Origin of the sequence: Embleya scabrispora (assembly GCF_002024165.1) — a bacterium.
GTDB lineage: Bacteria > Actinomycetota > Actinomycetes > Streptomycetales > Streptomycetaceae > Embleya > Embleya scabrispora_A.
In genome coordinates this window covers 56,218-113,888 of record NZ_MWQN01000004.1, presented here as the reverse complement: position 1 = coordinate 113,888, position 57,671 = coordinate 56,218, and the positions used below count along the sequence as shown (strand labels likewise).

Sequence of the window (57,671 nt, the reverse complement as noted above, 5' to 3'; positions counted from 1 at the left end):
CCGGAATCGTCGGAGATGATCATGACGAGGACTCTGCCAGGCGGGTCCGAATCGGCGGACGGCGGGCCCGACGTCGTGGCTCGATTGTCGGGGGTCGGTTCAGCGCACCCGTTGTCCGACCCCGGCGCCCGTTCACGGCGAAGCGCGCAACACCAGCGCGAGCAACAGCGGAACGAGAGCGCGCCCCGACCCGCCGCCCGGTGTGCACGTGTGGGGCAAGACCCAAGCGATCACGAACAGACCACGGCCACCCAGGTCAAGAACTCGATTGAGCCACCTTCGTCCTCGACCACGAACGACGCGACGAACTCCCACACCACGACACCCGGTCCCGGTCCGCGCGCGTCGGCAGTCGTTCGACCTCGAGGCCGCGGCGCAGGCCTTCGTTCAACGGGGTTGTCGACGCGATCATGGCCGCGTCGCGGTTGGTGATGGCGATCTCCACCCGCGCGTTGGCGGGTATCGAGCCGGTATTGACGCTGCCGCAGTTGCGGACCCTGGTCGTGCCGGCGGAGCACGCCCCGGTCAAGCCTGCCGCCTTGGCGGCGTCGTTGGGCGTGAACCCGTCGACGGCGATGCGCACGGTGGATCGGCTGGAGGTGGCGGGCCTGGTGGATCGTCGGACCGATCCCGATGCCCGACGTGAGGTGACGCGGCGGTTGACCGTGCCCGGTACACGATTGGTGGAGCGGGTCATGACCGCGCGCCGGGCGGAGGTGGTGGCGTTGCCGGCGCGGGTCCCGCCGGGGCGACGGGCGGACCTGGCACCGGCGTTGCGGGCGCTGCTCGAAGCGGCGGACGACCCGGTTCCGCGTGCGGGCGATTGCCGCGAGCGTCCCGTGGACGAGATCGGCGGCGGAGACCGCCGGAAGGATCCGAGCGCCCCGCCGGGATCGAACGGTAGACGACGTACGGCCGAAACAGAGTTGGTAGACGAGAGGGGCGTGCCGCATGGCGTCGACGTCCGGATCGGGGACGCACAGGCTGCGGAACCAGACCGAGACCCCGGTCCGGTAGTCGTAGGAGTGCGATCCGACTCCGGTCGCGGTGGCGGTGAGCCCGGCGAGCAGGACGGTGGCCGGCAGCGGGTGGACGGCCCGGTCGGTGCCCTTGGGGGAGTTGCGCACGGCGGTGACGCGAAGGCGCCGCCATACCAGTACGGCGAGTCCGACCACGCAGGCGATGCCGGCCGCGCCGCCGTGTACCAGTGCGTTCGCTCGGTAGAGGTTTTCGCCGATGTGCAGTTCCTCGGTCCAGCCCTCCGGTACGAGGAGCCCGGTGACGTGTCCGGCGGCCACGAACAGCAGCCGGTAGTGGAACAGGGGTCCGTCGATGCCCAGCAGGCGGCTCTCGTGCAGTTGGCTGGAGCGTGTGGTGAATCCGAAACGGTCGTAGTGATAGCGCCGGGCCGTGCCCGCGATCGCCAGGACCGCCACCAGATAGGCAGTACCGCCCACAAGGCGGGGCGGGACAAGCGCGTCATCCTTGTCGGACCACTCGCAGGCAACGTCTCCATGGCCGAAGCCGAAGCCGAAGGCGAACTCGGCACCGGCCGGGCGTCGACTCCCGTGTCCGATCGCCGCGGCTCCGCTCGTGATCTCCAGGACAGCCCCCGGCCGGTCGAGCGGGTCCTGTGGGGCGAGCGCCGGCCCGCCCACCTTGCGGGAAGGGCGTTTTCCGAAATCGGCGACCCGGCCTGTCCCGCCGGGGGCGTTATCGGACGCGTCGCGTCGGCGATTTCGATACCCACCCCCTCACCACCCGCGATGTCGGGGTGACGGGTTAGACAGGAGCCATGGCGCACGACTTCCAGGCAATAGACGACCAAGGCGTGGGGCTCGCTGTCGACGGGTTGCTTCCGTCGACCTGCGATTGGGGGGCCGGTTCGCTCGCCGGCCTGGCGCGGATCAACGACTATCTCGCCGGCACCTGGGCTCCGCCGGCCGGACGGGACGGTCCCGAAGGAGTCGGCGACGGCGACTGGTCCCTGCTGATCGGTCGGATCGGTGGGGTCGCCTTGCGCGCGGCGGCGCCGTCGACCCGGCCCGAACACCGTGAGCGCCTCCTGGCCCTGCTCGACGTCTGGGCGGGGACCGTCTTCGTCGACCCCGACGCGCGGCTGCGCACCGGAACCGTCCTGAACCACACCGGGGCACAACGCGCGATCCGTGACGAACACGGGGCCACGATCATGCTGTTCCCCCTGCTGGAAGACATCTTCGTCCTCGAATACCGTAAGGGAGACGCCGAGGCCCCCCGGCTGGGCCCGGTTTCGGACGTCATCGAGCCGCCGCGCACCCACTGGGGCAGCGCGCGTCAGATCCGGGAACTGGTGGAACTGATACGCACTCGAGGCCCGATGCCGTGGGATCCCGAAGCGGTCGCCCTGCTCGCCGACGCCACCGGGATGTCCCGCGCGGCGGCCGCCCTGCTGTTGGCCGTCGACCCCGGGAACAGGACGCCCCGAGGGCCGTTGCCGGATCGCGAGGGGCAACGCGTGCTGGGCCTGGGGATCACCGAAATCAGGTCCGGGCACGACGAGTTGTCGCGGCTGACCGATCGGCTCGATGTGTTCGCCGATGCCCTGCCGCCGGACCCGGCGGATCTGTGGACGGCGGCCGGCCCGCGCCACGTCGCGACCCGCCTCGCCGACGCGTGGCGGGCTCGGCGCGGTCACCACGCCCCGGTGCCCGAGACGTCACGCGCGCTGATCGCCTCGCTGGAACCGCGAGAACCGGCCGCCGAACTGTGCGGGATCCTCGCCCACCCCGCCGGTGAACCGCTGATCACCGAGGACCTGGACACCCGGCTGCACGACTACCGAGGCAGCATCGCGCCGACCGCCGGCACGGCCGATCGGCAAACACCCCGCCGGATGGAATCCCTGCTCCACGATGTGGCCACGCTCGTTCCGACCGTCTACGCCGAACTACCCGCCGGCGATCCGCTCCGAGCAGGCCTGCCGGAATTGATCGAGTCATTGCGCGCTCGGCTGGCATATCCCGGACTGCTGCTCCACGCTGCCCGTGCCTTCCCCGACGTCACCGAAGACGACCAGCGTCGACGTTTCGGCCCCGCCCCCTATATCGGCCCGGAGCCGCTGAGCGTGCCGGCGTTCGACGACGGACTGACCGTGGCTCTGGCCGCCGCGATCCCGTCGTACGGTCCACCCAAGCCCTGCCCCCACCTGTACTTCCGTCCCGCCCTGCTCGACGTCGACGCCGAGCAGACGAAGCGGCTCACCGACGACCGGGACTATTACGGAGAGTGGGATCGGCACGCGATGGACGTCATCGCGCACGTGCGTCGAATCCGCGGGGACTACTTCACGCGTGTGGTCGAGCGGGTGCGCTCCGGCGTGCTGCCCGTCGGCGCGTACGAGTCGAACCCCGCCGCGAGCGCGCCCGAACTGGTCGACGAAGTCGCCGAATCGCTCACCGTGCCGCCGGACGCGGCCACCCTCTACCTGCAACTGCTCGCCCTGGAGGCACCGACCGACCGCAGCGTACGTACCTGGAACGGCTGGAGCCCCACCCGCCACCGCAAGGCGGCGGCGGCGCTCCTCGACGCCGGCCTCGTGGTCGCCGACAAGCGGCCCCGCGCCGGCCGAGGCGTCTTCCTGCCGGGCCCGTGGGCGATCGCGAAGAAGCCCTTCCACCCGATGGAGGTGTGGAAGGCGGAGTTCCTAGGCATTCCCTTCATGCCCAACCGCCTCAGAATCCACCGTCACCCGACCCTCGACCGGACGCATCCCGAATTGTTCGCCGCCGCCTGGGCCCTGGTCGCCCGCGGCAAAAGCCCCCGGAACTGAGGTTCGGCCTTCGGTTGCGGAGGGTGATCCGGCTGCGTGGGTGGCGGTTCGGGGTGGGAGGGGGAATTCGATTCTCCGCGTGGATCGGGTCTGTGCATCCGGGTGACCACCTCGTCCCCGTCGACGGGTCCGGGGCGCGTCCGCCGGCCGCCGTTGGCCCCGACGACAACCCGCTGCGGCAACGCTCCGGCTTCCGGGAGTGATTCGGGCGGTCGGTCAGAACGGAAAGGCGTACGGGTCGGTTCGGACGCGGTCGTGGATCTCGCGCAACCACGGCCGGCGGACGGCGGGCAGGCCGACGAGGGTGCGGAGGAACAGAGGGCCGGCGGGGCGGAACCTGCTCCACGGGTGGCGCGGCAGCGGGTCATCGCGGAGCACCCCCTCGGGCATGCCGCCGCTCGCCGGGATGGGCAGGCGGTCGCACTGGTGGCGGCGGTCGTGGCGGTCCTGGTGGAAGGCCAGGTACATCCACACCTCGGCGGCCAGGGGAACAGCGGCGACGGGGGCGGGCGACTGCCACGCCTCGCCCGTCTGCGGGTGGCCCGGAACCAGGACGATGTCGGCGTCGTCGTCGTGATCGGGCAGGCCCGGGCCGGCCGGGATCAGGCGTTTCGCCGGCGGTCCCGGCGGCAGCAGGATGTCGAGCGAGCGGCCGAAGGTCTCGGTGAGCAGACCGTCGGGCACGGTCACGGGACCACCCGCCGATGCCGCCACCACGTGGGCCAGGGCCACTGCGACCGCCGCCTCCCATCGGGGGTTCCACCACCCCTGCGGCTCGATCGGCTCGATGGCCGAGCGCTCGTTCGCCAACGTGGCCCAGTCGAGCGGCCAGGGTTCGCGTTCGTCGCCGGCAAGGAGGCGTACGGCCTGCGGGGCGAATCGCACCTCCTGCCAGGCCCCGCAGTCGTCGATCCGGGTGGCCACCGGCCGGCCGCACCCCGTACAGGCCAGGTTCGGTCCGGCCCTGCCGTCCACCCCGTAGCAGGAGCCTTCGCATCGGTCCGGAATCAGGGCGGTGTTGCGGGTGTCACCGGGTCTGACGACCACGGTTCCGGGCGTGCCGAAGCACACGGTATGCGTGGGTGCGAACAGGCCCCGGGCCGCCGCTTGTGCCGGCCCCACCTCGTCCCACGGTCGCCAAGGCGGCCCGAAGGGTGCGGGGTCGATGGCGTAGGTCCCGGATTCCATGAGCGGGGGCAGTAGTTCGTGGCCGACACCGTGGCCGGCGTGGACGGGAAGTGCCACCCGCGACACGGGGGCGGACAAGACGGTGCCGCACTCGGCGCACGCGAACCGGGCCATGCATCCCCTTACTTCGGTCACGGGGATTGTCCCGGCTCGATCGGCGACGGCCAACGGGTTTTTCGGTGGCGGTGGCGATTACGTGGGGGCGAGTTCGGTGGGGTTGGGATGCCCAGGTGGGGGAGGACCGCCACGCCTTGGGCGGCGGCAACCAGGGACAGGCCCGCGGCTCCGTACACGGCCTGTCGGGTGGAAGCACCGGTGCTCCGTCGTTGTGTGCCGGCATGACTGGGGTCTTCGACATCCCGCGAGCGGCGACAGCGCCGCGACGCGGGACGCCCCGGTCGCGACGCTCACCGTGTCGTCACCACTGCGGCCGGCGCCTGGGCCGTCATCACCGCCGACAACCTGACCATCCTGCCCGCCCGCCGTACCGCGGTGAGACTCACCGTCCGCCACGGGTACGAGACGAGCACCTGCGAGGCCGTACCGTCGCGAAAACCCGTGGACTGAGGACGAGGTCACCTCCAGGGTGCTGGTGGGTACCCGGTCCTCGGCCCGGGGCGTGGTGTTCCGTTGCCTCGGCGCGAACACGCTGCGGCGCTCGTGGGCCCGTCCCAGCGCGTCGCTCGCCACGCCGGACCGGCCGATCCGGAAATCGTCCCCGCTGCGTGGCTACCCGCCGCCGATCACGTCCTCGACCATGACGATGCGGGCACGGCGGGGCGTGACGCTGCGGAAGACCCGGGGACGACCTCGATCGATCAGGTTCCGGACGGTGCCGGCCCTCTTCGTGGGCATCACCCGACGGGTCGAACCCGTGCACAACGCCGGCAACCTTTCCACCAAGCTTCGACCAAGCGCGAGAACAAGCCCTACCCCAGGACGTTTCGCAGAGCCGAGCGCACGCCGTCGCCCACCACCGAGTGCACGCTTGTGCCGGGCAGCGTCGGCAATGCGGCCCAGTGGGTGACAGGTTCGGCGCAGTGGCGGCCGTAGGGCAGCCGGATGACCCGGTCGGAGTCGATGAAGCAGTCGCGGTGCTCGACACCGTCCTCGTCGACGTAACGGGCAGCGAAACGCATGGGCATCACCAGCCAGAAGTCCCGACCGGACTCCTCGTCGTCCGGGTGGGTCGGATAGCGGCCGGTTGCCGCCGCCGCTACCGGCATGCCGTCCGCCGGCAGCCGTTCGCGTGCGTCCACCCACTCCACGGTCACGTCCAGTTCCGCTCCTGAGCGCATGTTCCGCGTCCGCGTGTCCGGTCGATCACGACGACGCTCCTCATGGAACTCTCGGGCTGATGAAGCTATCACCCGCAACGGCGGAAACGGCGTCGCTCAACACCGATGGAGCGTCCGATGGCGAGCTGCTCGGCGGGTATCGCCGCCTTCCGGACACGTCACTGCACGACTTCGCGGCTCGGTGTGGTTGCCGGGTGTTGCCGACCCGTTCAACGGCCACGCCCCGGGACAGCCGGGGAGATGCCCGCCGCCGTGGCCCCGTTGCGTGCTGACGTCCCGCTTCCCGAATCCGTCAATCGTCGTGCTTGTTCCACGGTGCGCGGGTGTGCCTCACCGGCTGACACGGGCTGACCGAACCGCTGTTCACGGGTCGGAGAAAGGGCAGGCGGCACAGACTGTCGTCGACTGCCCATGCGCACAGCGTTCTTCTGCTACGTCAGTTGCGGTGGGGGATCACAGTAAGCCGGAGCAGCCGTTGGACAAGGCGATCCGCCTCCCGGAAACGGCGACGGTCGCGTGCCGGAGCCCGAGGACCCAAAGGGCAAGCACAAGAAGGACAGGCAGGAGTGAGCGCCGATCCCGACGACATCCGTCCATCGCCGGCGCGCGCTCACGGCGATGGACGCCGGCAACGCTTGGCCGAAGGACTCACCGTGGCTGCGGGACGCGGTCGAGGCCCTGCCTCGCGACGCCTTCGCGCCCGACAGCGTGTGGACCTGGGACGGTCACGCCTGGCAGCGGGTCGACCGCGCCGCCGACCCGCAGGCGTGGGCACGGTTCGTCCACGCCGGTCCCGACGACGCGACGATCACCGAGATCACCGACGGCGTCCCGTCCTCGTCCCTGTCCTGCACGTCGATCGTCGTCGACATGCTCGACTCCCTCGACCTCCAACCCGCCCACCGCGTCCTGGAGTTGGGCACCGGAACCGGCTGGAACGCCGCCCTGATCGCCCACCGCGTCGGCCCCACCGGACACGTCACCAGCATCGAGACCGACCCCACCCTCGCCACCATCGCAGCCGCGACCCTGACCCGCGCCGGAGCACGCGTCGACGTCCGACTCGGCGACGGCACCCTCGGCCGCCCCCTACGAACCGCTGATCGCCACCCACCCGGTCTCACCACCGCCAAGGACGGCCGCTCCGCCACCGGATGGCTCCACGGCCTCGCCCAATTCATGAACGCCCGCGGCACCCCCACCCACCGCCACGTCCGCGCCGACCGCGACCCCGACCACGAACGCGTCCTCACCCGCGACCCGCGCCCCTCCTCGACAACGCCCACCTGATGTGGGCGCTGCGCCTGCGCGGTCACGTCGTCGTCGACGAATCGGAGCAGGCCGCCGATCGCGTCGGGGGACACATCGTGCCTCGGGGCGCTCGTTGGAGGCCGTCACGATCTGCGGGTGTCTGCGGGGCGGGCTGTTGCCACAAGGCGTTCCGGTTCGACTGCGTTTGGCCACCATTGGGAGCCGTATGGTTGGCCTGGGTTCCGCCGGTCGATCGGCACACCCACGGAGACCCGCGTGCCCCGCGTCCCGCATTGATCTCCTCTGGCCGCCCGGACCGTCCGCCGACTGTCAGGGAGCACTGCCAGACTCCTCAGCGTGGGTATCTTCTACGATTACTTCAGCGCGCCCGACGATCAAGCAGCGGCATCAGCCTTTGCGGAAGGACCCGAGGACGCCGGCTTCGACACAGTCTGCGTCAAGACGATCGACCCCGCTGTCCTGTTTGGTCAGGCGGTGGCGCTGCTTGTTTGTGAACCCGTCTCACGGGTTGTCGGGCATCCCCGGTTCGGTCATCTGGTGACGAGCCCGGAGGCAGAGAGCACCTGGATCGTTACTCTGCCCGACGAGGTGCGCGACGCCCTGGCGAAGGCGCCCCGCGAACGACTGGCCGAGATCTGCATACCGTGGTCGCGAGCGGAGGAGTTCCCCGGGTTTGCCGATCCCGGCCATCTTGCGGACTTCCTCAACGAGCTTGCGGCACTGGCCGGACGGGCCCGGTCACACGGCCACGGACTCTACTGCCACATGGTGCTCTGACCGCGCTGTTCCACCGTCGGCCGACACTGGTGGTGCCCTATGGCCATCCCTCGATGGGCGGGTGAGGCGGCCGCGCGGGTCGAACCGCGCCGTCGGGCAGCGCCGTTGGTATCGGGCCTGCCGGCGGACCCGCCGAGGAAGCACGCGGGTGACGCCACCGGGACGGCATGCGGCTGAGCACGCGGAGCCTGCCGCGTCGGTGGTCACGTTCAGGTAGGCGTCGGCGATTCCGTTGGTGGTGACGGCGGAGCCGAGCGGCCCGGCGCTGGGATCGTCGCGCTCGTCCAGATTTCCGTTCGGGGTGAACGTCTTGTCCTGGACGATTCGCCGGCGTCACCCAGGTGTCGACCTCGGTCCTAGTGACGAGCGCCGCCGGAGGCGGCGTACCTCAGCCGGCCGTAGTCATGGAAGTGCGCGGTGATGTCCTCACCGTGCGGCATGAGCTCGCAGGCCGGCGAGTCGTCGGTCCAGAACGCTGCTTGCTGCGCAACCTCAGTCATCGCCGCCGGCGCCGCGCCCACCCCGTAGACGCGGCGCGGACTCCGACCTGGACGGCGAGGACGCGTCGGTCGCGCGACCCGGCTTGGCCTTCCAGGTAGGTGAAGCCGTCGGTGTCGGCCCTCGCGGCCGGTGCGGCGGTGCGGCGGCGCGGCGGCTGGAGTGGTGCGCGGAACGGTGGCGCCGGGCGTTTCGAGGGAGCCGATTCGGGAGCGGGTCCGCAAGGCTCTTCGCGAGATCCACGTTCGTGTTTACGGTGAGGTTCCAGGTGCTGTCGCAGCGAAAGAGGGATGCCGGGTGACGAACGCCCGTGAACGTGCGGCGCGGGTTCGCGAGGTGCGCCGACGACTCGTGCGGGACGGTCCGCCGCGCACGCGGGATCGGGAGGGGGATTTCGAGACCGTCGCGGTACCCGAGCGTCACGGTGACCAGTTGCGCGACCTTCTGATCGCCGAGGACGTCGAGACGGTCGTCGAGATCGGTCTCGCCTATGCCGGTTCCGCGCTCGCGATCGGCGAGGCGTTGGCGACGGTCGATCGTCCCGACCCTCGGCACGTCGTCATAGACCCGTTCCAGGAAAGCGAGTTCGCCAACGCCGGTTGGGACCTGCTGTGCTCGGCGGGGCTCGGGACGATCGCCACGCTCGTGGCCGCGCCTTCTTCTCTCGCGCTTCCTCGACTGCTGACCGAGGGCTTCGTTGCGGACGCCGCGTTCGTGGACGGCAGCCACCGGTTCCATGAGGTCTTCGTCGACCTGTACTTCCTGCGCAAGGTCGTCCGCCCCGGTGGGCTGGTCGTCATCGACGACGACTGGTGGCCGTCGGTGCACACCGCCGCGCGGTACTACGAGAAGAATCTGGGATGGACGGTGATCCCTGACGCATTCGCCGGTGAGACGGTCGGCGTGGGACCGAAGGGCGACGACGGGGGCCGGTGCAGGGCATACCGCTTGCCCGATGCCGCGTTCGAGCCCTCCTTCGAGGACTTCCGCGCGTTCTGAGCCGGGACCTCGATCGACCGCTTCGACTGCCCCGACGAACCTGCCACGGCCGGCGGTTCGCGCGTGTCGAGTTGGAGGTGGTCTGGGAGAACGTCCGGGCGGACCCCTTCTCCTGAAGCTCGGCCCCGGCCGCGACCGGCCCCGCGGTAAGTTCCGGCGCGTGGTGCGATGGACGTCAGGGGGGGACGCGTTGCGTCGACGGCTGTTGGTCGCCGTCGTGACCGCGTCGGTGCTGGCGGGCACCGCTCGCAAGGCGGCCGGGACGGACATGCCGAGGACCCCCTTGTCCCGCCCACGACGTATGCCGTCCTGACCGTCACACAACACGCCTCCGGCCACGAGCGCGGGGCAGGCGCGCGCCGTCCCCGACGGAACAGAGCCTGGGCGGTCCACAAGACGACCTGTGGGTGGTGCCGAGGCTGCCATAGCCGTCCACGTCGAGGCCGAGTCCGCCCCGGCGAGCCATCGGCCCGGGACCGTCGCGCCGAATCCCAGGGTTCCGGGCCGATCGAGGATCGATTGCCGGCAGTACGCACCCGGGCCTATGCCTCGTGCGGCCTGGCGTGCCGAGGGAGCAGGAACACCAGGCCGCCGGCGAGGAGGCCGAGGCAGGCCACCGCGAGGGCTCCCACGGCCATCGCTGAGGAGGCGGTGTGGTGTTCGGCGAGTTGGAAGAACAAAGTCGTGATGCCGGCCGCGCCGAGGGCTCCGGCGAGTTGTTGCATGGCGGACAACGAGCCGGAGGCGCTGCCCAGTTCGTGCTCGGCGACACCGGCCAGGATGACGTCGAACAGGGGCGCGAACACGGCGCCCATGCCGATGCCGGCGACGAACAGCGGGGCGATCAGGGCGGCGCCGGTCGTGTGCGATCCGTAGTGGGCGACCACGACGGCGAGCGCCGTCAGCCCGGCCGTGTGCACGCCGACGCCGATCAGGAGCAGGTTGCGGCCGAGCCTGGCCATCACCTGGAAACCGGCGATGGAGGCGATCACGATGCCGACCGCGATCGGGGCGAGGGTGAGGCCGGCTTCGAGCGGGCCATAGCGCAGGTGCAGTTGTATGAACAGTGACGTGATCAGCATGAAGCCGGTGGTGCCGGCGAAGAACGCGAGGCCGAAGAGCATGCCGGACTTGTACGCCCGGTTCCGCAGCAGCGTGGCTTCGATCAGCGAGTGGGTGCTGCTGCGGCGCTCGCGCAGGATGAAACCGGCGAACGCGGCGGCACCGGCGGCGAGACAACCGAACGACCACAGCGGCCAGTCTGCTTCGGGGCCCTGGATGAGCGGCAGGATGATCAGCGTGGAGGCGACGCTCAGCAGTACGGCCGCGAGGAGGTCGATCCGTACCGACGGGTTCGGGTCGTCCCGGGGGATGTAGCGGAGGCCGCCGAGCACGGCGGCGAGGCCGAGCGGGACGTTCATCAGGAAGATCAGCCGCCAGCCGGTGCCGAACAGGTCGAGGTGGATGAGCGCTCCGGCCAGGATCGGGCCGCCGACGGCGGACAGGCCGAGTACCGGGCCGAAGGCGGCGAATGCCTTGCCGGTCTCCTCGCGCGGGAATACCGACTTGAGGATGCCGAAGCCCTGCGGTATCAGCAGTGCGCCGAAGGCTCCCTGGGCGACGCGGGCGGCGACGAGCAGTTCGGGCGAGGGGGACAGCGCACAGAGCAGGGACGCGGTGGCGAAGCCGCCGGCGCCCAACAGAAACAATCGGCGTCTGCCCCAGCGGTCGCCGAGTCTGCCGCCGACCACCAGCAACACGCCGAAGGCGAGCGTGTAGCCGGAGGCGAGCCACTGCAACAGCGAGGCACCGCCGCCGAGATCGTCGCGCACCGAGGGGCCGGCGACGTTGGTCACGGTGCTGTCGAGCAGGTCCATCACCTCGGCGACGAGCACGATCGCCAGGATCCGCCAGCGCCGGGCGTATGCGGCGGGGAGCGGGGTCTCGGCCTCGGCAGCGGGCGCGGGCGCGGGCGCGGGGGGCATTGGTACTCCTGGGGGTCGAGGCCGCGTGGCGCCTGACGAGGCGCTGGACGCGGCGGGACGAGCGGTGCGGCGGGAAGACAAGAGCAGCACGGGCACCACGAACGACGTTCGTTACGAACAATGTACGTAGCGAACAGTGTTCCGTCAATGTCCGTACGCGTGCACGGCACTTCCGACCAGCCGGCGGCCCGACCGGCAAGGGCGCGAGGGCGCGGGGGAGCTGGAGGGTTCAACGGCCGCGCCCGGCGAGCACGGAACGCGCAAACGCGCGGGGGAAGTGGGTTGGTTCTAGGACGTGTTGCCGTTGTCCGAGCGTGAAGTCCGGGTCGTCGGATCCTGGAACGAAAGCCCCGCCGCGCAGGACCGCCCCTCGGCGAACCACTCCGACGGACATCGTGGCCGGCATCGCGACGATCGCCGCGAGCAGTAGCCACAACCCCGGCCGGACGCGCCTCCAACAGCACCCGGAATCCGGGACCGTGTCAGTGGTGGGCAAGGACGATGAGGTTGCGTGAGGTGTCGCGGTAGGAGGCGCCGTGGCAGGTGGTGGCGGTGAAACCGGCCCGGCGGCACAGACCGGTGTACTCGTCCGGTGTGTAGACACGGACGTCGCAGGGGGTCACGGCGTGTTCCCCGTGCTCGCGTCGGGTGTCGGGGTCGAGGTGGCGGCGGGCGATCAGGTGGCGTCCGCCGGGGAGTCGGCGTCGTTCCTCGGCCGGGATGCGGCCGTCGGTCAGCCCGGGCACGGTCACCATGGTGTGCATCGGCAGTAGCCCACCGGGGCGCAGCGCGCGGTGGAACGCGTGCAGGACATCGAGGTCCTGCTCGGGGGTGAAGAATCCGACGGGTGCGATCTCGGGCGGCTCGCGCATGTCGCCGCGCAGGAATACCGCGTCGGCGCGGGCGCGGTGCGCGTGCGGTGTCGCGGTTGTCCAACGGGACGTCACCCGTACCGGGACGAGGGATCGAGCGACAACTCCGGCATCGTGGCCCCGGTCGTGTGCGCGGGCGGGTGGTGCCCTCCGTTTCCATCCAAAGGTGCGGTCGGCGTCGCGTGTGATGGATGAGCACGGCAAGCCGGATCAGCAGTGGACAAAAGTGCTCCGCCTCCGGGAACGGCGACGGCCGCGTGCCGAGGCCCGAGGACCCGACGGGCAATCACCAGAAGTGCCGGCAGGAGTGAGCCCCCGATCCCGACGACATCGCGGTCCATCGCCGCCGGGCGCTCGCGGCGATGCACACCGGCCTACCGGCCGCCGCCGACACCGGCCGTGTCCAGCGCCGAGCACCCGGACGTAGTCGGGACGTGCGTGTCCGGTTCCGGATCGACGAACGCGGCCCTGCCGAAGTCGAAACCACCGGCCCGGCTTCGGCCCTCGTCCGTGTCGGTCGCGCGAGGGCTCACTTGGTGGCCGGCCCCGCCCCTTCGACAACGATCGCCAAGCCGCTACGGGGCGCCCTCGAGCACCTTCCGCAGGCGGTGCGCGAACTCGTCCGGCTTCCCCGGATATCCGAATTGTCCATCACAGAACCCACCGTGATGACTCGGGAACACGGTCACCGGCTGCCCGAGGAGTGCGGCGGTCGCGACGGAGGTGCGTCCGGTCTGCACGTTTTCGGACTCCTCGCCGACGGCGATCACGACGCGGGTCGGCGAAGCGGCGATCGCGTCGGCATCCGGCCGATATCCGCTGATCGCCCATGACCGGTCGGACAGCAGCGGATCGTCACGTGAGCCGTCATCGTGCGTGGGCATCCCGAACGCGGCGGGATCGGCATCCGGCCGCGCGAAGTACGCGTCGGTGAACTCTCCCTCCCATGAGGTCATGGCGACGAACGCGGCCATCCCGGCCCCCCATCCCCGCTTCTCGTAAGCGTCCCGGACTTCGGCCCGGGCCCGCGCGGCCGCCGGGCCGTCCGGCGTGAGGGTGATGAGCGGCGGCTCGTGCGCGACCAGAATGGTCACGTCCGCGGGATACTTCGCCACGAGCACGAGCGCGGTGACCGCTCCGCCGCTACTGGCGAACATCTCGACCGCCCCGGCCCCGAGCGCCTCGATGACGGCGTGCACATCGTCGGCCTGGGTCTGCGGCATGTGGTCGACCCGCCCGTCCCTACGGGTGCTGCGACCGAGCCCGCGCGGATCATAGGTGACCACGGTCCGCTCGGGGAAGCGCGCTGCGAGCGCGGCGAAGCCGGTGGCGTCCATAGGCTGCCCGATCATGAACAACGGCGGGCGTCCGTCCGTGGTCGGCAGTGGCCCACGAACGTCATAGACGAGGTCGGCGCCGGCTGTTTCGAGCGTGTGAGTTTTCATATCCGTGCAGACCGGCGCCGTTGCGGAAACTCATCGCGGCGCTGAGCGTCGCTTCGTGATGGAGCCACGGCGCTCCCACCGCGCAACTTGCGTGGCCCCTACCGGCCGCACGTGCGCGGGCCCGGCCGGCCTCGGGGACCGGGCGTTGCCGCCCGAGGCCCACGAGGCGGCTGGGCGTGGTGTGCGGTATCAGTCCAGGGCCTGGAAGCCGCCGACGTTCTCGTTCGACCGAAACTCGCCCGGCCCCAGGGGATTGAAGACCTTCGTCCGACAGTTGCCGTCGGGAAAGAGCAGGATGGTGCCGCTGGTCAGGTTGGTGATCGCGGTATCGGGGCCGAGACCGGGGTGGCACTGGCCGTCCTTCGGGTCCTGGACCTGCTTGGACTTGCCGCCGTTCTTCATGATCACGACCCCGGGGGCCGCAGAGGCGGTCGAGGCGGCGACGAAGGACAGGGCGAGGGCGCCGGCGGTGACCACGAGGGCCACGCGCGGGCCGAGGCGCATACACATGAGAAGGAACTCCCATCCGGGGTTCACACAAGGGGACAAGTTCGGAAGTGCCGGAACCCGAACCGATCCGGTACCGCGTCACTCCCGCCGACCGACGTACCCGCGCCCGCCATCGATGCCCACAACCGCGTCCGGCGGTTCACTCGAAAGAGGAACGACCGCTCGCCATCCCCGCCACCACCGGCACCCGTGCCGCCCTCGAGCGGCGTCCGCGGCCACAGGCGGACCGGGTTGCACACGACGGCGTACACCCCGGCACCACCACCCCCGCCCTCGTGCGGATGCCGGCCTGCGGCCGGGCGCGCGCCAAGTCCTGCTCCGGGCAGGCCCCTTCGATCCGGGACGGGCCGGCGCCCGCCCACCGACTCCTCCACACTCCGGCGCACCCGCCGGCGCGGGATCGCGGCAGCACCTTCGGATGCCTACCCAGGCCCGGTACACCGCCGTGCTCAGCGCGATCTCCAACGGCCTCCACGACCCGCTTCCGCCGGGGGTGTCCGGCGCAGCCGCGACCGCCACTCGGCCTCGACCGCCGCGTGCGAGGTCGAGGCCGAGCACCGGCAACTGCTCGCGCCGCATCGCTCCTCGTCCCGGCACGACCCACGCCCTGGCGTCGATCGCGTACCCCGACTCCCACACCCACGGGCGGCCGCGTGCGGGGCCTCCGGACCGACGCCGACGGCACCTCGCGTGCGTTCCGCGGTTTCGGTACCGGCCCGGTACCGCCGTTGGTACCTGCCTGGTACCTTGGCGGGCATGCCAGCTTTGAACATCGAGTACACGGACGAGGAACTCGCCGCCGTGCGCGCCGCGGCGCAACTCGGCGGAAAGTCGGTGAAGGCGCACGTACACGACCTGAGCGTGTCCGAGGCCGCCCGCCGAAACTTCGTCACCGGGGCCGCCAGGTTCGTCACCGACCACCTGGCCGAGTTCCAGGACGCCTTCCCCGAGGGACAGCGGTGATCCTGCGTGTCGACGCCGGATGGGTCCTGGACATCCAGACCGCGAACACCCCGGTGAACCTGCCTCTCACCGACTGGGGTTCGTTCGCGTTCTGCGTCGAGCGCCACCGCTACGAACGCTTTCGCGGGGAGCTCTACTACGAGGAGACCGCGGCACGTGCCGCGACGTTCGTCCACTCGATGGTCGTGCTGGAGCCCTTCGCGGACTTCAACGCCGTTGTGGGCTGCGCGTGCGCTGACGGATACATGGCCGGATCCGACGAACCCCTCACGGTGCCTCCGGGCGGCTGGGTGCAACTCACCCGCGACATCCGCGAACGCAAACACTCGCTCACCGACGTGGCCCGGACCCTGCGCGCCTGGAGCCGCCCGCACGCCGAGTGAGTAGGTCGACGTCGAGCGCGGTGGGGGCTCGGGCCCGGACGGCCGCGCCCCCGTCGTCCATATGTCGGGGGCGCGGCCGTGCCGGGTCGAGCAGGCGCCGCCCGACTACCGCGACAACCCGTCGGCCGTGGGGCAGGAGCAGCACGAAGTCCATGCGGACCGCAGGAGCGCGTCCACGCCGCGCGCGCGGACGGTCTTGGGATCCCAGTGGCACCAGACCTTGGGCAACATCGCGGGGTCGCGATCCGGGCGGTGCGAAACCATCGATCCGGGTCACGACCCCGGTCCCAAAGGAGGGCCCATGGATTTCATGCTGGAGCGACGGTTGTTCGGGTATCTGCTGCGGGAGGTGCCCGGCCTGCTGGAGGCGTCTCGGGAGTGGGCGGTTCACGACTTCATCGACACTCCGGTCGAGGAGATGGCGACCTGGGAGGAACTCGGCACTTCCCTGTCGTCGTTCCTGCTCGAGGTGTTCACGTACCAGGTCCTGCAGAAGGCGATGGCGGCTTCCCCTCCCGACGTCGCTCGCATCCGTGCCTGCTTCGGCGCCGTGGAGGCCATGCTCGCCCTCGACGACGACTACCTCACCTTCGCCATCGACCAGACGATCCTCGAACCGCTCCTGGACTCGCGGGAGTTCATCGCTCTGGGCCTGCGCCACAGCCTCCCGCGGACGCGCGAACTCGCCCTGACCGGCTTCCGGGCCCTGGGAGTCGTCCTGGAGCCGGCGTGGCTGAGCCCGGTTCGTGTCGCGTCGGCCCCCACCGCGGACGTGAACACCGAACACCCCGCACCACTGCACCACATCGATCCGGAGCCCGACGCCACGAACACCCCTTCGAACGACCGCCCTGGCGGGGGCACCGGTCCATACGCGCGCGTGGTCATGTCGGGGGAGGCCGGCCCCGATCGACGCGACGGCGGGGAAGCGCTGTTCGTCTACCTGTCCACCCTCGGCGGAGCGGGACACCGTGCCCACCGGACCATGCCCCTGCTCGCCGAGGCACTCGGCCTGGATCCCCGGCCCAACTCGATGACCGAACACCCCGGAGCCGGAGCCCGCCTGACCCTGGCGTCGGATCGCCGGATCCGGCTGGAAACGGGAGACGGCGCCCGGCACTTCGAAGGCACCGTCGACCGCGAGTTCGTGCGGGTCGCGACGGCGGTCGCTCATGTGGTCCTCATCGTGTCCTATCTGCCCCTGCCTTCGGGCGTCGACCCGAGCGCGCACATCGACCACACCCTCGACCAGGCGCGCTGCTCGTCGGGCCGTATCCCGCTGGTCGTGTGACCGGGCGCGCACGTTGGGGCCGCGATGACGGTGTTTCGGTTATCCGGGCGCGGGGGCGACTGTGGGCCCCGTGGCCCGGGATCGTGTGTCGGTGGGGCCGGCCATGGTGCGCAGTCGCCGTGTTCGGGGCGGCGCTCTCGGGGGAGGGAAGGTCGATGTCGCCGCGCAACGGGCGGGGTTTCGGCCCCGACGGAGGGCGCGCGCGTGTGGGAACGCTCGCCGACGACTCACATAGCGCCTCATGCGCCGATGAAGACGTATCCGATCGTGTCCGCCTCCGTGTATCCGTCCGTGTCGGGGTGCCTCGAGGGCTTCGGACACCTTGCCATCGCCACAACCCTGCTCGTCCACCGATCCGGCGTTGGCATCCCCCAGGCGCCGCCCCCGAGATCGCTCGTCGACGCCTGACCACCGCCCCCGAGATCCACCTCGTGTCTTGGATCCTCCGTACGGGTGAGCCGTTCTGCGCCCGGACGCGGGCGATCATCGTCGGGTCATCTCCTGTGCCGTGGCGGTGCCGAAGCGCTCCACGTCACTCTCGGTGGTGTCGAACGAGCACATGAGTCGGACCTCCCCGGATTCCTCGTCGTTGGGGTAGAAGGTGTAGGTCTCGCGCAAGCGCCCGATGACGTCGTGCGGCAGCTTGACGAACACCGCGTTGGCTTCCACGGGCCGGGTCACCACCACGCCGTCGATGCGGGCGAGACACTGCCCGAGACGAGCGGCCATGGCGTTGGCTCTGGAGGCGTTGCGCCACCACAGGTCGCCTGCGAGCAGAGCCTCGAACTGTGCCGAGAGGAATCGCATTTTGGAGGCCAGCTGCAGGGATTGCTTGCGCAGGTAGGGGGTCCCGGAGACCCGGGAGGGGTCCAGGACCACGACGCACTCACCGAAGAGCAGGCCGTTCTTGGTCCCGCCGAAGGACAGGATGTCCACTCCCGCGTCCGTCGTGCAGGTTCGCAGCGGAACGCCCAGGAAGGCGGCCGCGTTGGCCAGGCGGGCGCCGTCCATGTGCAGTGCCAGGCCCTGCGCGTGGGCGTACGCGGACAGGGCACGGATCTCGTCCGGTCGGTAGCAGGTGCCCAGTTCCGTGGCCTGGGTGAGCGAGACGACCTGCGGTTGGGCCCGTTGTACGTCACCCCGGGTCTCCACGGCGCTCCTGACGGCTCGCGGATCGAGCCTGCCGTGCGTGCACGGCACGGAGAGCAGCTTCAATCCGGCCACTCTCTCCGGCGCGCCTCCCTCGTCCTCGTTCAGGTGTGCCTGATCGGCACACACGACCGCGCCCCGGCGATCGGTGACCGCCTGCAGCGCGATGACGTTCGCACCGGTGCCGTTGAAGACGGGGAAGACCTGGGCACGCGGCCCGAAGTGGCGACGGAAGAGCGCGTCGAGGTGGGCGGTGTAATCGTCCTTTCCATAGGCGTTCTGGTGACCTCCGTTGGCAAGAGACAGAGCCGCGAGGACCTCCGGGTGCGCGCCGGAACAGTTGTCGCTGGTGAAGTCGCGCCACCTGGGGTCGTGGCGCCGGACGGCGTCGGTACGCGTGTCCGGTCGGCGCACGCCGGGCCCGCCGTACCCACGCGATATGGCGCGGGCGGTCGGGCGCCCCGTCGCCGTTACCGCTCTTCAATCGCCGACGACGTAATTCCAGTAGCCGTCCAGGAGGGCACCGAGTTGGCGGGCGGTGTGCAGGATGCGGTCGGGTTCCTCGCCCTGTGAGAGGCCGTATTCGAGAACGGTCAAGGTGCCCTCGGCGACCTCGGGCGGCGGACGGTCGCCCCACGACCGCATGTAGGCGATCACCGGACCGGGCACGTCGGGTAGATCCTCCGCCGCGTCCGCGATGCGCGAGAAGAGCGTGCACCACGTGGAGAGGTCCGTGTGGAGGTAGAGCGCCGCTTCCGCGGCGCCGGCGTGCATGCCCGGCCAGGACAGGTCGCGCACGACCCGGTACAGACCCTGGTCGACCGGCACCGCCGGGATGCGCCGGTCCGCGATGCCGACCGAAGGCGCGCCCTCGCGCAGGAGACGGCGGGCTTCGGCGATCGTGTGGAGAATGAAGGAAAAGAGTCGGGCCGGGTCCTCGTGCCGGTGGCGGGCCACCAACTGGCCGTACGAGGAGAGCTCGGCCTCCTGGCACTGGTACTCCGCGAGCAGGAGACGCTTGAACTGGTCGCCGTGCACCTGCTTGGCCAGCGCGCGTTCCACCATTTCGTTGCCGCGGACGAATCGTTCGACGTCCGGCTTCATGGCTTCCACCAATTGTTCGGGATTCATCCGGTCTCTCCTCGAGGGTGGATGTGTGCGTTGCGACGGCGGTGTTTCGCCGCCGGTGTGTGCAGGGTCGGGACTGTCTCGCGCACCCGTTTCGCCGGCGACGGAGCGCCACCACGCGCGCCACAGGGACTCGATCATCAAGGCACTGCGGGTGATGTTCTCCCTGGGCTCTCCCGCGGCAAGGCCGTATTCGATGACCCGCAGGACGCCGTCGGCCGTAGGTGCGCAGTTGTCCCGATGCGCGTTCAGGTGAGCGACGAACGCGGCCGGGACGTCCGGGCGTCCGTCCAGTGTCTCGGCCAACATCGCACAGGACCGGCTCCACAGGGCGGCGCCGGTACGGATGGTCAGCGCCGCCTCTCCGGGACCGGCGCGGCGCGCGACGCACGCCAGGAAGGCGTCCAGGTGCCGCACCGCCAAAGTGGTCGAGGCGCCGCGAAGGTCTGCCGGGGTCAGGCACAGGGCGGGAGCGGCCGAGGTGAGCAGCCGGTGACGGTGGTGGGTCGATCGGCCGTGGGCGTACGCGAAGAACCGCTGTGGCACCTCCTGCCGGTGACAGCGCAACAGTGCGGCGTACGCCCGGGCTTCGGCCTCCCTGGTTTGGTACTCGGCTATGACGAGCCGACGGCATACCTCGGCGTCCATACGCCCGGTCCGAGCCAGGAAGAGTACGTCCTGCGACACCACCTTCTCGCCGCCGCCGATGGGAACGGCGTCGAGGAACGAGGTGAGCGGCACCGGGCGTGCCCTACGTGTTCGCACGAGATGATCACCTCCGGTTCGGTCACTCGGGAAACCCGCCGACCATGGGGCGTGGGATCAGGCCAGGGAGCCCGGGGGGTAGGACCGTCCGTCCTTGACGACGTAGCGGACGCGGCCGGTGGCTTGGATGTCCACGAACGGGTCGCCGTGCAGGGCGATGACGTCGGCTGTGGAGCCGGGGGCGAGCCTGCCCAGGTCGCCGCGATCGAGCAGGTCGGCGGCGACGGTGGTCGCGGCGCGCAGGGCGCGCAGGGCGGTGAAGCCGTGGGAGAGCATGGCGGGGAACTCGCGCCAGTTGTCGGCGTGCGGGAACATCCCGGCGTCGGTGCCGAACGCGACCTTGACCCGGGTGCGCGCGGGACGCAACAACCCTTCACGCAGCCGCGCGGCGTGGACGCGGTACGCCTCGCGCGCGTGCGCGGGTCGTTCGCTCCAGAAGTCGTCGTCGTCGAGGTTGTCGACGAAGTACCGCTGGACGTATTGGGTGGGCACCAGGTAGGTGCCGGCATCGGTCATCAACTCGTATGTGGGATCGGTGGCCAGGCAGGCGTGCTCGACGCTGCGCACTCCGGCCCTGACGGCCCGAACGACGGCCTCGTCGTGCAGGGCGTGGGTCGCGCAGGGAAGCAGCATGTCGTCGGCGGTGGCGACGAGTGCGTCCATTTCGGCTTGGGAGTAGGCGGTGCTGGTGGGTTGGCTGACGGGTGAGGAGAAGCCGCCGCCGCCGGCGAACTTGATCCAGTCCGCGCCGGCCTGGGCTTGGTCGCGTACGGCGCGGCGCACCTCCTCGATCCCGTCCGCGAGCGCGCCGATCCGGGTGCCGTAACGCTGCGCGAGGTCCGGCGACTTGTCGCCGTGGCCCGAGCGCGGGGAGAGGATGTTCGGGGCGGCCAGGACGCGTGGGCCTACGATCAAACCGTCCTCGACGGCTTGTCGGAGTGCGACGTTGAGGGCTTGATGGGCGCTGCCGAGGTCGCGCACGGTGGTGAATCCGTTGGCCAGCAGTTGCCGCAAAGGCCGTATGCCGGTGAGCGTTTGGTAGGCGGCCGACGACATCTCGGCGCCCTCGTCGAGGAGGTGGACGTGGCAGTCGATGAAACCGGGCATCACCGTGCACCCGGGCAGGTCCACCACCTCGGCGTCCCCCGGCGCGAGGTCGGGAGCGATCTCGACCACTCGGTGGTCGCGGAGCAGAACGTCCAAACCGCTCACGGGCGCGGAAGCGATCGCGTCCCAGACCGCGTCCGGGCGCAGTAGGATCCCTCGCTGGTCGGAGGGGCGCATGTTCACCGTCCTTCGGGTCGGCATCCATTCGCGGGTACGACGGGTACCCGCGGGACGTCGGGCGCCGCCGCGCGGTACCGGGTTCTCGGCCCGGGCGCCGGGCTCTTCCTCACAGGTCGATGGGTGCGAAGTCGGGGTGGTTCCACATGTCACCCGGGCCCGGATTGCCGGGTTCGGAGCGGCCGTCCAACAGCCGAACGACACCCCAGGCCGCGTTGAGTCCCGAGCCGAGCGCGTGTTCGAGCCAGCCGGGGGACCAGGCGGTGTCGTCGCCGGCGAGGAAGAGGGCGTTGGCGGGCTCACCGGGTACGGCGGGGCGTCCGGTGAAGTCCTTCATGAAATGACTGAACAGGTCTCGCTGGTACGGGTGCTCACCGGGTGCCGAGAAACGGCACAGGCCGCGGAAGTGGGGTTCGTTCTCCCAGGAGATGGTGACCGACTGCGCCCGGTCCGCCTGGCGCCGCAGCTCGTCGGCGGCTTCGGGGTGGATGCGGGCCAGTTCGCGGACGAAGAGCCGGACGCGTTCCCGTCGGGAGGAGGCCGCCACCTTGACGGCATCCCGGCCCCAGGAAAAGCTCAGGTCCAGGACGGCGGTACGGCCTCCCGGGGCGCGAGGGGGCCCATAGTCGAAGGTGTAGGAGGCGCGCGGCAGGCGGTCGGTGAGGGTGACGCCGTCGAGGGTGGTGCCCTTCCAGAAGGGTTCGTCCACCACAAGCGCGGTCTTGGACGACTGTCGATAGCTGAGTCGGCGCACCGCACGCCACAGCCTGGGACCCAACGGAGAGCGGCCCGGGTGGGTGGAACGCAGCTCTATGGCCGTTTCCAGTACATTCAGTTGGGGAGTCAGCACGACGGCGGCCACATGCTCGCTGCGCCCGTCGGCACTGTGCACGACGGCGCCGCGACCGGGATCCTCGTCGACCTCGACGGCCGTGACCGCGGGACGCGGGGCGCCGCCGTTGACCTCTTCCAGGCTGACCGAGCGACCGGCGGGGTCCGTGGTGCGGTGGCTCCAGAAACCCTCGGCGAGTGCGCTGATGCCCTCGCGAGGGTAGTACGCCGTGCTGCCTTCGGAGGCCAGCACCAGTCGAAGCGTCTCCAGCAGGCTCAGTCCGAAGAAGCAGTCCCACGCCGCAGGGGCGACGCCCGCGGTGCCCAACAGCCTGGCCTGGTCGTGGGTGAGCCCGACACCCTCCTCCTCGCGCAGGAAACGGTAGAAGGTCCACTGCTCGTACCGACGCACCACCTCCTGCCAGCGTCGACGCACGGCGCCCAGGTCGCGCCGGGCCAGGTCGCGCCGGATCCGGTCCAGGCCCAGGCGGGTCAACGCGTCCAACCAGCGAGTATGGGCACGGTGTAACTCCTCGTCGAGAGGATAGAGGTCGGTGATCTCCCGGACCAGATGACGTACCCCGTCGACCTCCAGGACGGTGATCGGCGTGGTTCCGGCCGCGTAGTCGTCGCGGAACGGCTCCCAGTGCAAGCCGAACGTCGCTGCGTACTGCCACAGCAGGCGCGCGGAATCGGGGAAGCGCATGCAGCCCATCTCCACCACGGCGCTGTCGGCCCTGTTCAGCCGCCGGGAGAACATGCGCCCGCCCAACCGAGCCCCGCCGGGCCCGTCGGCGCTGCGTTCCGCCTCGTACAGCAGCGGGCGACACCCCACCCGCAGGAGCTCGTACGCCGCAGCCAGGCCACTGCCGCCGGCACCGACGATCGCCACCGGCGCACCTCGGGCCGCGTCGGGCAACCGGCCGATACGCCGGCCTCCGCCCACATGGGCGGCGTAGTCGAAGGGAAAGTCGACCTGCAGGTCGGCGGCCGGCGGGGGTTGCGCACTCATCGGTACCTCATTCGCGGGGCGAGGGGGCGAACGCGGGGCAGCGAGAACTCCCTGGGTGTTTGCGGTATCCATGGCCGCCGGAGGCCGGGCGGCGGCTCACAGGCCCGGGGTGGGTACGGGCCACGTGTGCACGGGAGCGCCGGTGCGCGACAGGTCGGCGTAGGTGCGGGTCAATGTTCGCAAGGCGTCCGCACGACCGAAGTCGTGCTCGAGCGCCGCGAGTGTCCGGTGTTGCCAGGTTGCCCCGGTGATGCCGGTGGTCGCGCGTGCGTGGATTATCGCGAGCAGTGATTCGCATTCCTCCCGGTCGACCCCGAGAGAGCGCAGGCCGGCGGCGGCGAGCGGCAGCAACTCGCGCACCAGATCGGCGGCCCGGCGACGGGCGGGGGACTCGCCGACGGTCGAGGGCCACCACAGGCGCGCGTCCAAGCCGTTCTCCGCCGCGAGGTAGAAGTTCTCCTGCGCGTACGTGAACGGCAAAAGCGTCGCCACGTCGGTCTTCGCCGCGAGTCCTGTGGTCAGTCCCACGAGAAAGGCACCGTTTGCCGCCATGTCGACAGTGGTCGGACCGGAGGGCAACGCGCGAAATTCGATGCGTACGTGTCCGTGTCCGGAGGGATCGTAGACCGGCCGATTCCACCACCACACCGTACTCATGTGGGCACGCAGTTCCCGCAGACCCGGCACGTCCGTGTCCGCCGCATCCGGACGCGGTGGGATGTCCAAGACGACCGGTTCCAGAACGTCGTACCAACGCACCGCGTTCTCGAAGAGTTGTCGCACGCCCCCGACCAGCCACCGCCCGCTCGGCCCGAAGGCGACACGCGGCGGCCGATGAGCACCGTCCGAGCGGTCGCCGAAGCCGTGCTCGTACATGGGGATGCGGGTTTCCTGCCACAATCGCCGGCCCAGCATCAACGAGGAGTTGCACGCCGCGGCCAGAACGGGCGAGGTGGCGAGTTGGGCGGCGTTGTAGGTACGAGTGAACGCGTCCGTAGCGACCGACAGATGGACCTGCCATGAACAGGACACGCCCTGGACCGCGACGGACCGAGCACGCACGGTGGTGGGTTCCGCTCCGTCGAGGGTGAAGGCGAAGGGGAGTGGATGCCCCGCGGTGAAGGCCCGCTCGAGCGCCCTGTACCTGGGGCACGGGGTCAGCGCCCCGGGGCCCACATCGGCCGACGTCAGCGTGGGCAGGCTGCCGATGGTCACCGGCTCGACCGCGGATCGCGGAGTCGCGTCGGCGATCGCGGCCAGAACTTCGCCGCTCTCGGCGGCCATGGACCGAAACGGGGCACCGGCGGCTCGTACCGGCGTCAGGTTCACTTCGAGGAGGAAGCGGTCCACCTCGGGAGCTACCCGCTCGTCCGCGACCGCAGTGCGCACGACATCACCCACCAAAGCCGCTGAGCCGTCGCCGTGGACGAGGAACAGTTCCAGTTCTCCTCCCAGTGTGGTGCTCGCGGCGCCGAACTCCGGTCGACGCAACACGCCTTCGAGTTCGGCTATGGAGGCGCGGAGTCGGGTCCGGAAGACGTCGATCTCCCACTGCCGCAACGTCTCGTGTCCCTCGGTTCCCTCCACACAAGGCTCCTTCCACGCCCGGGGGCCGAGCCGATCGGGGCATTCGACGAGAACGGTTGCCGTGACGGGAGTTCCGTCAAAGGGTCGGGAGAATCACGGCAGGTGCATCACCACCCGGACTCCTGCCTGCCCACGGCTGCGGACTGCCACCAAGCACGCAGGGCCGGATCCATGCGGACCGCACTGCGAGTCACCCAGTCTCGGGGCTCGCCCTGGGCCAAGCCGTGCTCGATGACCTGAAGTACGCCGTCGGCCACTTCGGGCGGGTTGTCGCGGTAGGCGTCGATGTAGGCGACGACTTCCTCGGGTACGTCGTCCGCGTCGCGCAGTACGTCGGCGAGTTCCGCGCAACTGTTGCACCACAACGTGAAGTCCGTCCGTGCCGTCAACGCGGCTTCCGCTGCTCCCGCGTGCAGCGCAACCCACGAGATGAACTCGGTGAACCGCCGCACAGGCCCGGCCACAGGGGCGCGTCGCATCTCGTCCGGGGACATTCCCAACGCGGGGGCGGCCCCCGAAACCATGCGATGACGCGCCTGCATGAGTTCGTGCGCCACGAAGGAGAAGAACCCACCGGGGACCTCGTGCGGGTACCGCGACAGCAACAGCCCATAGGCCGTGAACTCCGCCTCCTGCGACTGGAATTCAGCGAGGGCGAAGCGCTTCAGTCGCTCGGTGTCGATCTTTCCCTCGCGCGCCAGCGCGAGGAATTCGTTGGATCGGACGTGATCGGCCACATTCACACCGACTGCGTCGAGGAATTCGGTGGCAGCCACAGGAAACCTCTTTCCAAAGCCCATTCGGCGATCATGTAAACGCCCTGTGGACAAGCGTCGAAAGATCGACCGCGGTCCGGATGGACGACTACGGCCGTCCCGGGGACCGCCGACCACATTACGACTCACGTCCACGGACGGGAACCCCCGGCCGCCGTCGAGCAGACGTCCGGAAGATCCCTCAAACGGGCCTGAAAACGCGAAGCGGCCGGTCGGCCGGAAAACGGGCGTCCGGCTCCGAGTCTCGTATTCTGTTCACGACATGGCCGAAAAAGCCGGGAATACGGAGCGACGCGCCGCCGATAGGGGACTTCCGGACTCCCTGGCGCACCACGCAACCCAGACATGTACTCGCCCCCACCGTCGACGGCGAATATCGGCCAATCCCCGATCACGAAGTTCGTCGGGATTCCCCGACGCGGCCGCCGACAGTCGTTGGATCCCGAATCCGAAACCCGGCCCGTTGGTGCGTCCCCACCGAGACGAGGAAGGACCCCGGACCCCGACGTGCCGGGTTCCGGGGCCCTGGGTGGCGTGTCGGGGAGCCGACGCGCGGGTCACGCAACCCCAGTACGAGGTCGCCCGATGCGGACGATCGCGTGGTGGCCGCATACTCCGCAGGTCCGCATGGCGCGGCTCTCGGTGGCCGTACGCGACGAGGTCGCCGCTCTCGGTGTGGCGTTCGTCGAGCGAGGGACGGTAGTCGTGTGCGGCGGGGAAGGGCGGCGTGACGCTCGAGTACGCACGAAGTCTGACGCGCCGGGGATGATCCCGGTGCCAGACTCGGGTGTCGATTCCGTGTCGAGCAGGGGGACGGGCACATGGGCGGGTCGAGGACGACGATCGGGGCGCGAGCGGCGGCTGTGGCATTCGTCGCGGTGTCCGTCGCGCTCACCGGGGCGTGCGGCAGCGGGGGCGAAGGGGACGACTCGCATGCCGGGCCGCCCGGGGTCGGCTGTGGGCCGACGCAGACGTCCGGTCTGGCGGAGGTGTTCCAGGGGGTGTCCCAGTTGGGGCCCGTGGTCTCCGCGCACTGGTGTGCCTGGTCCTCCGATCTGGGCGATGACGGGCGCGACTTGGGGCCGCCCGGTCCATCGGATCATTTCTATTACGCCGTCGTCCGCCTCGCGGACACCACGACCGTGCAGAAGTGGGGACCATGGCGGCCGGCCGCACGACCCCCGGAGGTACCGGTGCCGTTGCGTTCGTTTCTCCCCGCCGACGGACAGTGGTCGTCCAACGAGGCCGGCGTCCGTCTCGACTTCACCTCCGCGACGGCCGTCATGACCTATGGCTTCTGAGCAAGGGGTGAAACCCCGGCGCGCCCCGGCCCGGGTCGCGACCCGTCGTCGACTCGGCCCGGACCGAACCGGCATCAGGCGCGTGCGTCCCGGGGCCATGCGGGGCGGCTACGGAGCGGTACGCACTGCTCGATGATCGAGGCCACCCGCCGCACGGTCGGCGTGGTATGTCCTGCTCGGGGCCCCGGACGAGGTCGATGGTTTCCCTCTCGGCGAGCGGTATACAGGCCACGCCGTCGAGCCGAAGGCTCCGCACCGTCTTTGGTACCAGCGCCACGCCGTGCTCGGCCGCGACGAGTACGACGAGGGTGGCCGCGCGCCGGGTGCCCCGCCTCGACCAGGGCGTGCGCACCACCACACGCCCCCCAATTTGTTGTCTGTTTCGGTGTGATCGGGCAACCGGCCGTCCGTGCGCCAAGCACGATCCAGACCGTCGGCCCGGAGAGAGAGGCTTCGGCATGACCAGCAGGTTCGGCGATTTCCCCCTCGGTGACTACAACGTGCTGCCGTTGAACCACAAGGACGCGCCGCCGTACGAGCCACCCAAGACCATGGATCTGCCGCGCTGTCCGGACGCATCACCCCTCGCGTTCACCGAGGAGCTGCTGCACGTCACGTGGGATCTCCAGGTCACCCGGAGTCAGGCCGAGACGACGCTCCCCCTGGCCGACGCCTACACCGGATGGAGACATGCACCAAGATCCATCCACGCGGCTACCCGGCCTGCCGGGTATCGCGCCGTCTGGGTGGCCTCGGGGTGTGCGTCCTCCCGGCGAGGCGGGCTGGGAGGACACCGCCGTCGCCTGGCTGTTCGACCAGTTGCCGCCCGGCTACCGCACCCACGACGTGCTGCGGACGTACCCGGTGATCCTGGCCCGCATGGCCCACGCCGGCTCTTCGACCGCGACCACACCCGGGTGGCCGGCATCGTCCCGAGCCCGCCCGGCCGAGGGCGCCGTGCCGCGGCGTTCGGCCTGATCACCGGGCGCGTGGTCGCCCCGCCGCAGGCGACGAGTTCACGTGCCCGCGCGCTCCGTCGGAGTCGGTACCCCTGTTCGCGCCCGATGCCGACACCGTGTGTACCAGGACGCGGACAAACGCATCTTCTTCCGTGACCCCCGCAACCCCGCCGCGCCGAGGGAACGCGGACGTTCGAGCACGAACTCGTTCCTGCCGTCCGGCGAGAGCGTGTGGAGCCCCGCGGCCACCGTCGAGATGGTCTCCCCGGGCGGTGACGTGGCCGTGGCGTACGAGTACCGACGCGGCATGCGTCTGGTCCGCAACGGCCGCCAACACATCAACGATGCCGTCCGGATCGGCGCCTGGTACATCCTCGACGAGGAACGCACGCCCGGCGGCGACAAAACCCCGCACACTGCTCGCCGCGCTTTTGGATCGACAACATGTCGTTCGTGTGCGCCGATACCGGCGCCCTGATGCGGGTGGCCCTCGCGCCCGACCGCGACTCGGTGGCCTCGGTCGTCCCTCTCCGAATCCGACTCGAACGCCCCCGGGACCGCTTCGGTCAAGGTCGCGGACACGCCCCATGCCCCGATCACCGGTGGCGACCTGCGCGTCCACCTGGTCGCCGCGCAATGACACCGATCCCACCATGTCCGCCAGGCCACCGGACCGGGCGTGGCCTGCGGTTCGAAGGATCTGTCCCGCCCCGAGTCCCGGTGACCGCCGCGGGCGTGGGTCGTCCCGGGATCGGGTCGACTGCGGGAGTCGGGAACGAGTCCACCAGCCCGGGTATTGGGCGCCGCACATCGGGCAGTGCGCGATGTGCGGCGCGGAGACCGGCCCCGGGGTCGTGGTGGGCCGGGCGTGCAGGTGGCGTCCCTCGACGACGGTGACCGGATTCGACCATGGGCCCAGTCCAGCGAAGGTCGCCCCTCCGGGGGCGTGTTCACGCGCCGGTCTCGTCGTCCGGGTCGGCGGCGCGCCTACGGCAGACGTTCGGCCGTGCCGGGTCGCTCATCCAGCCAACGGGTAGTGCCTGGTTGACGGTCCCGTGGGCGGTAGGCTGCCGGGGACGAAAGAAGAACTGCCGTGGATGCCCGCATTCCCCGGATCCGCCGCAAGCTGGCCGCCATCGCCTTCCGGCCACATCGCAGCCACTCGTTCGGAGAGGAGCGGCACCGGTTCCGCCTGGGCGCCCCGTCGGCCGCTGCCCGACTGAGCGCCTTCGAAGCCGAGCACGACCTGCTTCTCCCCGCCGCCTACCGACAGTTCCTGCTGCACCTCGGAAGTTCGGGCGCCGGGCCGTTCTACGGTCTCGTCGACCCGACAGCTCGCTCTGTGGCGTCGATTTACACGATGGATCCCCCCGGCGAGAACCGGGGATTCGATCTTGTCCCCGCGGCCGGCACCACGCGCGACAGGTTTCTGTCCATTGCCGAGATGGGCTGTCTCGATCTGGTCCTCATCGCACTCGAGGGGCCCCTGACCGGCCGCGTCGTGATCGGCAACGGCTCGGGGTGGTGGGGACCGAACGTCTCGTCGGCCGCCGACTTCCTGGCCTGGTACGAACGTTGGCTCGACCACATGGCCGCCGGCAGGGACAACAGAGCCCTGGAACTCACCTCGCCCGGCCTCCGGGCCCACCCGGAGCGATGCCGCATGGCCCCACTCCTGTGACACCGGGTCAGCGCTCCACGCACCTGTTTCAGAGCGAAACCCGTGAAAAAGCTGCCGCCGTTCCGGACAGGGACGATCCCGGCTCGCGCACGCCGTCCACCACCGCACGTCGAGTTCGGTGGACAGCCGCACCCGTTCCTCGCTCGGTCCTCGGCCGGGTACGCGGATGGGTCGTGGTGTGTCGGCGGCGCGGTCATCGGCTTGCCGAACCGGCGCGGGATCAACTCGTTCAACGGGGATGTCCGGGACGTCTCCGACATCGTGATCACACCGGCCACGGAAGTGATCATTCCACTGGTTCGGGTCCCTCCTGCTCGAAATCGACGCGACCGCGGTCGCGGTCGCGGTCGCGGAGCAAAATATCGGGACTTTCGGTCGATGGACCCTTCGCTCGTGGCATGGCCGATTTATCCGGAACCTGGATGGGTCATGCCTATTGCACGGGAGATCACGGGCGATGAACTCCTGTTGCGGCCGGCTTCCGCCGTAAATAGAAACCCATCACTCATTCTTGACGGGCGTCATGAATGGCATGAATACACGATCGTTGGTGTGGGTTGGGGTGATGCAGGTAGACAAGGATCTTCGACTATTTTCGGAGAACCTCGCCGCGGTGTCAGGGCTGCCGCTAGGACGGTCGATTGACCGTGTGATCTCGTCTGGTGAGAGTTCGTGTCCGTTGAGATTCCGACGTCCTGCACCGCAAGGGCGTTCATTCCGGCACATCCCGGAGAGGTGACGGAGGTATTGCCGACCGCACTCGTCGTTGAGGTCCTGGAACTTGGCGCGGCTGAAGGAACGCCGCGTGAGACTGCTTCCGGCCCGGGTGGTTTCGGCAGTGGCCATGTTTCCGGGAGGAGTGTGGGGCTCGGCTCGCCGGGCGCCATAACCCGGCTTCAAGGACTCCACCCAACTCAGAGCAGCCCAGGTCGCGCCAGGCCGAACCGGTTGGCCCTGTCGGGGCCGGGAAGGCCGGGTGGACGGGGCCGACCTGGTGTTCGATCTGCGGGTTGGCGTGGACGGTGTCTCCGTCGGCCGATGCACGGACGACGCCGACGTCGAGGGCCGCCGGTTGTGCGAGCAGCGGCCGGATCACCTCTGCTGTCGGCATCGTTCCTCCTTGGGCTCACCGGTGAGCGCCGGCGTCGCCGTCGATCCCCGGCGGGCTCGGGGCCAAGGAACCGATGCTGCCTGTCCCGCCCGTGATCAGTGCCTGCTTCCCCGCACGGCGACCGATCCGACTCATCTTCCGCACTCACGCCAAGGGCGCGTGGTTGCGGTGGCCCTGGTTCCGGCGACTACGACGGGCCTCCCCGTCGTCTGGGAGAAGGTCACACCGCCTTTGCCGTGTCGTCGGTTGATGCCCGGGACGCGCCGAGGGGGGAGCGGTGGTGAGCCAGGATTCCCTCGACGATTCCCAGCAGGCGGTCCCCCGCTTGATCGATGCTTCCGTTGTGGGTGCTGACCTGCGCGCCTTCCAGTACGAAGGTGATCGCGGCCGCGGCCTGCTCCGGATCGCGCAGCCCGGCCGCGGTGCACATGCCGACCAGTCGGTGGGCCTGGTGAGCCTTGTGCTTCTCGATCACTTGCCGTGCGGGATGGGAGCGGTCGGGCAACTCGGCGATGGAGTTGATGAACGGGCAGCCCCGGTGCGAAATCGCCGGCAATCCCTCGGCGATGAAGCGGGCCAGGCCAAGGATCTGGTCCCCGGGGCGGCCGGGGTGCTCGGCCTCGACCCGGTCGAAGGCCGCCTGGTACTCGGCCGCGACGATCCGCAGCCACTCCGCGACCAGCGCGTCTTTGGTTTCGAAGTGCCGGTAGATCGCCATCTTGGTGGTTTCGGCCCGCTCGGCGATCGTCTGGACACCCACCCGCCGGATCCCCTCGCTCTGGAAGAGTTCTTCCGCGGCGTCGAGGATGCGCTCACGAGGCGGCAGTTTGGCCACCCTGCTCGGTCTGCTGACGCTTGCTGCCATGACTGCTCCGTGACGTCCGGTCCGTTGTGGGGCCACTTGATTTCTCCTGTTACGGTACCAGTCGGTGCTGCACGATACCGGTTGGTATCGTTCGGGACTCGAAGGTATCGTTCTCGATGGGAGCAACAATGAGAATTTCCGAGTACGTGAGCTTCGACGCGGTCGGGCTCGCGGAGCTGGTGACCGAAGGGGAGGTGACTCCCGCCGAACTGGAAGCGGCCGCACGCGAGGCCGCGCAGGCGGTCGATCCGCAGATCAACGCCATCGTGGAGACATGGCCGACCGACGACGAGCCCGGTCCCGACAGCGCTCCGTCGGCCGGGTCTCCTTTGGCCGGGGTTCCTTTCCTGATCAAGGACATGGCCGTCGCCATGGCCGGGAAACGAATGGAGTTGGGCAGCCGTCTCGCGGCCGGCAACGTCTCCGGCGCCGACTCCTCGCTGATGCTGCGCTTGCGCCGCGCGGGGCTCGTGACGTTCGGGCGCACGGCGACACCGGAGATGGGCTACAGCAACACGACGGAGCCGGTGCTGTACGGCGCGACCCGCAACCCGTGGGACCCGGCGCGCAGCGCGGGCGGATCCAGCGGGGGCGCCGGCGCGGCTGTCGCCGCCGGCGTGGTCCCGATCGCGCACGCCACCGACGCCGCCGGCTCGATCCGCGTCCCCGCCGCCCACAACGGCCTGTTCGGATTGAAGCCCACCCGTGGCCGGGTCTCCGTGGGGCCCTACTTCGACGAGCTCTTCAACGGCCTGGTCGTGCACGGCAGCGTCAGCCGCACCGTACGCGACAGCGCGACACTGCTCGACCAGATCCGCGGCCCGGAACCGGGTGACCCGTACTTCGCCCAGGAGCCGTCCCGGCCGTACGCGGAGGAAGTCAGCCGCGATCCCGGCTCGCTGCGGATCGGCGTACTCACCCAGGCCTGGGGTGGGCGCCGCACGATCACGCCGGTGGCCGACGCGCTCTCCCGCACCGCGCGCCTGCTCGAGTCTCTCGGCCACCGGGTGGAGGAGGTCGAGGTCGACCTCGGGGTCGATTGGGAGGAGTTCGTCCTGGCCAGCGCCCGGCAGTGGACGGCGAATCTGACGGCCTCGGTCGACGAGTTGGCCGCCGCCTTCGACCGCCCCATCGACTCCTCGACCCTGGAGCCGCCCACCCTGGCCGGCTACCACTACGGGCAGCGGGTCACCGGCGCCCAGTTCGTCACCGCTCTCGAAGTCCGCAACCGGATCGCCCGGAGTCTGGCGCGGTACTTCGGCGCCCACGACATATTGCTCACCCCTACCGTGCCGGAGCTTCCCGTGTTCTTGGGCACTCACGCGGCGGACGCGGAGACGCTGGATGGTCTCGGCTGGTTGCGGTATCTCTTGGATCTTTCGCCGTTCACCGTGGTGTTCAACGTGGCGGGCACGCCCGCCATGTCGGTGCCGGTGACGGCCGACGCGGAGACGGGTCTCCCGATCGGTATGCAGTTCGCCGCCGGATACGGGCTCGAAGGTCGCCTTTTCCGCCTTGCCGGACAACTCGAGCAGGCAAGCCCCTGGGCGGGCCGGACCCCGGCGGTGTGGGCGGGGAACCACACGGGTCACTGAGGAGTGCTTCCGGAGTCGGGAGCCGCCACGCTCTGTTCGACGGTGGGCGTCGACCGCGACCGTGAACTTGCCGCGTTGGGGGAGACGGAGTTCGCCCGATCCCGCGAGGTCGTCGTGCACGCGGTGCACGGACCGGGTGGGGTCGGCAAGTCCCGCGCGCGCCACCCACCGGGCCGGAGGACGACCCGAAACACTGCGATGGGAGGCAGCGCCGACGGCACGACAGCGATCGACGCGGGACTGGCCGTGCCGGCACGCGCCCTGCAACCCGGACTCGTCGGACTGCCCGCCGAGTTGCAGGCCGAGCGCGCGATTCGCCGGCTTGCCGACCACCACGGGTGGCTTCTCGTCCTGGACCAGGTCGACGACACCGCGTTCGCCGTTCGCCCCCCGGGCCACCGGGGGGCGAAGGCGGCAACGCCGTTATCGGCCGGCCCTGTTCGGGCTTCGACGGGGTTCGACTCGAACCGAAGGGAACTTGCGGAAGATATGTCGTACGACATATCTTCCGAGAGTGAACGCACGACGTGGGCACGGCCACGGCAGTCGCAGGAGAGCCGACGGCGGAACCGGGCGGTTCTTCGCCCCCGGCGAGTTGCGCATCGCGCTGCTCGCCCTGATCGCGGAGCAGCCGGGTCACGGCTATGAACTGATGACGCGCCTGGAGGCCCGCTTCGCCGGCGCCTACCAGGCCAGCGCCGGCGCGGTGTACCCCACCCTTCAGCAGGTCGAGGACGAGCAACTCGCGCTGCGCGAAACGGACGGTGGGCGCAAGGTCTTCCACATCACCGACGCGGGCCGCGCCGAGGTCGCCGCACATGCCGACGAGGTCGAGGCGATCTGGGCCCGCGCGACCGTGCGCGGCGAATGGGGCATGCTGCGCGACCCGAACGCGGCCGAGATCGTCGCCCCGGCGCTGCGCCTGATCAAGGCGGCGGTGGCGACGATCGTCCGCGCACACGGGGATCCGGCGGTCGTGGAGCGGGTGCGCGCGGTGCTGGAGCGCGCCCGCCGGGAGCTCAAGGAGATGGACCGCGATCGCAAGCACCACCGCTGAGTCACCGAGCCGAACCGGAAGCCGCCCCGGACGCCGGCCCGGCCACGCCTGCTCGACGCGCTCGACGCTGCGCGACCGCTCGATCAACCCGACTTACTCGACGGACCAAGGAGCTCGTCTGATGAGTACGACCCAACGATCGACAGGAGTCGGTCGCCGGTTCCTCGACCGGCTGTTCGTCACCGGCACCGTGATCGAGATCGAGGCGATCACGCCGCGGATGCGCCGGGTTCGGATCGGCGGCGACGCCGTCCGCGGGCTCGGCCGACTGCCGGGGCAACAGGTGCGGGTACACGTCGGCGACCTGTTGTCGCCGCGGATGTGGATACGACCCGGTGACCTGCTGCGCACGTACTCGGTCTGGTGGTACGACCCGGTGGTCGGCGAACTGGACCTGTGTGTCATGGACCATGGCGAGGGTCCGGGGGCGCGTTGGGGACGTGACCTGACGGTGGGCCGGGAGGTCCGATTCGGCAAGCCCGAGGGCAAGTTCACCCTGCGCCCGGACGCGCCGTACCATGTTTTCGCCGGCGAGGAGACCGCGGCGGTGGCGATCGGCGCGATGCTCGCGGCGCTGCCCGCCGACGCGGCCGTGTACGGCGCCGTGGAGACCGCAACGCCCGAGGACCGGCTGCCGCTCGCCCGTGGCGCCGAGTTGGTGCTGCCCCTGCGCGGCGCGGCCTCGGCGGCGGCCTCGGCCGTGCTGCTCGACGCCGTCCGCGGTCTGGAACTGCCCACCGAACCGGGCATCGCGTACGTGGCCGGCGAGGCGAAGACGGTGCAGTCGATCCGCGAGCACCTGGTGGTCGATCGCGGGTGGCCGCGCCGTTCGGTGCTGACCAAGCCGTTCTGGACGCCGGGCAAGAAGGGGATGGAGTAGCGACCGACACCGCAAACCCCTCGGCACCGGCCGAGCCGGGCAGGGCACTGGTGCCGCGCCCGGCAAACGGTGCCGGCGTACCGCCGGCCTCGGCCTCGACAACTCCCGGGGTCGCCGTGGTGGTTGGTGTGCGGCTGCCGTTGTGACCTGGGGGTGTCGCGGGCTGGTTGAGAAGGTCCGGGTGTGTTTCACACAGCGCCCTGCGTCCGAAAGGACCGGATCGTGTTTGTGCCGGCTCACAGGGTTTTGCCTTGGTCGCAGGGCCGGGGTGGTCTACCGTCCGGGTGTGTGGGAACCCGGTGGTGGGGCGGTGTCGGGTTTCGGCGAGGTGGTCGATGCGGATCCGGTCGAGGCTGGTTCCGGTGATGCGTTCGGTGCCGTCGTCGATCGCGGCTTGGCGGACCTGGCGGGCGCGGCCGCCGAATCGTCCGGCGGTGCGTTGGTGGAGGTAGGCGGCGAGGCGGGGGAGTGTCCCGGCCTGGTGTGCGTTCAGGTCGAGGGCGGTTTCCACGCCGGCGATCAACTCCGTGAATGGTTCGCGTTTCCCCGACCGCGCAGGGAACGCCCCGCACTCGACCAGCGAGGCCCGTCCGGCGAGTTGCGCCCCGCGTACCCCCGCGCACAACGATGTGGCGGCCACGTCGATGCCCGCGTACACGAACGTCGCGCCGATGCGTTCGGTGAGGTCTTGCAACAGATCCGCGGTCTCCGCACCGGTGGTGGCGCGCGGGTCGAGGCGGTTGCGCCGTTACGCAGCGTCGAGCAGGACGATCGTGAACGCGGATCCCTGGTGGACGAATTGCGCCGTGCCGGCGGCCTCGGCGGACGTTCGCGACGACGTGGAGACGAGGCGGAACGCGCACGCCGGCGAGCCACCGCCCGCATCCGCGACACACTCCGGCGGCTCGGGCGGCCGCACCGCGCCTGGCCGAACACCTGCGGGAGGACGTGTCCAGGGCCGCGGTCTGCGTGTACGCCCCGACCGACCCACTGCGCCGGCGTCTGTGACACCGGGCCGACGGCCCGGCGCAACAACAGCCGCTACGCCTCGGTGGACCCGGGGACGGGCCCGCCGGGCGAGGACGAGTCGGCGAGGAGTGCCTCCCTCGACGCGTCGTCCCACGACACTTTAGTGCCGTACGCGTCGTCGAACCGCGCATCGCCCACGATATCGCGAGCCCGCGCCTCGATGCGGGCAACGTCGTCCCGTTCGCCCTCCGGCAACGGCGTGCCGACCGAACGACGAGCCGCCGCGGCGGCGCCCAACAGGCGCGCCGCCTGATCGGCGTGGCCTGCCAGGACCTGAGCGCCGGCCAAGCCCTCCAGGGCAAGAGCCACCGAGCGTGCGTCCCCGGCGGCGCGGGCGGCGGACAGGCCGGCGAGCTGCATCTCCAGTGCGGTTCTCGGGTCGCCCCGCAGTTCGGCGACGAAGCCGAGTTCGGCCAGGATGAGGGCGGGCATTCCCGGCTCGTACCCCATCCGGCGGTGCAGTTCCAAGACGTTCCGCAGGTGGGCTTCGGCGGCGTCCAGGTCGCCCTCGCGGCGTGCGCCCATCCCGAGGCCGATCTCGGCGTACTGTTCGCCGAACGTGTCGGACTGCGCGATCGCCACGCGCCGGGCCCGTTCGTGCAACTCCCGGGCGCGCGGGTAGTCCCGTGTGAGCAGGGCCATGCGTCCCAGGCCGGAGAGTTGGAAGGACACCTCGGGCCACAGTTCCAGTTCCTCGGCCATGCGCAGCCCTTCGCGGTGCAGCCGCTCGGCGCGGTCGTAGTCGCCCGTGACCTCGGCCAGTGTCTGCAGCGGCACCATGGCCTGCAACTGCCCCCACTGGTCGCCCAGTTCCCGGAACAGTGCCAGGCTTTCCTCGCCGCGGCCGCGCACCGCCCCGAAATCGCCGTGCAGCTTCGCGTGGAACGCCTGGCCGGCCAGCGCTGCCGCCGTGCCCCAGCGGTCCCCGAGCGACCGGAACGCCACGAGGGCGGATTCGACCAGACTCCGGCTCGGCGCCGGATCACCGATGCCGTACATGTTGGACGCCACGAACCACTGGGCGCGCGCCTTCCCCAGAGGAGCGTCGATCCCGTCGTACGCACGCAGCGCAGCCGAGTACGCGTCGACCGGGTCCGCGCTGCCACCGAGCCGCAGTCCGACGCCACCCAGCCAGGCCGTCGCAGGCGCGACCAGAACAGCGGGGGCCTCGGCCCCGATCGACAAAGCCATCGTGAGGCAGCGCCGGGCCTCGGTGTTGCGCCCCCGCAGGCACCAGTACCAGGCCATGGCGTTCACGAGGCGAAGTGCGCACTCGGCATCCCCGACCCGTACGGCGGCGTCCAACGCGGAGCGCAGGTTCGCGTGTTCGGCATCCAGCAGACGCAGCCACTCGCGCTGCCTGTCACCTCGCAGATACGACTCGGCCTGCTCGGCCAGCACCGTGTAGTAGGCGCGGAACCCGCGGTGGCAGTCTGCCGACTCGCCGGATTCGGCGAGCTGTTCCGCGGCATACGCGGCCACCGACTCGGTCATTCGGTAGCGGGGGCCCTTCGTGGCGTCCGCGCCGTCCGCCACGACCAGCAATGAGCAGTCCACCAGCCGGGCCAGGAGGTCGACAACCTCCGCGCGGTCCACCCCGTTGCCCGTGCAGATCTCCTCGGCCGCGGCGAGGGTGCAGCCGTCGACGTGTACGGCCAGGCGGCGCAGCACTGCCTGCTCTCGGTCGCCGAGCAGTTCCCAACTCCAGTCGATCACCGCCCTCAGCGTGCGCTGCCGTGCCGGAGCGCTCCGCGAACCGACCGCCAACAAGCGGAAGCGGTCGTCCAGCCGGGCAGCCAACTCGCGCACGCCCAGCGCGCGCACACGCCTGGCGGCCATCTCGAGGGCCAGGGGAAGGCCGTCCAGGCGCCGGCAGATCGACACCACCGCATCGAGGGTGCCGTCGTCGAGGACGAATCCCGGCGCGGCGGCCGTGGCACGCGCCACGAACAGCTCCACCGCGCTGAACCCGCGCACATCCGCCGTGCCGAGTCCTGCGGCGGACGCCGGATGCCGCAGCGGAGGAACCTCCTCCAGCCACTCGCCGGTGATGTCGAGCGGCACCTGGCTGGTGCACAGGATGCGGAGAGCGGGGGCCCGCTTCAGCAACTGTTCGGCCAACTCCGCCACGGGCGCGGCGACGTGCTCGCAGTTGTCGAGGATCAGCAGGACCGGGCGGTCGCCCAGTGCGTGAGCGATACGCGTGGCCGGCGACAGTGGCGCGTCTCCGGTACGCACGGTGTCGTCCCGCACCCCGAGGACGGTGCAGACCTCCTCGGTCACCGCCGGCCATCCACTGCCCTGCGAAGCCGACGTCGGGTGGAGCGCGGAGAACTCCGCGAGGTGGACGCCCCCGGGGAACATGGCGCCGAGCCGCGCGGCGGTCGCCAGCGCGAGCCGTGTCTTCCCGACACCACCGGGCCCGGTGAGCGTCACCAGTCGGTGCGCGCCCAGCAGCAGGCGCAGCTTCTCGATTGCCTCGTCACGGCCGATCAGCGCGTTCAGCGCGGCCGGCACGCCGCTCGGCGGGCGGCCCGGTGCAACGGGAGCGGGAGCCCGTGGCACGGGAGCCCGCAGGGTCGCCGGCGAGGGGTCCTGGGTGAGGATCGCCTGGTGCAGGGCCACCAGCTCCGGACTCGGATCCACTCCCAACTCCTCGGCCAGTCGGGCACGCAGATCCCTGTAGCTGCGAAGCGCCGCATCCTGGCGGCCGGCGAGATACAGCGCCCGCATGTGCGCGGCGCGCATACGCTCACGCAGCGGGTGGACGTGCACCAAGTCGTTGAGTTCGTCGGCGACTTGGGCGTGCGCGCCGAGCTCGAGGCGTACATCCGCCTGCTCCTCGACTGCGGTCAACCGCTGCTCTTCCAACAGGGCCGCCGCGCCGCGCGCGAAGTCCTCGTCGATGAAGTCGGCGAACGCGGGACCGCGCCACAGGGACAGCGCGTCCGTCAGCAGAGCGGCTCGGGCCCGCGGATCGGCGGCCGCCCGGGCGCGGTCGAGAGTCTCCCGGAAACGATCGGCGTCCACCGCGTCGGGCCCGACACGCACCTCGTACCCCGGCGGGCGCGAGAGCACCAGCAAGCGTCCGCCCGGCTCGGCGTCCTCCAAGGACCGCCGCAACCGCCACACCTTCGTCTGGAGCATGCCCGAGGGATTGTTCGGGAGTTTCACGCCCCACAGATCCTCTACGAGCCGGTCCCGGGAGATCGGTTGCCCTCGGTGCACCAGGAGACACGCAAGCAGGGCGCGCACCTTCCGCTCGGGGATCCTGGCCTCCGATCCGTCGGCAGCCCATACCCGCAAGGGACCCAACACCCCGAAACGCATGCGGCCAGGCTAACCGAGAGAGCCGACTCCATCCCCTACGGCACCGCGGGGTCGACGGCGGACCGAGAGAGAACCGAGAGATCGCCGCGAGCCCCGCAGCGCAGTGTGGCAATCACAACGGATCGAGCACGGCGCGCCACAAGCACGGCGCGCAACCAGCACCGGAGATCCAGGATCAAGGAAGGTCAACGATGTCATCGATGGCGCTCCAGGCCCCGTTCGGAAAAGCCGGGCCTCGGGAATGGCTGGGGCTCGCGGTACTGGCCCTGCCCACACTGCTGATCTCCCTCGATCAGAGCGTGCTGTACCTGGCGCTGCCGCATCTCGCCGAGGATTTGCGGCCGACCGGCACGCAGACGCTGTGGATCATGGATATCTACGGCTTTCTGATCGCCGGTTTCCTCATCACGATGGGCGCGTTGGGGGATCGGATCGGCCGCCGGAAGCTGCTGATGATCGGCGCCGCCGCCGTGGGCATCACCTCCATCGCGGCTGCCTACTCAACCAGTACAGAAGCCTTGATCGTCACCCGCGCGTTGCTCGGCGTCGCCGCCGCAACCCTGATGCCGTCGACCCTGGCCCTCATCGGCAACATGTTCCACGACCCGTACCAGCGCGGACGCGCCATCGCGGTATGGGCCGGTTGCTTCATGGGCGGTACAGCCCTGGGCCCGGCGATCGGCGGAGTGATGCTGGAGTTCTTCTGGTGGGGCTCGGTGTTCCTGCTCGGCGTACCCGTCATGGTGGTGCTGCTGATCGTCGCGCCCCTCGTCCTGCCCGAGTACAAGAATGCCGACGCCGGTGGAGTCGACCTCTTCAGCGTCGTACTGTCGCTGGCGTCGCTCCTTTCGACCATCTACGGACTGAAGGAGCTTGCCCGCCACGGCGTCGCGACCGTACCGATTGCCGCGATCGTCGTCGGTATCGCCGTCGGCGCCCTGTTCGTGTCACGACAGAGCAAGTTGGCCGAGCCGCTGCTGGACCTGAAACTCTTCAAGGTCGGCGCGTTCACCGCCGCGCTGTCGATCCTGATGGTCTCGATGCTGGCCACCGGCGGTGGCTACCTCTTCATCTCCGGCTTCCTCCAGATGGTGGAGGGACTCTCGCCGATGGAGGCGGGGCTTTGGATGGTGCCGTCGGCCGTGGCATCGATCATCGCCGCGCAACTGGCGCCGGTCCTCGCCAAACGGCATCCGATCGGCACCGTCATCGGGGTGGGCCTGCTCATCGGCACGATCGGCTACCTGATGCTCGTCTTCGTCGATCCGGTCGGCGGACTGCCACTGCTGATGGCCGCGTTCGTGACCGTCTTCATCGGCGTCGGGACTTTCGGGGCACTCGGCACCACCCTGGTCGTGGGATCGGTGCCGCAGGAGCGGGCCGGCTCCGCGGCGGCCCTCTCCTCCATCTGCGGCGACCTGGGCAACGCGCTGGGCGTCGCCACACTCGGCAGTCTCGGTACCGCGGTCTACCGCGACTCGCTCGACTTGCCCGCCGACACCTCCCCCGTCGCCGCCGATGCCGCGAACGCGGGCATGGAGAACGCCGTCACCGCCGCCCGGGACCTGCCCGCCGAGGCTTCCGAGCATCTGTTGGCCGCCGCCGCGCAGGCCTACACCACCGGGCTGAACATCATCGGCGTCGCCGGCGCGATCATCACCGCGACGAGCGCGGCCCTCGCCCTCGTCGTCCTGCGCAAGAGCCGCGGCGCCACGCCCTCCGGCGACGGTCCGCCAGAGCGGGAAGAGAAGTCCCAGGCCGCCGAGAACTCGCTGTCGAACACCTGAAGCCCTTCGGAACAGGAAATCCACTCCGACGACACCGGGTACGGGCGCCACCGAGAGCACCGGTCGGCACGTTGTGGCAGAGCCGGCCCGACGCGGCGAGGGTGTTCGGGCAGTGACCCGGAACCAACCACCGCCGCCGTCGGGAAGCTGCCGCCGGAGGCGGACCTGGTGACCGGCACCGCCACGGCTCCGCAGGAACCGGACGGTGTGGAGAGCGACGCCCAATTCATCCAAGATCTCACCGCCGCCTGTGCAGAGATGACGCAACTGGCGGCCCACATAAGCGAGTTCGCCGTGCTTCTGGTCGGTCGATCGCCTTGTAGGGCCGCTACGTGGTCGCGCTCGTGGTAGCGAGTGCCGACGACCTCGACGCCGCGCATGCCGAACCGCGGCCGTGCGCCCGGTCGGATCCCGAACACCGCGACACCTCGGGCCGTTCGGCGGGCGCGGTCGCCGAACCAAGGCGAACACCGAACGGGCGGGACGACGACATCACGGGGCCGAGGAGGGGGAGCAGGACGCAGGACGAACACATTCGCGGCCCTTCTCGGGAGGCCGACGCTGAACCACGACGTCGAGGACGACCGGGCTGAAGTCGAGGCCGAGTTCGGCATCACCCTGCCCCGGGACTACAAGGCGTTCATGTCGGCCTACGGTCCCGGTCACGCGTGCGGGAACGTGATCTTCGTCCACCCTGGGCACCACGCGAGCCGGAGCTGGGCCATTGCCCATCGCCCGGGAGGTCACCTGCGACCAACTCTTCCCGCGCCCGGCCACCGTCGACCGCCCGAACACCTCCCTCGTCCTCGACTGGCGACACGGCCGCTACGCCTCCGGTGGCACCGTCCCGGAGATCCACCGGGGCATGCACGTCGGTCTGCCCCTTCGGGGACCGGTGTCGAACGACTGCGACTTCGTGGTGACGTATCAGCAGGACGCGGGGCGATCCCTGCCACGACACCCCGTGCTGGTATCGGCGCGGAGCCGCCACGTCGACATCCTCATCGAGCTTCCCCACGGGCGATTCGACTACGTGACGAACCGACTCGACGAACACACCGAACATCGCATCCGCGAGTGGAAGACCTGACGGCTACGAAGGTGCGGCAACCTTCCCAGCCGGCCAGGGACGGGACTCGCACGAATATGACTCGTAGAGTGACGCGTAGGTGGCTCGGATGCGGTCGAATCGGATCGTCAGGCCGAGGCTGTCGGCCGAGTTCGGCGGCGACCCCACCCGCCACGCGTCCGTGAAGGCCGGGAAGAACCAGGCCGGCACGGACCCGATCACCCGGGCCTCCGGCAAGGTCCACACCGTCCAGGCCCGCTACGTCCGCGACAACTGGCTCTCCGACGCCCTCCAACGACAGGTGTTCCGCGCGCTGCAGAACTCGCCCGGGGCCGCCGCTACTACGACAAGCAGCGTGCCCGCGACCTCGACTACAACCCCGCCCTGCGGCAGGTCGGCAACCGCCTCATCGGCATCCTTCATGGCTGTCTCGGGACCGCACCCACTATGACGAAGCCACCGCCCGGGCCCACCACGGTCAACGTTCGACAGCCACCCGACTTGACATCCCCAAGTGATGGAATGCCCGACCCCGGACGACCGAGGCGGACCCGGGCTCGACGCCGGGTCCGCCCCGCGGCGGTTCGCGGGTACCGCCGGCGTCGATCCCCTCCCGGTGGCAGTCGTCGAGGATCGTCCGAACGTGGTGCCCGAGCGCCGGGTGGGCGGCGTGCGCGGCGTGCGGATTTGCCGGGCGGACGGGTACGTGGTTCCGGCCGCCCGGCGGGTGTGCGCGGGTTCAGGGGAGTTCGCAGTCGATGCGGGTTCCGCCGCCGGCGCCGACGTCGCATCGATCGATGCCCAATCCGCCGTTGAGCGTGTCCAAGCCGCCATCGCCGTGGAGTTCGTCGTTGCCCGATCCGCCGATCAGGGTGTCGGCGCCCTCGCCGCCCAGGATCAGGTCGTTGCCCGCGCCGCCGTCCAGGTTGTTGGCGATGGCGGAACCGACGAAGGCGTCGCCGTAGGGACCGCCTTCCAGGTCCTCGACGTCGGAGCGGATGTCGATGGTCTGGTATCCCTCCTGCCCGTCGTTGCGTGCGTCGTCCAGCGTGACCGACACCGGACCGGTCGCGGCGGCGAAGTTGACCACGTCCTTGCCGGGGCCGCCCGAGACGTTGCGCGCGGTGCCGGTGGCGGTATAGCTGACGATGATCCGGTCGTTCCCCAGCCCGGCCTGCACGTTCGCACTCTCCATGACACGAATGGTGTCGTTTCCGGCATCTCCGAGGGCCGTGCAGCCGGACACCCGGATCGTGTCGTCACCCGCGGCGCCGTTCGCCTTGCACACGTCCGTGGACCAGGTCCGAAACTGGATGTCCAGTGAGTCGTTCTTGTCGCCGGCATCGATCTCCAGGCTCGTCCAGTCGGTCTCCATGTGGCATCTCACCTTGTGGTCGGTGTACTTCGTGCAGCCGTCGCCGACCACCATCGAGGTGGCCAACTCCTCCACCACAAGGAACTCGTCCGTTTCCCCGGAGGTGCGGATGTCGTTCACCGCGCCCGGCGACGCGATCACGTGCACCACGTCGTTCTCCTGGTACACCAGCGTGGGGCCCGCCAGCGCGGCCGTAGGTGCCGCCACGGCGACGATGGTGGTGCCGGCAGTGCCGCCCGCAACCACGAGCAACACGGCGGTGAGCTGTGCGAACCACCGTTTCACCGACATGCGCGTCCCTCTCCTTCGAGTCGTGACGACACGCACGCGCCCGACCGGGACACGGGCGCGCCGCCGCTCACCGCCGCGCGCCCCCATTGCCGAACGACGTCGTGGTCGACGTGCGATCGGGGAACAGACGAACAGGCGAACAGGGAACGCGGGGGAACGCGGCGGAGCGGGCCGAGCGCCCGCCGGCACCAAGCGTCCTCCGCCGACCGGGCCCACGACAGGACGCGTTCCGGCCGAACCACGCCCACCCGTCGACCGGGCCCGACTCGCCCGAAGCGCCGCGACACCCGCCGTACAAAACGCCCTTACCGACCCGCCGGCGCCTTCGCGCATCCCGTCGACCCGAGCCGGCCACGAACCGTTTCCGTCCCAGGACCCACCCGTACATCCACCCGACACCACGGAGCCACCGACGACGCCGGCCCAAAGCACCCCTTCACCGTTTTCCCGGCCCAGCAGGCACACGGGCAACGGCTCGACGATCGCACGCTCGCCCCGCGGTTGGGCCGGGACTGTCAAGGACTTGGCTCTTCCAAGATTTTCGTAGGCATTGATCGTCTTGGCGGGGTGAGCTGAGCAGGACGCGTTGACGTAGGAGAGCGTGGCCGGCCGGGCCGTTGGCGAAGGCATGTAGCAAGGGCAGCTCGGCGGCGCGGGTCCGGACGATCCAGCCGGTCAGCGCCTCGATGTTGCTCTCGGCCGGGACCAACAGGACGGCGAACCCTCTGATTTGTGCGGCGCGTGTGGTCATCTCAGGTCAGGCGGCGATGAGTTGGTCGCACAGCACCTGTTGGTTCTCGCGCAGGTTCTCGGGGCGGCCGGCCAGCAGGCGGGTGGCGCGGCGTGGCGACAATGAGGCGTGTTCGGCCTCGACGCGGCCCTGGTTGATGTGGCGGACGAGAGGGTTGGCGCTGCCGTATAGCCCTGTTCCTTGATCTCGGCCAGGAGGTGGGTGATCGGGACGGACGGATCTTCGGCCCGGCGCCGACGCAGGTGTTCACGGTAGGGGTCGACCAGCACGGGCCCGTACCGCGGTGCCCCGACCAGCCGGTCCGGCTCGCCGTGGCGGGCGTAACGCTTGACGGTGTTCAGAGGGAGGTCGAGTCGACGGGAGCATTCCAGCAGCCCGACACCGGCGTCGAGGAGGTCGTGGACCTGCCAACATCGCTCGCGGGTGGTCTCGTCCGCTTGCCCTCCCGGATCGGCGGCCCGATCCTCGCCCAACAGGCGCTGTACGCGCCAACCTCCTCGAGTACTGCTTCGATGAGGCCGTGCCATAGATGCCATCGGTCCGTGACCCGCACAATCTCCGGGTCGGGGGCGGTAGTTGCCTGAGCGCAAGCACCGGATCCGTCCCGGCACACCACCTCGATGCCGGGATGTTCCCGCAGCCAGGCGGTGACCGTCTCCTTGCGATGATCGGGCAGCACCTCGATTCGCTTGCCGCTGACGGCATCGATGACGATCGCGGCGTACCGATGTCCCTTGCGCAGAGCGAACTCGGCGAGACCTGCCACCTTCGGCGCGGCCCGGTCGGGAAGTGGGATGCGCATCGGGCAGTTGCACCCTCGCCCAGCTCAACGCGCAATGCAGGGCGCACAGAAGCCGGGCACCGGCCGACCCCGCCGGCGCCACCGCAACCGCCTCGACCACCCGCCGCTGGTGAGCGCCCTGACCCGCAGGGTGTCTGCACTGGCCACCACGTGCTCGACCCGCACCGCGGTCAACTGCGGCAACAAGCCCCCCAACTCGATGACACACATCACCAGCCTGCCTCCGACGACCGTGCCAAGTCATCGGAACCCCGCACCGATCAACGCCTACGAAAATCTTGGAAGACCCTAATTCCTGATACTCCCAGTTCGGGCAGCACCCGGCCGCCAGCCACGGTGTCGAGGTTCCCCGGGGCGCAGCGTGCGGCCTCTGGCTCCCACCGGTCCACGATGGACTCGTCCAAGGCCCGATCGATGGTGGGTTGTGCGCCGACCGCGGGCGCGGCCGGCGCGTTTCGGGCCGGGGGCGGCGTCTACCGCGCCGGGTCGGTGGGCTCCGCGGGCTCGGTGCGCTTGTCCGGCGAAACGAGGAAGGCGAGCAGAAGCGGGATGGCGCTGAGGCCGAAGATCCACCAGAACGTTTCGGAGAACGCCGAGAGTCGGTCTGCCGCCGTGGTTGCGCCGTCGAGCAGGTTCTGCAGGATCACGGCGACGATCGCGACGCCGAAGGGTGCCCCGACGCGCTGTACGACGCTGAACGCCGCGCTGCCTCGGGGAGCCTCGTCGTGGCTCAGATTCGAGAAGGCGAGGGTCATCACGGGGAAGGTGGTGGCGGCGAAGCCGAGTCCCTGGGCGAACTGCGCGGCCAGTAGCACCGCTGTTCCGCCGTGGCTGTCGGCCAGGGCGAACGGCACGGTCCCGATCATGGTCAGCACCGCTCCGGCGGCGATGACGAAGCGGCTGTCGATTCGTGCCGCGAAGTCGCGCACGCCCACGACGTAGAACATCGCGCCGAGTCCCTGCGGGATGAGCAGCAGGCCGGTGTGCAGCAGCGTCTCGCCGCGAACCTGCAGGTAGAAGAGGGGAAGCAGGAAGGACAGGGCGTAGGTCGAGAACCCGCCCGCGAACGTGATGGCGCTGCCCAGGCCGAAGCTGCGCCGCGTGAACATACGGACGTCGACGAGAGCGGGACGACGGGCGCGCAGCGAGTGGACCGTGAAGGCGGCGAGCAGCACGGCACCGATGGCGAGCGGGAGCCAGGCGCCGACGGCGGCGAAGCCGTCCTTTCCGGATATCTCACCGATGCCGTAGGCGAGCGCGACGACGCCGGGAGTGAGCAGGAGGAGGCCGCGAATGTCGAGCCGGTGGCCGCGCTGTGCGGCGGTCGAGGGCAACAGGATCCGGCCGAGCACGAGCGCGACGACGCAGACCGGCACATTGATCAAGAACAGCCAGTGCCAGCTCAGCGACTCCAGGATGGCGCCGCCGAGCACTGATCCGAGGATCGGACCGAGGAGACCGGGAAGCATGACCGCGGCTGTGGCCTTGTGGATGCGTTCCGGGCCGGCTGTCCGCGTGACGATGGTGAGCGTGATCGGCATCACCATGCCGCCGCCGATTCCCTGGACCGCCCGGAAGGCGATGAGCTGGGGCAGGGAATCCGCGAGGCCGCACAGGGCCGAGCCGACGAGGAAGGCGCCCATGGCGAACAGCCACGCGTTGCGCGCGCCGAACCGTTCGGAGAGCCATCCGCTCACCGGGATCACCGATACGAACGCCAGCAGATAGGCCGTCGTGACCCACTGCGTCCGGGCGACCGAGGCATGGAACACCCCCTGCAGGTGGTCCAGGGCGATGTTGACGATCGTCGTGTCCAAAAGCGTCGTGAACACTCCGAGCGCCAGGACGAGGCTGATGAGGGTCAACCGGCGATCGGTCACCGGCGCCGCGGCCTGCGCGGCCGTTGCTGTCGAGGTCATGTCGAGCACACTACACCGTGCAGTGTAGTAGCTGCACCGGTCGGTGTAGGGTGACCTTCGGAGGTACGGATGAGCGCTGTTGGCACGGAGAAGTCGGTGCGCGAGGGGTCCCTGGAGAAGCGGAAGGCGATTCTCGCCGCCGCGCGGGACCTGTTCGTGCGCCAAGGAGTGGACCGCGTCAGCATGGATGCCGTCGCGGCCGGAGCCGAGGTGTCCAAGCGCACCGTGTACGACTACTTCGGCGACAAGCGCCGCCTTTTCCTGGCCATCCTCTCGGACGCCTCCCAGTCACTGGTGGCCACCGCGCGCCGGGCGCTCGACGAGCACCTCCCGGAGGGCGCGCGGATCACCACGGTGCCGCAACTGGAGGAGGCCCTCACCGCGTTGGCGATCGACCTCGGCACGTCGATCGTCGGCTCCGCCGACTACGCCGCCGGCTTCGCCCTCGTCGCCCAAGAGCGCCTGCGGACGCCCACGACCGAGGACGACATCGCGACGGGGGTGGTGGAGGAGGTGTTCGCGAAACGCATCGCCGACTTCGTCGACACCGGACTCCTGGACACGGACGACCCGCGTCTGGCCGCCGACCACTTCTTCGCCCTGACGATCCTGTTGGCCTACAACCGTCAACCCGTCCCCGCCAACCCTGCCCCGGACAAGGTCCGTCAGACCATGATCGACGGGGTCCACGCATTCATCCGCGCATACGCCACACGTTAGGAACGCCGTGATGTCGCGCTTCGGCGGGACGAGGTGCTCACGCCCGTCGATCGTGATCGGGACCAGGTCGGGCGTCGTCCGCGCCGACGACGCCCCGAGGATGTCCGAGGACGAACTCACCGATCAAATCGTGACGTTCTACACGGCCGGAATGGCGACCTCCTCCGCCACCCTCGCCTGGGCCCTGCACCTGCTTGCCCGACACCCCGACATCCGACGCCGCCTCCACGAGGAGGTCGACACCGTCGTCGATGACACCGCCTCCCTGGAGGACCTCCCCGCACTGCTCCTGATCGGGCGGATCGTCACCGAGAGCCTGCGCCCGTATCCGCCGGTCTGGATCCTCACCCGCGCCACGTCCGTCGGCACGGCGCTGGGGGCATTGGGATCCCGGCCGGGCCCACCATCCTCCACAGCCCCCGCCTGATCCACCGCCGACGCGACGGCCACGACGACCCCGAGACGTTCGACCCCGACCACCGGGCCTCCACCCCCGCCCCCCGTCCGCACCCGGCGCGCGACTCGTTCGTGGCCTACGGGACCGGACCCAGGAAATGCATGGGCTACGGATGCGCCCGACCCCCGGAAACACCCCGCCCCCGGGACCGACCCCTCCGGCCAGGAACCCGCGGACCGAACAGCATGACGGGATAGGCCCGTTCGCGGACCGTCGTATCCGGCGAACAGGCGCCCCACGAAGACGATCCCGTGGGCGGTCGCCCGGTTGGCCCTCGGCGACCGCCCGCCCCAGGCGGCTGTCTGCCCACCCCGGCCGCGGGGACCCCGGCGGGCGCACCGGGCGGACCGGCGAGTCCGTGCCGGCGGCGCCGTCGAACCGTTGCCGCTCCGGCTCCGATTGATTGACGACCCGGACGAGCGTTTCCACGTCGGCGCGGGGGCGGCACGGCTCCTCGCGGTCGGCCTTGTGGAGTCCCTGCGTCTCGCGACCTGTCGTCGTAGGCGCTTCTCCTCTTCGGACGGGCAGCCGCGCACGGCGACCTGTTCGTAGAACGCGTTCTTCGGGACATAACGGGGGGCGTTGGCACCCGGGCACGACGACCGTGAGCCGCTCCTCGCCGGCGGTGACATCTCCTGCCCCCCATCCGCGACCTGCGGTGGTCAGCTCCCGGTGAAGGCGTTGATCAGGTTGTGGGGTGTGCTGTCGCCCAGCAAGTCCCGCAGCTCGGGCGCCTCGGCGTTGGCTGCCTCGGTACGTACGAACATCGCCTGCTCGTACGCGGCCAGCGCGCTCTCGGTGTCGTGGGAGTGCGCGGCGATGGCCTTGCCGAGTTCGGCCCCGTCGTACAGGGCCAGGTTGGCGCCTTCACCGTTGGGGGCCGTCAGGTGTGCGGCGTCGCCGAGCAGGGTCACCCCGGCCGTCCGGTGCCACCGGTGTTCGACGGGCAGGGTGTGGATGTGGCGCAGGACGGGCGGGGTCTCGCCATCGGTGACCAGAGCGGTGAGTTCCGGTGCCCAGCCGTCGAATTCCTGCACGATTCGTGCGGTGGCCGCGCCGGGATCGGTGAAATCGATGTCGGCGAACCAGTTCTGCGGCCTGTCGAGCATGACCCAGGTGTGCAGATTCCCGCCGCGCTCCCGGTGGGCCACGATCCCCTTGCCCGGTTCGAGCACCATCATCGCTCCGCCACCGACGATCTTCGCGCTGGTCGGGTGGCGGTTGTCGCCGTCGAACAGGTGGGTCTCGACGAACGAGAAACCGGTGTACTCCGGTGTCGTGCCGGACAGCAGCGGCCGGACCCGGGACCAGGCACCGTCCGCGCCGACCAGCAGGCTCGTGACGAGGATGGCGCCATTGGCGAAGGCCACTTCGTGGCGGCCCGCGCCGAGGGAGCGGACGCCGCCGACCTTGTGACCCCACCGGACCGTGCCGACCGGGAGCGAGTCGAGCAGCATCTGCCGCAGTTCCCCGCGCTGCACCTCGGGGTTGCCGCCCGTGCCGTCGTCGGGCACGTCGAGCAGAACGTCCCCCTTCCGGTCCAGGAGCCGCATCGCCTTCCGCCCCTCCAGGATGAGCTTGCGGAACTCCTCGGTCAGGCCGGCCACCTCCAGTGCCGGCTGACCGTTGTGGTCGCGTATGTCGAGCAGCCCGCCCTGCATGCGCGCCGACGGAGACGATTCCGCCTCGTAGACCTCGGACGCGATGCCGTGCAGATGCAGCACGCGGGCCAGCAGCAGGCCGCCCAGACCTGCTCCGATGATCGTGACCGGCGTCGTCATGGTGATCCTCCCGATCCAGTGGACGATCCCCATTGGATTGCCACTCCAAAAACGCTAACACGACATTGGAGTGACAATCCACTCGTGCGATACTGAGAGCATGGCGAAGACATCCGCGAACGGATCGGCGCGGGCTCCCCGGCGCAAGGACGGCCTGTCCAGGGACGTGATCATCCAGAGTGCGATCGAACTCCTGGACGGCGGCGGTGAGCGCGCACTGACTCTGCGCGCGCTCACCATTCGCCTGAGCACCGGCTACGGGGCGATCTACCACCACGTCGCGGACAAGGGCGATCTGCTCGCGACCGCAACCGACGAGATCTTCGCTCGCGTGCTGACCGGCGCGGTCATCGATACGGATCCACGCGAAAGCCTGCGGCACCTCGCCCTGGGACTCTTCGACGCGATCGACGCGCACCCCTGGGTCGCGGCAGAACTCTCCCGGCAGCCGTGGCGGCCCGTACTGCTGGACTTCTACGAGAGCATCGCCGGCCTGCTGGCCGCGCTCGACGTCCCCGAACGGGCACGCTTCGACGCGGCCGGCACGTTCATGAGCTATGTCCTTGGTGATGCCGTACGGAACGCGGCAACGGCACGGCACCTCGCCGACAGCGGCATGGACCGAGCGGCCTTCCTCGGCGCCGCTGCCACACAATGGGCGGAAGTGAACCCCGACAAGTACCCGTTCGTGCATGCGGCGGTGTCGAAACTGCGCCATCACGACGACCGCGAGCAGTTCCTCACCGGCGTCGACATCTTCCTGACCGGCATCGCAGCCCTGCGCTGATCATGTGCGGCGGTGGTGTGTGCGTGGTGGCGTGAACTCGGATGTCGCAGGTTGGACGAGAACGTTTCAAGGATCAGATCCAGGCATGAAGTTCCGGATCGCCTCACTGTGAGTCAATCCGTGAAACCATCGATGTGAAGCCGTATGTGCTGCCGGAATCCTGGCCGACTGGACGTTCTCCCGAGGAGCGTGTTCCGTCGACAGACGCAGCACGCCGATCCTGGACGACGCACCGATGGAATCGCTCGACACGGTGGCCTGGCGGGGGCGGGCTCCGCCGTCACCGTAGGCAGCGACGGCCCCGGCGGCGCGCCGGACGCAAGGAACCCGCCGATGACCGGGCCCCTGCCCGCGGTCCTCCCGGACATCAGGGTCCGGCATCCCGTGCGATGAGGAGGTGATCGAGCGATCGGGCGTCGTCGTGGGTCCCGCCGTAGGGGGTCGAGTTGGTGATCCCGATGTAGACCGGACCGCGGGTGGTGCGTGTCTCCAGCGCGGTCCACTGGTCGAGTTCGTGTTCTGCGTACGTGTGGAGCAGGACGGCGAGTCGGATCTCGTGTGCGGGGGCGAACCGGTTCTCCCGCGCGCCGAGCGGCGGTAGCAGGGGGTCGATCGAGTGGAAGTAGCCGTCGGTGGTGCCCGGGGGATATGTACGGAACATCTCAAGGTACGCGTGTCCGTACTTCATCCGCACCCGCAGTATGGCCACCTCGTCCAGGACGTGCTCGGCGTACTCCTGCAGCACCAGGGCGAGTTGCCGTCGGTCGGTGTCGTCGAGCCCTGTCGTCACCCCACGGTATCGGCGCCACGGGAGCCGCACGCGGAAGGGTCGCGGTGCCCGGCGCGCGGATCGCGTTTCCTCGAGCACACAGGGGTCATTCGGCAGAGGCATGGGTGGAGGCGATCGTGACGTCCGAGCCGTCCGAGCGCCTCGCGGTCCCGGAGCAGCCCTCGGCGGACGAACACAAGCCCCTGGTGGGCGAGTTGCGCGGCCCTGCGATGCCGGTCGAGCCGATGCCTGGATCGTTCCGAATTCACCCACGCCCTTCGCGATCCCCGGCGACGGCGGGAACGAGGCCGCAGCGGTGCGCGTGGCGGAACCCGACGGCACGCTCGAACAACGCCGGCCAGGACAACCGACTCGTGGGCCCGAACGCCGCCCGCGTGGTCGGCGATCTCGCCGGTCGCTGTCGTGCGTCGATGGGTACGACGCCCGGATTCACCGCGCCCGGCGCCGTCGACGATGACGTGTTCCACGTTCCCGCGGGCATCACGAGACGGTGGAGACTGTTTCCGGCGACGTGACCGCAGGGGTGCGCAAGACTGTGCCGGTGGCGTTGACACAGCAGTTCGCGAGGGTGACTCCGGCGTACATCGAGGCCTGTCGTCGGCGGGCGACCGCGTCCTCCACGGGTGATCCGGGTTGGGATCCGCCTGCGGACGACTGCCTCGACCTGAACTGGGACGCCCGGCCCTTGCCGGCACTGTTTCGTCGCGCCGGCCTCGAATCCGCGTCGGTGATCGCGATCGACCGCGCCCTGGACGGCGACCCCGGCGGAGACATCGCCTTCCTGGACCACGACGGGGTCTACGACGGCATGACCGAGCCACCCGCCCTCCTGACCCCTGGGGCCGTCGCCGAAATCGCCGCCGTCCTGGACGCCATCGACGCCGACCGGGTCCTCGCCGCGATACCTCCGACCGCGGAGGAGATTGCCACCGTGTTCCGATTCCGCGTCGAGGACATCGTTGCTCCCATGACCGGAGTCGGGCTCGTGCCCTGTGTGGCGGGCGCGTTGGACCGACTGCGGGCGTTCTACGCGGAAGCCGCGCGACGGGACCTGGCCATGGTGGTGTGGATCGACTGAGGACCGTTCGACGCGGTCCGGAACCGACCGCGCCCACGCGACGTCCCTCCGCGGCCGGGGTTCCGGGACTCGACTCCGACCCGACCCCGGTCGACGGCATGCGCAACTCGCGTACCCCGGGCAGGCGTCGCTTGGCGCCCGCATCGCGTCATCCTCGTTCGGGAGATCGAGCGGATGCGTGGCAATGGGCCGCTGTCGCATCGGCGCCGGAGCACACGACTTGCCTTCGACCGCTACGCCGTCGAGACCGAAAACGGACTCCCACCGGCCCGACCGGACGCATATCCCGCCCATCTCGGGCACCGCGCCGCCCGCCGACGTGCGCTTCGTCGGCCTCACGGCATGGCGACGGTCTCCCGGTGGGTTCCGGGTTCGGTTCCGAGGTCGACTGCGCGGATCCGGATGTGGACTCTGTCGCCCTCGCGTGCCGTCGCGCGATCCCCGTCGGTCAGCGCCGGGCAGGTCACGAGGGCGCTCACGGTCTCGCCGTGCTCGGGGAGGGCGACGATCGTCGCAGGCATCGGGTCGCTCGCCAACTCGACGTCGGGGCCACGCACGTCGTGGGCGGCGAGCCAACGCACGACATGGCCGAGGCCGCAGCCGATGTCGACGACGCGGATGCGATCGGGCGCGTCCTCGGCGGAGCGGATCGCGGCGGGCAGCGGCCCTAACTGGTGGGCGAGGCGTTCAGACATGCGCAGTTCCTCGTTCAGGCGCTGGAGTTCGGTGTGCACGGCGACCAGGCGGCGGTCGACGTACGCCGGATCGAGCAGGCCCCGTCGAGCACCGGCAACCGCGCGGCGATCCGCGCCCCCGCGACCGACCCGCGGCGCGCAGCGCGGCGACCACGTCGGCGCGCGCGACCGGTGCCCGCTCGAGCGAGCCGGGGTAGTGGTCGACGATCAGGTCGGAGACCTCGAGACGGGACACCGCAGCACGATGCGCCGCATGTTCGCGCACCGGTCGCTCGCGCGCGGTCGCGGCGCCCCGCCGGGCGCAGCCGTTGCGGTTCCTCGGCGACGGGAACGGCGACGACGTTGCCGTGCTTCCTCGGTCGGTTCTGCGACGCGGTGCCGGAATCGACGGCCCGTCTTCGGAAGTGCGCGCGACGGCGCGGAGTTGCCCGGCGCACTTGTTGGGCACACGCTCCTCGGAGGCCGACGGTACGTCCGGTGAACCGGGAACGCGGTGGCCGTGGCTACTTTGACTGTCGGGCCGCGGGGCCCAGGGTACGGCCGTCGATGATCTCGATGTGGGTGACGGTCGTTGCCGTGGCGTCGAGCCACAGCCACATCACGACGTCCGCGTCACGTTCCAGCTCGGCGACGAATGAGCACGGCGAACCCCGCGGAGCGGTCAACAGGCACGTCGGCGAGCACGTGCACCGTCCGAAGTACCGCAGGCCGCCCACTACGCCGGCCGGCACATGATCGGCCGCCGTCAGGCCAGAACCGTACAGGCGGTGCATGGTCCCGCTTCGAGACCGAAGCCGATCTCGGGATCCACGGTGCGGCGCGGTCGCAGCAAGAGACCGAAATCGCCGTTCGCCAGACGCTGTTGCCCGCCGGCCCCTGTTGGGACTCCTCTGCCATGCCGGAATGGATGTGCGACGATCACGACGTGGCCATACCTGTCCCTCCACCGTCCGATGCTTCGCGCTCGCCCATGCGTTCCGCATCCGCGATGTCCGTCCTGGCGGCGCTGCTGGATCGTTCGTTGGAGCGGATGGCGGAAGCCGCGGCGGATGTCCGCCTGTTCGACCGGGAAGCCATTCGCCAGGCGTCGGATGTGTGGGACAACAATCTGTTTCCACTGTTCTGGGCCGCGAGCACGTCCAACGCCGGTCGACGCGAGCGGCGGGCGAGGACCGTACTGGAGTGGATGGCCGGTTTCGGCGAGCGGCGGCGCGCATGGATGACCGAGCAGGCCGCGATCGCCGGGTACGACATCGAACCGCTCCTACCACCGGCCAAGGCGCAGACGCCGGGCCGCGACTATCGCGGACACGTCATGACGCCGCAATGCCGGCTCACGCGCCACAACGTGGACGAGTTGATCCCCGACTACGATCTGGCGGCGGCATCGGTCCGCCACCTGCGGGTCGAGCGTGCCGGTACCCGCCTGAGCGCCCATGTCCAACTCGTCGCCGACCGCAGGTTCGCCGTCGACGAGGCCGCGCCGCCCGCCCTGCTGGACGTGTGGCTGGACGACGTCACCGACATCGCCTTCGACCTCTCCGACACGAAGGGAGCGATCCTGCACACCGGAGCGCGCGAGGTCGGGATCTCGCTGGGCCCGGCCGGTCGGTTCCGCGCCGCCGGCGGCGAGTATCGCCTCGACGACCGCTCATGGCACCTGTCGACCAACGGCCGACGCACCGATGCCACCACCCCTGCCCGAACCAGCCGATCGAATCCACCTCGACCGCCGGGCGCAGACCTGGACCCCGACGCACACGCCGCCGCCAGGCTTTTGCACCACGCCATGCTGGAACTGCGTTCCGTACGCTACGCCGCCCACGCGGACGACGTCCCCGTGACGCGGTTGTGCGAAGTCTTCGCGGGAGCGGGCGAGGCGATCCTGGCCGCCGGGTCGCAACGCGGCGCCCGCCGCCGCGAGGCGGCCTTCCTGGACGTGATCCGATCCTGGGCTCACCAAGGCGACCCGGACATCACCCGCTGGATCGCCACCGTCCTCGGGGATCGCGCAGGCCGCCCGGACATCATCGACACCCCCCGCCCCGCACAACGAACAACTCCCTCCCTCGACGACGGCTCGCCCGTGTCGCGTATGCCGTCGCAGGCGGTTCTCGTCATGGCCGCCTGGACGGCGACACACACCGACTACGGGACAGAGCGTCCGGCCGCCGCCCAGCTCCACCTCGCCCTGCCGCCCCGCAACGACGACACCACTTCGGCCCCCTGGCGACTGCGCACCGTCGGCTGCGCCGATCCGGACACCTTCCGCCTTCGCACCGATGCGTTCCAGGGACCCGGCCGGCTCGTCCGCGTGGGCAAGCCCACCACCGCCCGCGGTCTCGACCTGCACCAGGGTGCCCTGCACGTCACGACCGGAGCCGGCCGGAGTGCGCCTGTGACCTGACCATCTCCTGGGCCGTTGACGAGAGTCGTGTACCTGGCGAGGTAGGGGGAATGCCTGTCCGGTCTCCTGTGGGGGGTGAGATCGTTTCCCGGGCGGGTTCGTCCGCGGGTGGGCGCGGGACGAGCGGGCTCTCTGGTAAGCACGTCAGTAGGTTGCTGCCATGTTCGAATACCACGGCTGGATCAACGTTCAGGAAAGTGCCGGTGCCGGTGCCGACGATGACGACTTCGACGACGGCCGTCTGCGGGAGATCGTCGAGGGCATCGAGCGGCGTATCCGGGAGATCGACAGCCCTTATCTGCTGGATCTGCGGTGGATGAACGGGCAGGTGTTCGTTCACGTCGGCGGCTTCCCCAATCACCGTGACGCGGAGATCGTGGGGTTCTTCCAGGAGATCGGTGAGCGGGCGCCGGGCTCGTATGGTCTGCTGCATGTGCGCGACGACGAGGACCCCGCTCGGGAGAACGAGGTCCTCGTCATCAGGATGGTCCGCGGTCGGGTGACCGAGCACTCGGAGCCGCTGCTGTCGCCCTGCATCCCTCTGCTGGAGGATCAGTTCGAGGGATAAGGGCCCGAGTTGCTCGGACGCGCCGCCGGGGGCGAGGGCGGTATTCGGTTGCCGGATGGTCGCAACCGTTGGCAAAAAGCCGTCCACCTGGCAGTGCGGAGGGAACACTTGTCCGGTTTCCCGTGGCAGGTGAGATCGTGGCTCGGCGAGCGGGTCTCGGGGGGCGTCGAGAGGATCATTCCGCCGGGGGTGGTGGTCCGCCTCGCTGCGGGGGTCCACGGACTGGTACCCGCCGACGATCCGGGGTTGGCCGGGTCGACGGCGGGAGGGCGCGAGTGCGGTGCGGGGGACGTCGTGGCCGTCCGGGTCCGCGGCATCAATCTGCATCGGCGGCGGGTCCGACTGTGCATCGACGAGTCGGTGGGCTGACACGCCCGGGCCGACGCGCACAGCCCGTCCTCCCCGGAGCGGCGGACCTGCACCGATTCACACACCACTCGGCCGACCCGAGCCGACACCTGCGCGTCAATCTCGCCACCGCTCGCGCACACGACCACATCTTCGACTTCGACACCGCGCCCCCACCGACCGCCGGATACTCCGAGTTTCTCCAACTCCGCCCAACCGTGCGTCCGTTCCACGTCGGGGCCCGCGAACGAGATGTCCGCGATCGCCTCGAACCCAACCCCGCCCCGGTCCACGGCGGCACCTCGGCGGCATGGCGAACGACGTCCTACCGAACCCCGCTCCGACGAGTTGCCTCCGTCGGGCGATTCGGGGCGACGACGCCGAAGTCGGCGAGCACCACATCGACGCCCATTC

At 70.1% G+C, this 57,671-nt stretch carries 46 protein-coding genes and 2 pseudogenes (1 of these 48 running past the window's edge); 25 read left to right on the top strand and 23 right to left on the bottom strand.

What is annotated here, in order from left to right:
• A protein-coding gene (locus B4N89_RS41065; RefSeq protein WP_078981738.1) for a hypothetical protein crosses the window boundary here: on the bottom strand, nt 1-23 show its 5' portion. Its footprint begins 1,447 nt before the window's first position; only the first 23 of its 1,470 coding nucleotides appear in the window; the start codon lies at nt 21-23; its stop codon lies off the left edge, out of view.
• A 387-nt stretch (nt 24-410) separates the two neighbouring features.
• Here B4N89_RS41065 and B4N89_RS52210 point away from each other — a divergent pair.
• Nucleotides 411-638 (top strand): annotated as a pseudogene (locus tag B4N89_RS52210) (MarR family transcriptional regulator); the annotation flags it as partial.
• Nucleotides 639-983: 345 nt separating this feature from the next.
• On the opposite strand, the pseudogene B4N89_RS48390 reads toward B4N89_RS52210, so the two are convergent.
• Nucleotides 984-1,436 (bottom strand): annotated as a pseudogene (locus B4N89_RS48390) (respiratory nitrate reductase subunit gamma); the annotation flags it as partial.
• A 359-nt stretch (nt 1,437-1,795) separates the two neighbouring features.
• Here B4N89_RS48390 and B4N89_RS41055 point away from each other — a divergent pair.
• Nucleotides 1,796-3,811, top strand: coding sequence for a hypothetical protein (locus tag B4N89_RS41055; RefSeq protein WP_143658268.1), 2,016 nt, complete (start codon nt 1,796-1,798; stop codon nt 3,809-3,811).
• Nucleotides 3,812-4,027: 216 nt separating this feature from the next.
• On the opposite strand, the gene B4N89_RS41050 is transcribed toward B4N89_RS41055, so the two are convergent.
• From B4N89_RS41050 to B4N89_RS41040, 3 genes are all read right to left on the bottom strand, one after another.
• Nucleotides 4,028-5,056, bottom strand: coding sequence for a hypothetical protein (locus B4N89_RS41050; protein WP_321170753.1), 1,029 nt, complete (start codon nt 5,054-5,056; stop codon nt 4,028-4,030).
• Between the two features lie 672 nt (nt 5,057-5,728).
• Nucleotides 5,729-5,854 (bottom strand): hypothetical protein, encoded by a 126-nt coding sequence (locus tag B4N89_RS52850; protein WP_268812595.1) that lies wholly within the window; start codon nt 5,852-5,854, stop codon nt 5,729-5,731.
• Between the two features lie 74 nt (nt 5,855-5,928).
• On the bottom strand, nt 5,929-6,297 hold the full coding sequence (locus B4N89_RS41040) for an AQJ64_40280 family protein (protein ID WP_078981733.1): 369 nt from the start codon (nt 6,295-6,297) through the stop codon (nt 5,929-5,931).
• A gap of 618 nt (nt 6,298-6,915) precedes the next feature.
• On the opposite strand from B4N89_RS41040, the gene B4N89_RS50980 reads away from it, so the two are divergent.
• From B4N89_RS50980 to B4N89_RS41025, 3 genes are all read left to right on the top strand, one after another.
• Nucleotides 6,916-7,587 carry a protein-L-isoaspartate O-methyltransferase family protein gene (locus B4N89_RS50980; RefSeq protein ID WP_078981732.1) on the top strand — a complete coding sequence of 224 codons (672 nt, stop codon included), beginning with the start codon at nt 6,916-6,918 and terminating at the stop codon, nt 7,585-7,587.
• A gap of 318 nt (nt 7,588-7,905) precedes the next feature.
• Nucleotides 7,906-8,346 (top strand): hypothetical protein, encoded by a 441-nt coding sequence (locus B4N89_RS41030; RefSeq protein ID WP_078981731.1) that lies wholly within the window; start codon nt 7,906-7,908, stop codon nt 8,344-8,346.
• 660 nt (nt 8,347-9,006) lie between these two features.
• The gene (locus B4N89_RS41025; RefSeq protein WP_235619274.1) at nt 9,007-9,843 is read left to right on the top strand and encodes a class I SAM-dependent methyltransferase; all 837 of its coding nucleotides are present in this window, start codon (nt 9,007-9,009) and stop codon (nt 9,841-9,843) included.
• A 542-nt stretch (nt 9,844-10,385) separates the two neighbouring features.
• Here B4N89_RS41025 and B4N89_RS41020 read toward each other — a convergent pair.
• The 4 genes from B4N89_RS41020 to B4N89_RS41000 all read right to left on the bottom strand — a co-directional run bounded on the left by B4N89_RS41020 (nt 10,386) and on the right by B4N89_RS41000 (nt 14,655).
• Nucleotides 10,386-11,828: an MFS transporter gene (locus B4N89_RS41020; protein ID WP_235619273.1), complete on the bottom strand. Its 1,443-nt coding sequence runs from the start codon at nt 11,826-11,828 to the stop codon at nt 10,386-10,388.
• A gap of 482 nt (nt 11,829-12,310) precedes the next feature.
• Nucleotides 12,311-12,775 carry a hypothetical protein gene (locus tag B4N89_RS41010; protein WP_078981726.1) on the bottom strand — a complete coding sequence of 155 codons (465 nt, stop codon included), beginning with the start codon at nt 12,773-12,775 and terminating at the stop codon, nt 12,311-12,313.
• Nucleotides 12,776-13,275: 500 nt separating this feature from the next.
• Nucleotides 13,276-14,145 carry an alpha/beta fold hydrolase gene (locus B4N89_RS41005; protein ID WP_078981725.1) on the bottom strand — a complete coding sequence of 290 codons (870 nt, stop codon included), beginning with the start codon at nt 14,143-14,145 and terminating at the stop codon, nt 13,276-13,278.
• Between the two features lie 189 nt (nt 14,146-14,334).
• Nucleotides 14,335-14,655 carry a hypothetical protein gene (locus B4N89_RS41000; RefSeq protein WP_143658267.1) on the bottom strand — a complete coding sequence of 107 codons (321 nt, stop codon included), beginning with the start codon at nt 14,653-14,655 and terminating at the stop codon, nt 14,335-14,337.
• 756 nt (nt 14,656-15,411) lie between these two features.
• Between B4N89_RS41000 and B4N89_RS40995 the strand changes: the two genes are divergently transcribed.
• The 3 genes from B4N89_RS40995 to B4N89_RS40985 all read left to right on the top strand — a co-directional run bounded on the left by B4N89_RS40995 (nt 15,412) and on the right by B4N89_RS40985 (nt 17,292).
• Nucleotides 15,412-15,618: a hypothetical protein gene (locus B4N89_RS40995; protein WP_078981722.1), complete on the top strand. Its 207-nt coding sequence runs from the start codon at nt 15,412-15,414 to the stop codon at nt 15,616-15,618.
• A complete protein-coding gene (locus tag B4N89_RS40990; protein ID WP_078981720.1) occupies nt 15,615-16,001 on the top strand; it encodes a hypothetical protein in 387 nt (128 codons plus the stop codon). The genes B4N89_RS40995 and B4N89_RS40990 overlap by 4 nt, the downstream gene beginning before the upstream one ends.
• A gap of 301 nt (nt 16,002-16,302) precedes the next feature.
• Nucleotides 16,303-17,292: a hypothetical protein gene (locus B4N89_RS40985; RefSeq protein WP_078981719.1), complete on the top strand. Its 990-nt coding sequence runs from the start codon at nt 16,303-16,305 to the stop codon at nt 17,290-17,292.
• A 483-nt stretch (nt 17,293-17,775) separates the two neighbouring features.
• On the opposite strand, the gene B4N89_RS40980 is transcribed toward B4N89_RS40985, so the two are convergent.
• From B4N89_RS40980 to B4N89_RS40955, 6 genes are all read right to left on the bottom strand, one after another.
• A complete protein-coding gene (locus B4N89_RS40980) occupies nt 17,776-18,855 on the bottom strand; it encodes a threonine aldolase family protein (protein ID WP_101897526.1) in 1,080 nt (359 codons plus the stop codon).
• A gap of 66 nt (nt 18,856-18,921) precedes the next feature.
• Complete coding sequence (locus B4N89_RS40975; protein WP_143658266.1) at nt 18,922-20,334, bottom strand: hypothetical protein; 1,413 nt, start codon at nt 20,332-20,334, stop codon at nt 18,922-18,924.
• Nucleotides 20,335-20,391: 57 nt separating this feature from the next.
• On the bottom strand, nt 20,392-21,618 hold the full coding sequence (locus B4N89_RS40970) for a metal-dependent hydrolase family protein (protein WP_078982349.1): 1,227 nt from the start codon (nt 21,616-21,618) through the stop codon (nt 20,392-20,394).
• Between the two features lie 109 nt (nt 21,619-21,727).
• Nucleotides 21,728-23,461 carry a flavin monoamine oxidase family protein gene (locus B4N89_RS40965; RefSeq protein WP_161500989.1) on the bottom strand — a complete coding sequence of 578 codons (1,734 nt, stop codon included), beginning with the start codon at nt 23,459-23,461 and terminating at the stop codon, nt 21,728-21,730.
• Nucleotides 23,462-23,557: 96 nt separating this feature from the next.
• Nucleotides 23,558-25,048, bottom strand: coding sequence for a hypothetical protein (locus B4N89_RS40960; protein ID WP_078981715.1), 1,491 nt, complete (start codon nt 25,046-25,048; stop codon nt 23,558-23,560).
• Nucleotides 25,049-25,155: 107 nt separating this feature from the next.
• Nucleotides 25,156-25,848, bottom strand: a complete 693-nt coding sequence (locus B4N89_RS40955; protein ID WP_078981714.1) for a hypothetical protein — start codon at nt 25,846-25,848, stop codon at nt 25,156-25,158.
• A gap of 839 nt (nt 25,849-26,687) precedes the next feature.
• On the opposite strand from B4N89_RS40955, the gene B4N89_RS40950 reads away from it, so the two are divergent.
• The 4 genes from B4N89_RS40950 to B4N89_RS40935 all read left to right on the top strand — a co-directional run bounded on the left by B4N89_RS40950 (nt 26,688) and on the right by B4N89_RS40935 (nt 29,765).
• Nucleotides 26,688-27,125 (top strand): hypothetical protein, encoded by a 438-nt coding sequence (locus tag B4N89_RS40950; protein ID WP_143658265.1) that lies wholly within the window; start codon nt 26,688-26,690, stop codon nt 27,123-27,125.
• Between the two features lie 759 nt (nt 27,126-27,884).
• Nucleotides 27,885-28,103: a hypothetical protein gene (locus B4N89_RS40945; RefSeq protein ID WP_078981712.1), complete on the top strand. Its 219-nt coding sequence runs from the start codon at nt 27,885-27,887 to the stop codon at nt 28,101-28,103.
• 99 nt (nt 28,104-28,202) lie between these two features.
• A complete protein-coding gene (locus B4N89_RS40940; RefSeq protein ID WP_078981711.1) occupies nt 28,203-28,562 on the top strand; it encodes a hypothetical protein in 360 nt (119 codons plus the stop codon).
• A 615-nt stretch (nt 28,563-29,177) separates the two neighbouring features.
• Nucleotides 29,178-29,765, top strand: coding sequence for an SMI1/KNR4 family protein (locus tag B4N89_RS40935; protein ID WP_078981710.1), 588 nt, complete (start codon nt 29,178-29,180; stop codon nt 29,763-29,765).
• Nucleotides 29,766-31,096: 1,331 nt separating this feature from the next.
• On the opposite strand, the gene B4N89_RS40930 is transcribed toward B4N89_RS40935, so the two are convergent.
• Nucleotides 31,097-31,741 carry a TetR/AcrR family transcriptional regulator gene (locus B4N89_RS40930; protein WP_078981709.1) on the bottom strand — a complete coding sequence of 215 codons (645 nt, stop codon included), beginning with the start codon at nt 31,739-31,741 and terminating at the stop codon, nt 31,097-31,099.
• Nucleotides 31,742-31,869: 128 nt separating this feature from the next.
• On the opposite strand from B4N89_RS40930, the gene B4N89_RS40925 reads away from it, so the two are divergent.
• From B4N89_RS40925 to B4N89_RS40915, 3 genes are all read left to right on the top strand, one after another.
• Nucleotides 31,870-33,336, top strand: coding sequence for an amidase (locus tag B4N89_RS40925; RefSeq protein ID WP_078981708.1), 1,467 nt, complete (start codon nt 31,870-31,872; stop codon nt 33,334-33,336).
• Between the two features lie 514 nt (nt 33,337-33,850).
• Nucleotides 33,851-34,393 (top strand): PadR family transcriptional regulator, encoded by a 543-nt coding sequence (locus B4N89_RS40920; protein WP_143658264.1) that lies wholly within the window; start codon nt 33,851-33,853, stop codon nt 34,391-34,393.
• A 121-nt stretch (nt 34,394-34,514) separates the two neighbouring features.
• A complete protein-coding gene (locus B4N89_RS40915) occupies nt 34,515-35,273 on the top strand; it encodes a siderophore-interacting protein (protein ID WP_078981706.1) in 759 nt (252 codons plus the stop codon).
• A gap of 1,041 nt (nt 35,274-36,314) precedes the next feature.
• Here B4N89_RS40915 and B4N89_RS40905 read toward each other — a convergent pair.
• Nucleotides 36,315-39,632, bottom strand: a complete 3,318-nt coding sequence (locus tag B4N89_RS40905; RefSeq protein WP_078981705.1) for an AfsR/SARP family transcriptional regulator — start codon at nt 39,630-39,632, stop codon at nt 36,315-36,317.
• 191 nt (nt 39,633-39,823) lie between these two features.
• Between B4N89_RS40905 and B4N89_RS40900 the strand changes: the two genes are divergently transcribed.
• From B4N89_RS40900 to B4N89_RS40890, 3 genes are all read left to right on the top strand, one after another.
• A complete protein-coding gene (locus B4N89_RS40900) occupies nt 39,824-41,419 on the top strand; it encodes an MFS transporter (protein ID WP_078981704.1) in 1,596 nt (531 codons plus the stop codon).
• Nucleotides 41,420-42,143: 724 nt separating this feature from the next.
• Nucleotides 42,144-42,509: a hypothetical protein gene (locus tag B4N89_RS40895; protein ID WP_078981703.1), complete on the top strand. Its 366-nt coding sequence runs from the start codon at nt 42,144-42,146 to the stop codon at nt 42,507-42,509.
• An 88-nt stretch (nt 42,510-42,597) separates the two neighbouring features.
• On the top strand, nt 42,598-42,939 hold the full coding sequence (locus B4N89_RS40890; RefSeq protein ID WP_201261151.1) for a hypothetical protein: 342 nt from the start codon (nt 42,598-42,600) through the stop codon (nt 42,937-42,939).
• A 288-nt stretch (nt 42,940-43,227) separates the two neighbouring features.
• On the opposite strand, the gene B4N89_RS50975 is transcribed toward B4N89_RS40890, so the two are convergent.
• From B4N89_RS50975 to B4N89_RS40870, 3 genes are all read right to left on the bottom strand, one after another.
• A complete protein-coding gene (locus tag B4N89_RS50975; protein ID WP_201261150.1) occupies nt 43,228-44,154 on the bottom strand; it encodes a calcium-binding protein in 927 nt (308 codons plus the stop codon).
• Between the two features lie 1,088 nt (nt 44,155-45,242).
• Entirely contained in the window at nt 45,243-45,707 is a 465-nt protein-coding gene (locus B4N89_RS48375) for a transposase (RefSeq protein WP_101897558.1), read from the bottom strand.
• A gap of 473 nt (nt 45,708-46,180) precedes the next feature.
• The gene (locus B4N89_RS40870) at nt 46,181-47,626 is read right to left on the bottom strand and encodes an MDR family MFS transporter (RefSeq protein ID WP_143658263.1); all 1,446 of its coding nucleotides are present in this window, start codon (nt 47,624-47,626) and stop codon (nt 46,181-46,183) included.
• Between the two features lie 69 nt (nt 47,627-47,695).
• Here B4N89_RS40870 and B4N89_RS40865 point away from each other — a divergent pair, with 69 nt between their 5' ends.
• Genes B4N89_RS40865 through B4N89_RS53570 form a run of 3 tightly spaced genes read left to right on the top strand, consistent with a single transcriptional unit; the run spans nt 47,696 to nt 49,000 of the window.
• Nucleotides 47,696-48,346, top strand: a complete 651-nt coding sequence (locus B4N89_RS40865) for a TetR/AcrR family transcriptional regulator (protein WP_078981700.1) — start codon at nt 47,696-47,698, stop codon at nt 48,344-48,346.
• 52 nt (nt 48,347-48,398) lie between these two features.
• Nucleotides 48,399-48,773: a cytochrome P450 gene (locus tag B4N89_RS40860; protein ID WP_161500988.1), complete on the top strand. Its 375-nt coding sequence runs from the start codon at nt 48,399-48,401 to the stop codon at nt 48,771-48,773.
• The gene (locus B4N89_RS53570) at nt 48,683-49,000 is read left to right on the top strand and encodes a cytochrome P450 (protein ID WP_107504209.1); all 318 of its coding nucleotides are present in this window, start codon (nt 48,683-48,685) and stop codon (nt 48,998-49,000) included. The genes B4N89_RS40860 and B4N89_RS53570 overlap by 91 nt, the downstream gene beginning before the upstream one ends.
• Nucleotides 49,001-49,465: 465 nt before the next feature.
• Here B4N89_RS53570 and B4N89_RS40855 read toward each other — a convergent pair whose 3' ends face one another.
• Nucleotides 49,466-50,584: an FAD-dependent oxidoreductase gene (locus tag B4N89_RS40855; RefSeq protein ID WP_078982347.1), complete on the bottom strand. Its 1,119-nt coding sequence runs from the start codon at nt 50,582-50,584 to the stop codon at nt 49,466-49,468.
• Between the two features lie 100 nt (nt 50,585-50,684).
• Between B4N89_RS40855 and B4N89_RS40850 the strand changes: the two genes are divergently transcribed.
• The gene (locus B4N89_RS40850) at nt 50,685-51,371 is read left to right on the top strand and encodes a TetR/AcrR family transcriptional regulator (protein WP_078981698.1); all 687 of its coding nucleotides are present in this window, start codon (nt 50,685-50,687) and stop codon (nt 51,369-51,371) included.
• 367 nt (nt 51,372-51,738) lie between these two features.
• Here B4N89_RS40850 and B4N89_RS40845 read toward each other — a convergent pair whose 3' ends face one another.
• Complete coding sequence (locus B4N89_RS40845) at nt 51,739-52,161, bottom strand: hypothetical protein (protein WP_235619272.1); 423 nt, start codon at nt 52,159-52,161, stop codon at nt 51,739-51,741.
• Nucleotides 52,162-52,651: 490 nt separating this feature from the next.
• On the opposite strand from B4N89_RS40845, the gene B4N89_RS40835 reads away from it, so the two are divergent.
• Nucleotides 52,652-53,239, top strand: a complete 588-nt coding sequence (locus tag B4N89_RS40835) for a DUF1877 family protein (protein WP_143658262.1) — start codon at nt 52,652-52,654, stop codon at nt 53,237-53,239.
• A 335-nt stretch (nt 53,240-53,574) separates the two neighbouring features.
• Here B4N89_RS40835 and B4N89_RS40830 read toward each other — a convergent pair whose 3' ends face one another.
• Entirely contained in the window at nt 53,575-53,934 is a 360-nt protein-coding gene (locus B4N89_RS40830) for a hypothetical protein (RefSeq protein WP_143658261.1), read from the bottom strand.
• Nucleotides 53,935-54,904: 970 nt separating this feature from the next.
• Between B4N89_RS40830 and B4N89_RS40820 the strand changes: the two genes are divergently transcribed.
• Both B4N89_RS40820 and B4N89_RS40815 read left to right on the top strand, forming a co-directional pair.
• A complete protein-coding gene (locus tag B4N89_RS40820) occupies nt 54,905-56,341 on the top strand; it encodes a hypothetical protein (protein WP_143658260.1) in 1,437 nt (478 codons plus the stop codon).
• A gap of 160 nt (nt 56,342-56,501) precedes the next feature.
• The gene (locus B4N89_RS40815) at nt 56,502-56,909 is read left to right on the top strand and encodes an Imm7 family immunity protein (protein ID WP_078981692.1); all 408 of its coding nucleotides are present in this window, start codon (nt 56,502-56,504) and stop codon (nt 56,907-56,909) included.
• The last annotated feature ends 762 nt before the right edge of the window (nt 56,910-57,671 follow it).

Excerpts from the sequence above, each read along its gene's own strand:
- B4N89_RS41055 (WP_143658268.1), top strand. The coding sequence starts at position 1,796 with ATGGCGCACGACTTCCAGGCAATAGACGACCAAGGCGTGGGGCTCGCT.
- B4N89_RS52850 (WP_268812595.1), bottom strand. The coding sequence starts at position 5,854 with ATGCCCACGAAGAGGGCCGGCACCGTCCGGAACCTGATCGATCGAGGT.
- B4N89_RS41040 (WP_078981733.1), bottom strand. The coding sequence starts at position 6,297 with ATGCGCTCAGGAGCGGAACTGGACGTGACCGTGGAGTGGGTGGACGCA.
- B4N89_RS50980 (WP_078981732.1), top strand. The coding sequence starts at position 6,916 with ATGGACGCCGGCAACGCTTGGCCGAAGGACTCACCGTGGCTGCGGGAC.
- B4N89_RS41020 (WP_235619273.1), bottom strand. The coding sequence starts at position 11,828 with ATGCCCCCCGCGCCCGCGCCCGCGCCCGCTGCCGAGGCCGAGACCCCG.
- B4N89_RS41005 (WP_078981725.1), bottom strand. The coding sequence starts at position 14,145 with ATGAAAACTCACACGCTCGAAACAGCCGGCGCCGACCTCGTCTATGAC.
- B4N89_RS41000 (WP_143658267.1), bottom strand. The coding sequence starts at position 14,655 with ATGTGTATGCGCCTCGGCCCGCGCGTGGCCCTCGTGGTCACCGCCGGC.
- B4N89_RS40995 (WP_078981722.1), top strand. The coding sequence starts at position 15,412 with ATGCCAGCTTTGAACATCGAGTACACGGACGAGGAACTCGCCGCCGTG.
- B4N89_RS40985 (WP_078981719.1), top strand. The coding sequence starts at position 16,303 with ATGGATTTCATGCTGGAGCGACGGTTGTTCGGGTATCTGCTGCGGGAG.
- B4N89_RS40970 (WP_078982349.1), bottom strand. The coding sequence starts at position 21,618 with ATGCGCCCCTCCGACCAGCGAGGGATCCTACTGCGCCCGGACGCGGTC.
- B4N89_RS40965 (WP_161500989.1), bottom strand. The coding sequence starts at position 23,461 with ATGAGTGCGCAACCCCCGCCGGCCGCCGACCTGCAGGTCGACTTTCCC.
- B4N89_RS40955 (WP_078981714.1), bottom strand. The coding sequence starts at position 25,848 with ATGGGCTTTGGAAAGAGGTTTCCTGTGGCTGCCACCGAATTCCTCGAC.
- B4N89_RS40930 (WP_078981709.1), bottom strand. The coding sequence starts at position 31,741 with ATGGCAGCAAGCGTCAGCAGACCGAGCAGGGTGGCCAAACTGCCGCCT.
- B4N89_RS40925 (WP_078981708.1), top strand. The coding sequence starts at position 31,870 with ATGAGAATTTCCGAGTACGTGAGCTTCGACGCGGTCGGGCTCGCGGAG.
- B4N89_RS40915 (WP_078981706.1), top strand. The coding sequence starts at position 34,515 with ATGAGTACGACCCAACGATCGACAGGAGTCGGTCGCCGGTTCCTCGAC.
- B4N89_RS40905 (WP_078981705.1), bottom strand. The coding sequence starts at position 39,632 with ATGCGTTTCGGGGTGTTGGGTCCCTTGCGGGTATGGGCTGCCGACGGA.
- B4N89_RS40900 (WP_078981704.1), top strand. The coding sequence starts at position 39,824 with ATGTCATCGATGGCGCTCCAGGCCCCGTTCGGAAAAGCCGGGCCTCGG.
- B4N89_RS40890 (WP_201261151.1), top strand. The coding sequence starts at position 42,598 with ATGCGGTCGAATCGGATCGTCAGGCCGAGGCTGTCGGCCGAGTTCGGC.
- B4N89_RS50975 (WP_201261150.1), bottom strand. The coding sequence starts at position 44,154 with ATGTCGGTGAAACGGTGGTTCGCACAGCTCACCGCCGTGTTGCTCGTG.
- B4N89_RS48375 (WP_101897558.1), bottom strand. The coding sequence starts at position 45,707 with ATGCGCATCCCACTTCCCGACCGGGCCGCGCCGAAGGTGGCAGGTCTC.
- B4N89_RS40870 (WP_143658263.1), bottom strand. The coding sequence starts at position 47,626 with ATGACCTCGACAGCAACGGCCGCGCAGGCCGCGGCGCCGGTGACCGAT.
- B4N89_RS40865 (WP_078981700.1), top strand. The coding sequence starts at position 47,696 with ATGAGCGCTGTTGGCACGGAGAAGTCGGTGCGCGAGGGGTCCCTGGAG.
- B4N89_RS40855 (WP_078982347.1), bottom strand. The coding sequence starts at position 50,584 with ATGACGACGCCGGTCACGATCATCGGAGCAGGTCTGGGCGGCCTGCTG.
- B4N89_RS40850 (WP_078981698.1), top strand. The coding sequence starts at position 50,685 with ATGGCGAAGACATCCGCGAACGGATCGGCGCGGGCTCCCCGGCGCAAG.
- B4N89_RS40830 (WP_143658261.1), bottom strand. The coding sequence starts at position 53,934 with ATGTCTGAACGCCTCGCCCACCAGTTAGGGCCGCTGCCCGCCGCGATC.
- B4N89_RS40820 (WP_143658260.1), top strand. The coding sequence starts at position 54,905 with ATGCGTTCCGCATCCGCGATGTCCGTCCTGGCGGCGCTGCTGGATCGT.
- B4N89_RS40815 (WP_078981692.1), top strand. The coding sequence starts at position 56,502 with ATGTTCGAATACCACGGCTGGATCAACGTTCAGGAAAGTGCCGGTGCC.